Here is a 56,033-nt window from a genome sequence, read left to right as displayed (position 1 = left end):
AAACTGCCTTTCTGGTAGGTGGGCGGGTCCAGGATGATGAGTTCGTAGGGCCCGCTGCGGGTGATCTTGCCCCAGGAGCTGAACACATCGTGCGGCAGGAAGCTGGCGCCCTTGGCAACGTCATTGAGCTGGTGGTTCTGCTTGCCGATGTTGAGCGGGCCGCTGGCCATGTCCATGTTGAGCACCTGGCGGGCCCCGGCCTGCAGGGCCACCACGGAAAACGCACAGGTGTAGGCGAACAGGTTGAGCACCCGGGCGCCTGGCCGGGCGGCGAGGTGTTCGCGCACCCAGCGGCGGCCTTCGGCCATGTCCAGAAAGAGGCCGTGGTTCATGCCGCGCATCAGGTGCACCTTGAAGCGTGCGCCCTGCTCGGTGACGATGTGCGGCTCGGGCACCTCGCCGCAGAGCAGCCGGGTCTCCGCTCGCACCTCGTCGCGGTACTGGAACACCAGGTTGAGTGGCTGACCGGGGGCGAGCTCAGCCCAGCGCGCCGCCAGTGCCGCCTGGATGGCCGCCAGTTCGTCTTCCGGCAGAGGCTGGAAACTGGTCAGCAGCCAGACGGGCGGGTAGCAGTCCAGCGTGAGGTGTTCGCAGCCCGGGTGCACCCCGCCGCGCCCGTGGAAGACGCGGCAGGCATCAAGGGGCAGGGCCGGCACAGCGGCAATGGCTTCGAGCAGGGCGGTGTAGGGCACGGCAGGCAGGGGCGACACAAGGCCCGGGGCAGCAAAGCCCGGCATCTTGCCTGAGAAGCTGGCGTTTCAGGGGCAGGTCAGTCCAGACCGCGGATGGCTTTGTGGCCTTCGCCGACAAAGGTGGCCATGAACTCGCCATTGCCCACCGGGACGGTGCAGCAGGTGAAGGCGTTGTCGAGCCAGACGGCGTTGGTGAAGGCCCGCAGCTCTTCGGCATGCGAGACCGCGTTGTCCACCACCAGCAAGCCACCCGGGCGCAGCACGCGGCGGATCTGGGGCCACCAGCCGAGATAGTCGGGGCGGTGCGAGTCGAGGAAGAGCAGGTCGACGCTGCCGGTGGTGAGGCGTGTCAGGTACTCGCCTGCATCGCCTTGCACCTGGGTGATGATGTCGTCCATGTCGGCACGGGCGACATTGACCCGGGCCATCTCGATCTTGTAGGGCGCCAGCTCGACCGTGGTGACATGCCCGCCCACCGCGCGCGCCGCCCAGCCGAGCCACAGCGTGGAGTAGCCATTGGAGGTGCCGATTTCCAGCACCCGCTGTGCCTGGGTGGCCCGTATCAGCACGCCGAGGAACTCGCCGGTATCGCGCGAGATGTTGAGCATGCGGTGGGCGCGGTCGGCGCGGCTCACCTCGCTGTCATTGCGCTGGCCGAAGTCTTCCAGTTCGCACAGCAGACGGTGGAGATTGGGGTTCATGGGGGTACTGCATCAGGGTGACGGCTGTGGGCTATTGTGGCGGATGAGCGAATCGTGGACACAGCAGCAAATCATCCGTGCCTTGCGGGACTCGGGTAGCATCTCGCACCCCTGCTGAAAGAACACCCCATGAGCACCCTGCCCCCCTGCCCGAAATGCGCCTCGGCCTACACCTATGAAGACGGCGCCATGCTGGTCTGCCCCGAGTGCGGCCACGAGTGGAGCGCTTCCGCTGAAGCTGATGCCGCGCCGGCAGCCAAGGTCTGGAAGGATGCCCACGGCAATGTGCTGCAAGACGGCGACACCGTCACCCTGATCAAGGACCTGAAGATCAAGGGCTCGTCCTCGGTCATCAAGGTCGGGACGAAGGTCAAGAACATCCGCCTCATCGAGGGCGATCACGACATCGACTGCAAGATCGATGGCTTTGGCGCCATGCAGCTGAAGTCCGAATACATCAAGAAGGCCTGACAAGCCCGGTTGTCGGGCGGGCGTGCGCCCTGTACCCTGTGGAGCCCTTTTGCCAGCTTCCACGGGATTGAACACGACATGAGCGCTGCTGTACCGACCTCCTCTGCCGCCACCCAGCCGGTGGTGCTGATCACGGGCTGTGCGTCCGGTATCGGCAAGGCCCTCGCGCAAGCCTTCCATGCCCAGGGGCACCGCGTGTGTGCCACGGCGCGCCGGGTGGACGCCCTGGCACCGCTGGCGCAGCAGGGCATGCTGACCCGCCCGCTGGATGTCACCTCGCAGGCCGACATCGATGCGCTGCTGGCCGGGTTGGCCGCCGAAGGGCTGCATGTCGACACCCTGGTCAACAACGCCGGCTATGGCGCCATGGGCCCCCTGCTGGATGTGCCGGCCGAGGAATGGCACAAGCAGTTCGAGGTGAACGTGTTTGCGCCGATGGCGCTGATCCGTGCCGTGCTGCCGGGCATGGTGGCGCGCCGAGCTGGGCGCATCGTCAACATCAGCAGTGTTTCAGGGGTGTTGTCCACGCCGTTTGCCGGTGCGTACTGCGCCAGCAAGGCGGCGCTCAATGCCTTGAGCGACAGCTTGCGCATGGAGGTGGCCCCGTTCGGCATCGAGGTGGTCACCGTGCAGCCCGGTGGCATTGAGTCGGGTTTTGGCCAGGCGGCGGGCAACACCGTGCGCCTGTCCGCCGGCTCACCCTATGAGCCGGTGCGCGACGCCGTGATGGGCCGCGCCAGCGAAAGCCAGAACGGCGCCACCCCGGCCGCCGTGTTTGCTGCCGAGATGGTCCAGGCCGTGATGGCACCGGGTTGTCCGCCCGTGGTGCGCATTGGCCACAAGAGCCGCCTGATGCCGGCCTTGAAACGCTGGCTGCCCGAGCGGATGCTCGATCGCGCGCTGAGCCGCAAGTTCGGGCTGACCCGCCTGCGTTAACGCTGCTTCACGTCGCTGTCACATTGGCTCATTAATGTGCCGCGGTTCGCCCTGATGGTGGGGCTTGCCGTGAGGTGGTACCAAGATGAATGACAAGCGTGTGGTGATGTTGGGCGTCCTGCCCTTGCTGCTGGCTGCCTGTGGTGGTGGCGATGGTGATTCGGGCACGACAACGGCCCAGTTGCTCGACAGCGCAGTGGAAGGCGTGCACTACGTGGCTTCGCCTTCAGCCCTCAGCGGGACCACCGGCGCAGACGGCACGCTCAAGTGCAAGTCGGGTGACAAGATCACCTTCACGCTCGGCGGCATCACCTTGGGTACCGCAAGCTGCAACGCCCAGATCACGGTCTCGGACCTGGCGGGCACCACCTCGCTGGCCGATGGTGCCCTGCAGAACCGCCTGGTCTTCCTGCAGTCGCTCGACGATGATGATGACCCCACCAATGGCATCCGCATCACGGCTGCGGTGGCGGCATCGCTCACGGGCAAGTCGCTTGATTTCACCAAGGGCACGGCAGATTTCCAGACCGCAGCCCAAGCCCTGCTGCCCGATCTGAAGGACGTCTACGACCGTTCGTACACGGAGCGCGAGCTCAATGAGGAGCGCCGCGCGGGTGCGGTCGAGCACTACGAATCCACCCTGGCGACCTTGCTGGGCAAGCAGGACACCAGCTCCGGCACGGACAGCACGGGCGGTACGGTGAGCATCACCAAGTTCCAACTGGAAGCCGACAAGTCCTTCTACATCCCCTATGAAGGCAGCAATGCGGCGGCCAAGAAAGACTTTCCCAACGGCTTTTTCCCGGCCGTGGGTTCAGGTCTGGCCTTCAAGGGCAAAGGCAGCGATGGCAGCCTCGAGTTCTGGGCCATCACCGACCGCGGTCCCAATGGTGACAGCCCGAGCGCGCCTGATCCGGTCAACAGCGTGGTCGGTCTGACCAAGATGTTCCCTGCACCCAGCTTCACGCCGTCGATCGGGGTGATCCACATCGACGGCAAGGGTGCCAAGCTGGCCTCGGTGATGCCCTTGAAGTCGGATGCCTCCACCCGCATCAGTGGCCGCCCCCTGCCCTTCACCGAAGTGGGCAGCAGCCTGGAAACCCCGCTGAGCGATGCCCTGGTCTACGACAGCGTCAAGGGCGCCTTCGATGCCAATGGCCTGGACTCTGAAAGCCTGGTCTACGACAAGACCCGTGGCGTGTTCTGGACCTCGGACGAATACGGCCCCTTCATCGTGAAGGTGAACGCTACCACCGGCGTGATCGAAAAACGCTACAAGCCGGGCACCGCCGCAGGCGACCTGCCTGAGGTGCTGAAGTACCGCCGAGCCAACCGTGGCATGGAAGGCCTGACCATGGCAGCCGACGGCAAGCTCAACGGCTTCCTGCAAAGCCCGATCGACCCGATGGACAGCAGCGGCAAGAGCATCAAGGCCGTCGATGCCAGCGACCTCAATGGCGATGGCAAGAAGACCGACAAGGTCAATGTGAAGGACTATGCCCAGTTTGCCCGCTGGGTGGTGTTCGACCCGGCCACGGAAACCTCCAAGCTCTATGCCTACCCGCTGAGCTACGCGGTGTCAGGCCAGACCTGGGACCGCAACCGCACCGGCAGCGCCAAGCTGGGTGACGTGGTGGCCCTGAGCAATGGGAAGTTCCTGGTGATCGAGCAAGGTGCCGACAGCACCGGTGCCGTGCGCAACTTCCTGATGCTGGTCGAAGTGCCGACCGATGTCACCGACATCGCCGCCATGGGCTATGCGCTCGAGCAGAACAGCATCGATGGCACCACGAGTGTGACCACCCCGTGGGCCAGTGTCGTCAAGCTCAAGAAGACCTTGTTGCTGGACCTCAATGCTGCAGGCTGGAAAGCCGAGAAGGCCGAGGGGCTGGCGCTGGTTGACGACAGCACCGTGGCCATCATCAACGACAGCGACTTTGGCCTGCGCACCATCCTGGTTGACGCCGACGGCAAGGAAGTCACCGGCGATGCCACCAAATGCGAGGTCAATGCCACGGGGGCCATCACCAATGCCGGCAGCAGCACGGACTGCCCTGCCGGCGTGGTGGGGGTGCGTGTGGCGCGTGGCAACGAGATCGACCGCCACACCCGCATCTGGCTGTTCAAGTTCTCGAAGACCCTGACTAGCTACACGGTGTCCGCCGCCCTCTGATCAGTGCTCGAAGCGGTCCTCGTGCTCGGGGCGCGAGGCCATCAGGGCCAGCATGGTGATGGTGGCCATCACCGTGAGGTAGTACCCCACCGAGGCCAGGCCGTAGGTCTTGGCCAGGGTGGTGGCCAGATAGGGTGCCAGTGACGCACCCAGGATGCCTGCGAAGTTGAAGGTCATGGACGAGCCGGTGTAGCGCACGGCGGTCGAGAACATCTCCGACAGGAAGGTGCCCAGCGGGCCGTAGGTCATGCCCATCAGCAGCATGCCCAGAGACAGGTAGACCGTGATCAGCACGGTGTTGCCCGAGCCGAACAGCGCCTGGGTGGCAAAGCCGAACAGGGCAATGGCGGCCGAGACCAGCACCAGCGTGATCCGGCGGCCATGCCGGTCAGCCAGCACCGCCGACAGGGGGATGCCGATGGCGAAGAACAGCACCGAGAACAGCTGGATATAGAGGAAGTCGTGGCGCGAGAACTTCAGCGCCGTGGTGCCCCAGCCGAGTGCAAACACCGTCATCAGGTAGAACAGCACGAAGGTGGCGGTGGCCCCCAGGGTGCCCAGCACCAGGGCGCGGGTGTGTTCGCGGAACACCTTGACCACCGGCACCTTGACGCGCTTGTCTTCGTCCAGCGTCTTCTGGAAGACCGGGGTTTCGGTGATGTTGAGCCGCACATACAGGCCCACGAACACCAGCACGGCGCTCGCCAGGAAGGGGATGCGCCAGCCGTACTGGAAGAAGTCCGCTTCGCTCAGGTTGTTGCCCAGCCACAGGAAGATGCTGGCCGACAGGAAGAAGCCGATCGGGGCGCCGAGCTGCGGGAACATGCCATACCAGGCACGCTTGCCTTCCGGGGCATTTTCCGTGGCGAGCAGCACGGCACCACCCCACTCCCCGCCCAGGCCGAAGCCCTGACCGAAGCGGCACAGTGCCAGCAGCACGGCGGCAGTGGTGCCCAGCGTTTCATAGGTGGGCAGCAGGCCGATGGCCACCGTGGACAGACCCATGGTCAGCAGGGCGCCCACCAAGGTGGCCTTGCGGCCGATGCGGTCACCGAAGTGGCCGAACACCGCCGAGCCGACCGGGCGCGCAAAGAAGGCCAGGGCGAAGGTGACCAGCGACTGCAGCATCGCGGCGGTCGGGTCCGACGACGGGAAGAATGCGTGCGGGAACACCAGCACGGCCGCCGTGGCGTAGATGTAGAAGTCGAAAAACTCGACGGTGGTGCCGATCAGGCTGGCAAAGAGAACGGCGCCAGGCGAATTGCGCTTGGCGCCGTCAGGTGACGTGGTGGACATGGTTGAGGCCTTTTATGGAGCCCCGAAGATATCAAAGTGGCCGAACGACCCCGCTATGGACAATTACCTATTGGTGACAGGGGTATGGATGTCAGGGTGGCAGGCTGGATCAGGTGGACGCCATCACCATGGCCCATGCCTTGGGGTCTTGTGTCTTGAGGAACAACAATTCCGCGATCAGGCGTTGCTGGCGCTGAGCCTGAGCCTGCTCCTTGATCTCAGTGACTCTCGTGGCCAGTTCACCGAGTTGCGCGAGTGGCTTTTCCTTGTCCGACCCGGGCGGCAGCAGGGTGATCAGGTGCGCCACGGCGTCGAGCAGGATGCCGATCTGGCGACCATAGCTGATCTGGTTGACGAGGGCGCGTTCGGTGTCTGGCGCGGAGGAGTTGTCGTTGTTGACAATGATGTTGCCAAACGTCCAGCCTGAGTTGATGGACTGCGTCAGGTTGTCGGGTGCCAGCCGCCAGGCACCGATGCTGCCGAACTCCTCCGGCATTTTGTAGGACCACTCCCAACCACCTTGCCTGTTAGTCGCGCTCATGCTGGGCTCCCTGGTGTGTCGTTGCACGGCATCGTTGACTCTACGTCAAACGGGTGGCGTCATCCACCGCAAGCCAAAGCAAAACACCCGGCTTTTGGCCGGGTGTCCTGTCGCTCGGTGAAGCGGATGCTCAGTTCAGCGCACTGGTAGGCACCACAGGCAAGACGACACTGGAGGGGTGATCCGGGTCGCTGTAAATGGTGGTCACGTTGCCGTTGGCATTGGCTTGCAGCGGGGTGGGCCACACGCCTTGGGCCTGGTTGCTGGCGCTGATCGCCACACGCAGGCGGTGACCTGCGCGAATCAACGCGGCGTTGGGGAACACCTCCACTTGCATCAGCACCGGTTTGCCAGGCACCAGCGGTTGGGCGGACGCCGCGGTGAAGGGGTGCCAGGGCTGGATCATCACGCCGTTGACGTAGCGTGAGCGGCTGGCGTCGACGACGCGGTAGCGCGCTGACAGCAAGCCGGTGCTGATCGGCGTGGCCACGCCGCTGGCATCCACGTCGTCCACACGCACGGCCAGGGCCGCATCGGTGTTCGTGGCGGACATCCAGATGTCAGCCTGGATGGGCCCATTGATGTACAGGTCAGATCCCAGCGCCGGCGTCTGGTAGATCGCTGCCCCCTGTGCCGTTTCGACCTTCGACGAATCGGTATGGCAGGCCAGTGGCAGTACGCCACCAATCCCGAGGGTCCACTGCACGATGCTGCTCGAACAGTTGCTGCCGTCGTTGATGCTGACCGAGGCAATGAAGTTGTTGAGCACACGAGAGGCGGTGACGCTGGCGCCCTTGGGCTCACTGATGCTCGCGGTGGTTTCGCTGCTGGCCGGTGCCGCGTTGCTCAGGCTGCGGTCCCCACGCAGGAACATGCGCTGAGGCGACATCTGCGGGTGTGGCCAGTCGGTTGCTGTGGCAAAGCGTTTGGCGCCGCTGGTGCCGTAGCCCTGCACGAACTGGGTCACGTTGGGCATGCTGGTCACGCCGGTGCTCTTGCCCTTGAGGTACTGGTCGAACCACTGCAGCAGCAACTGTTTGCCCTTGGGCGGGGTGTTGGCTGATGCCGAGCCGAACCCGGAGATCAGCCCCAGGATGGATTGCACGTGGGCGCCGGGCACAATGACCAGCTTGCTGTTGACGTTGCGCTTGAGTTGCTCGTAGAGCAACGGTTCGTCGCGCTGGAAGATGTCATTGGCGGCGCCGACCACAAAGGTGGGCACGTTGATCTGTGAGGCCCGCTCCACGGGTGAGCGCACGGACCAGAAGTCGCCGTCATCGGTGGCAATGCCCTGTTGGTTGGCCAGCCCCCCGTTGACGGTGGGCAGGTACCAGCTGTCGATCGCTGCGGCGTGTTGGGCATCTGCCGCCATGATGGTCGAGGCGTACTTCAGGTTGAGCAGGGCCTCACCGGCGTTGAGCACGCCCACACTCAAGCCCTGGGTCAAGGGCAGCCAGATGCTCAGGAACTCGGCATTGAGCATGCCACCCACGCCCACCACCCCCCGGTAGGCGTCGCCCATCGGCACCACGGTGAAGGCTGCCTTCACGGCCGGGTTGCGTTGCTCGGCCGTCAGCAGGCTGGTGATTCCCAGGTAGGAGGTGCCAGCCAGGCCCAGGTTGCCGTCGAACCACGATTGTTCGGTGACCCATTTGACCGCGGCGGCATAGGCTTCCTGCTCTTCGGCACCGATCAGTTGCGTTTCACCGGTGGACATGCCTGTGCCGGCCGCATCGACCGCCACGGTGATGTAGCCGCGCTTGATCATGTAGTCGTCGCGGCCACCGATCATCAGCGTGGTGTCTGACGGCGCAAAGGTGCCCAGCAACTGGCCGACGTCGATGCGGTAGGCGGTTTGCGTCAGGATGACGGGGAAGCGACCGGAGGCCTTGATGCCGAGCCAGTTGGCCGGCATGGACACCAGCACGGCGAGCTTCTTGCCCGAGCTGGTGGTGATGTATTGCAGTGGCAGCGTGACGGCGTTGGGGTAATCCTCGCTGCGCGAATAGCTGGTCCAGCTGGGGCTCGCGTTGCTGGTGATGGCCGGGTTGGTCTGGCTCAGGCCGCCCCGTGTACCGAGCGTGGTGGTCTGAGCGAACGTGGTGGATGTGCTGGTGGCCAGGATGCCGGCAGCGATGGCCCCGAGCAGGCGCGAACCTGCCCTCGTGGCGTGTGAACTCATGAAAGCCCTCTTGGAATTTGGATTTCTGGGGCATGAAGACACGATCGCGCAAACAGCCAGCCGGAACGGTCTCATGCGGCGGTACAGCGCGTCATGACACGGAGGCGGATTCTTTGGCGGGCAGGTCAGCGTGGCAATTCGCTGGATTCCCTGACAGGGTTTGCTCTATTTGCCGTTAAACGACATGAATATATTCGGGCGCGATGGGCGTCCCTGTGCCCGTCTCCCGACGGGGCTTGAAGTCAGGCCTGGCTGGCTGCGCCCAGCTTGGCGAACGCGAAGTCCGGCAGCGACAGAGTGGCTTCGGCCACGTCGGCCAACCGCTTGTTGTGGTCCATCGCGGCTTTTTGCAGGGCGCGGAAGGCCGCGTCCTCGGTCAGGCCCAGTTTGGACATCAGCGCGCCCTTGGCCCGCTCGATGAGCTTGCGCTCGTGCAGGGCGCGGCGGGCGGCTTCGAGCTCGACTTCCATGCTGGCCAGACGAGCCGACTGCGATTGCAGCAACTCGGTCAGCGAGGACACGTTTTGCGCTTGCGCCGATTCGGCCGAGGTGGTGTGGCCATCGGCCAGGGTCGGCAGCACCGGGGCGGCACCAGGGTGCTCGGCCGCATTGAAGAAGCGCTCGACCGCATGGGTGTGCGGGGGCGGGTTGTCGCGCAACTGCTTGAGCAGCACCTCGGCATCCAGCAGGCCTTGCTCGGAAGCGCGCAGTTGCTCATCGCAGTAGGCCCGCAGGGCCAGCACCAGCGCCTGTTCAATCTGCCACATGGCGCTGATGCGGTCGCTGGTGACATCGAACCAGACGGCGCTTTGCGACTTGTCGAGCACCGCGTGCGGCTTGGCCATGCACAGCGTGCGGCGCAGGCGTTCCAGCAAGGCGACCTTGGGGGTCAGCTGGTGCTGTTGCCAGCGCGCGTTGAGCTGCGGGTCGGTGAAGTCCTCGAACACCTTCAGGCTGCGCTCCTGGGCGTCGATGAGGTGCACGATGCGCTGCTGCTGGGCTTCGTCGCAGGTGCCACTGGCAAACAGCTGCGCCCCGACGGCACGCTCCTGACCGGCGGCCTCCTTGCCCTGAACCAGGTGCACGATGGCGACCATCTGGCGGGACACGCCAGGGTGCATCGTGGCATCGGCCAGGTGAAAGATCAGCTCGACCAGACCGGCGATGACACGGCTGAACAGCGCGACGGCATCGTGAGCCGAGGGGGGGTGGGCGGCCATGCCCTGGCGCAGGGCGCTCAGGGTGTCGAGGTCGAGCACGACCCAGGCCATGAGCGACAACATGCGCGCGCTGGCGCCACCTTCAGGGGCCAGTTGCGTTTCGAACAGGTCTCGCAGCCGCTCTTCGATGGGGTGCACCTGGGCGATGTCCGCCTGGCGCTCGGCGGCGAACTGCTGCCCACCCGAAGCCAGGTAGATGCTGGTGACGCCGCGCTCGTGCTGCAGCGCGTGGATCAGCTGCCCGATGACATCGACCAGCTCGACGCGGCCCGCCAGATGCCTGACGGCATCGGTCTCGAGTTGTTTGGCACGCAGGACGAGGGAAGAAACGGACAGGGTCATGTCGACAACCGGGTAGTAGCCAACCCCGATTGTCCCCAATTTGACCCGTCCGTGAAGGGGTCGGTGCGTCAGGCGGTGGCCACGAGCACGCGACCGTTGTCGACACGCACCTGATGGGCACGCACCGAGAACTCTGGCGCTTCAAGACAGGCGCCGGTGCGCAGGTCAAAGTGGTTCTTGTACAGGGGTGACGCCACCACGATCTGTTCACCCAGGTTGCCCACCAGGCCGCGCGAGAGCACGCTGGCGCTGGACTTGGGGTCGACGTTGTCGATGGCGAAATACTGGTCTTCGCCTACCCGGAACACGGCCACGTGCCGGTCATCGACCAGGGCACAGACACCGGTGTTGGGCAGGATATCGGAGACCGCGCACACTGCTGTCCAGTTCAGTTTATCGGTAGTCATTTTCAGGGTCCTCAGCGGGGATCAGACAGTGGCGCTGGTCAAAGGGTCGTGCTCTTCCGGACGGGCTGGACGAATCTGGCCACGTTCCTTGACGAACAGGATCCGTTCGTCGCCCTTGTCGCTGTTGACAAAGGTGCGGAAGCGCTTGCGGGTCTCGGGATCGGTGATGGCCGTCTTCCACTCGCACTGGTAGGTGTCGACCACGTGCTGCATCTGGGCTTCCAGCTCGGCGCACAGGCCCAGGCTGTCGTGGAGCAGCACTTCCTTGAGGTAATCGAGGCCGCCTTCGAGGTTGTCGCGCCAGGTGCTGGTGCGCTGCAGGCGATCGGCTGTGCTGACATAGAACATCAGGAAGCGGTCGACCAGCTTGACCAGCTCTTCCTTGCTCAGGTCGGAGGCGATCAGTTCGGCGTGGCGGGGCTTCATGCCACCGTTGCCGCACACATAGAGGTTCCAGCCCTTTTCGGTGGCGATGATGCCGACATCCTTGCCCTGTGCTTCCGCGCATTCGCGGGTGCAGCCGGACACGCCGAACTTGATCTTGTGCGGCGCACGCAGACCCTTGTAGCGGTTCTCCAGCTCGACGGCGAAGCCGACGGAGTCACCCACACCATAACGACACCAGGTCGAGCCGACACAGCTCTTCACCGTGCGCAGCGACTTGCCATAGGCGTGGCCGGACTCGAAACCTGCGGCAATCAGCTCTTCCCAGATCAGCGGCAGCTGCTCGACGCGGGCGCCGAACAGGTCGACACGCTGACCACCGGTGATCTTGGTGTACAGACCGTACTTCTTGGCGACCTGGCCGACGGCGATCAGGCCTTCGGGGGTGACTTCACCGCCGGGCATGCGGGGCACGACCGAGTAGGTGCCGTCCTTCTGGATGTTGCCCAGGAAGTAGTCGTTGCTGTCTTGCAGGCCGGCCAGGTCCTTCTTCAGGACGAAGTCATTCCAGACCGAGGCGAAGATGGAGGCAGCGGTGGGCTTGCAGATGTCGCAGCCCAGACCCTGGCCGTGCTTGGCCAGCAGCTCGTCGAAGGTCTTGATCTGGCCCACACGGATCAGGTGATAGAGCTCCTGACGCGAGTAGGGGAAGTGCTCGCAGAGGTGGTTGTTGACGGCCAGGCCCCGCTTGGACATCTCGGCCTTCATGATCTGCGTCACCAGGGGCACGCAACCGCCACAGGTGGCACCGGCCTTGGTGCAGGACTTGATCTGACCGATGGTGGTGGCACCTTCGCCGACCGCGGCACAGATCTGGCCCTTGCTCACGCTGTTGCATGAGCAGATCTGGGCGCTGTCCGGCAGCGCGTCAGGGCCCAGGCCGGGCTTGGCCTTGCCGTCGCTCGACGGCAGGATCAGGAATTCAGGATCGGCAGGCAGGGCAATGCCGTTCAAGGCCATCTGCAGCAGCGTGCCGTATTCGTCGGCATTGCCCACCAGCACGGCGCCCAGCAGCAGCTTGCCATCCTGGCTGACGACGATCTTCTTGTAGATCTGCTTGATCTCGTCAACGTACTGGAAGGTGCGGCAGTGCGGTGTCTTGCCATGCGCATCGCCGATGGAGGCGACGTCGACGCCCATCAGCTTGAGCTTGGTGCTCATGTCGGCGCCGGCAAAGCGGGCCGACTCGTCGCCGGCGATGTGCTTGGCGGCCACGCGGGCCATGTCGTAGCCAGGGGCGACCAGACCGTAGGTCATGTCGTTGAAGGCGGCGCACTCGCCCACGGCGTAGATGTGGTGGTCGGCCGTGCGGCAGAACTCGTCGATGACCACGCCACCGCGGGCACCCATGGCCAGGGCGCTGGCGCGGGCCAGTTCGTCACGCGGGCGGATACCGGCCGAGAACACGATCATGTCGGTCTCGAGGTAGGTGCCGTCGGCAAAGACCATGCGGTGGAAGGCGCTGCCGCCGTCGGTGATCTCGACGGTGTTGCGGCCGGTGTGCACCTTGACGCCCAGGGCTTCGATCTTCTCGCGCAGCACGCGGCCGCCGCCGTCATCGACCTGGACGGCCATCAGGCGCGGGGCGAACTCGACCACGTGGGTTTCGAGGCCCATGTCGCGCAGGGCCTTGGCGCATTCCAGGCCCAGCAGACCGCCGCCCACGACCACACCCGTCTTGCTCTTGGCGCCGCGGGCCTTCATGGCCTCGAGGTCTTCGATGGTGCGGTAGACGAAGACGTCGTCACGGTCGCGGCCCGGGATCGGGGGCACGAAGGGGAAGGAGCCGGTGGCCAGCACCAGCTTGTCGTAGACGATCTGTTCGCCGTCGGCCGTGGTCACGGTGTTCGTGCGGCGCTCGATGGAGGCTGCCTTGGCGGCCAGACGCAGCGTGAAGCCGGTCTTGTCGAAAAAGCCCGGTTCGACCAGGGACAGGTCGTCGGCCGTCTTGCCCGAGAAGAATTCAGACAGGTGCACCCGGTCGTAAGCAGGACGGGGCTCTTCGCACAGGACGGTGACTTCCACGTCCTTCAGGCCGGTTTCGGCCAGGCTTTCGAGAAATTTATGGCCAACCATGCCATGGCCAACGACGACGATCTTCATGTCTGCTCCAACAGAGACTCGGGTGCGCACCTGGCGAAAGGGGGCTGGATGCGCGGTCAGGAGAAGGACTGGGGAGCATGCGCTTCGACCCGGTCCCGACAATTCCGCCGTCGTTAGCGGAGAGAGGGGGCAGTGCGGCGGCGGCTCTACCGTTGCACTGCATGTGCCTTCAAAGAAGCAAACAGCGTGCCCGCGGAATTTGCCCCGGTGCTGTGCAAGTCAGGGGGAAACTGACCGAACAACCCAGGCCCGAGACCCTGGAGACGCCCTTGGATGGTTCGGCTGGATATGCGTTGCACCACTTTGGGGATGCTGACCGATGTGGTGTGGCAAGCGCCGTGCTAGCCTGATGGCACCATGTCACCGACCACGCCCCCCTCCCGGCCCGGCCCCAAAGCCTTGCCAGCCGTGGACCCCGCCCGCTGTACCGGGTGTGGGCGCTGTGTGGCGGTGTGCCCGCCCCATGTGTTGTGGCTGGAGGCGGACGGGCCGCACGGTTGGGGGCCCAAGCGATCCGTCCTGCACGACCCGGCCGGGTGCACCGGCTGCGCCAAATGCGCCGTGATCTGCCCGTTTGATGCGATCAGCATGGTCAAGCCCTTACGATAGCGGCGCCTGCACGGGACTACACACATGGAACGCTTCACGATCTCTCTGGACGACAAACTGGCGCGCGAGTTCGACGACTGGGTGGCCCAGCGTGGCTACGAAAACCGCTCGGAGGCTTTCAGAGACATGGTGCGGGCCGAGATGGACCGCCAGCGCGTGAGCGCCAGCCCCGAGGGCATGTGTGTCGCCTGTTTGTCGTATGTGTTCAACCACCATGAGCGGGACCTCGCCGAGCGCCTGACCCATCTGCACCACGAGCACCACGACCTGACCCTGTCGACCATGCACGCGCATCTGGACCACGAGCACTGCATCGAGACGGTCTTGCTCAAGGGGCACATCGGGGCGGTGCAACGCCTGGCCGACGCGGTTTGTGCTCAAAAGGGCGTGCATCACGGCAAGCTCAATCTGATCAGTGTGGATCTGCATTTGCCGCACACGCACGAACATGATCACGCGCACGGGCACCACGCGCACGATGCCCAACCCCACATCCACCTGAAACCGGCCTCCTGAGTCGGAATAGCACCGTCCAAGCTTGGTGCTGACCACCATCGACAGTATGATGATTTATAAATTCGTCATACACCAAGACGGTCATGCAACTTCCACAAGAATTTCTGCCTCTCGCCGCAGTGGTGACCCTGCTGGGCATGAAGCATGGCTTTGATGCCGACCACCTCGCGGCCATCGACGGGCTGACCCGTGCCAACAGCCGGCATCAACCTCGTCTGGCCCGCCTGGCCGGCGCGCTGTTTTCCAGCGGACATGGCCTGGTGGTGATCGCGGTGGCCTTGCTGGTGTCGGGCTTTGCGGCAGCCTGGAAGGTGCCTGAATGGCTGGAAGCCACGGGCGCCTGGGTCTCCATCAGTGTGCTGACCTTGCTGGCCGTGATCAACCTGTTCAGCCTCGTGCAGACGCCGCATGACGAGCTCGCGCGCACGGTAGGCTGGCGCAGCACGCTGTTTGCGCGCTTGCTGAAGGCCCAGAAGCCCTGGACTGTTGCTGCGGTGGGGGCCTTGTTTGCCTTGTCCTTCGATACGGTGAGTCAGGCCACCCTGTTTGCCATCACGGCGGGCCGCTTCGGTGGCTGGCAGCCGGCCTTGCTGCTGGCGCTGCTGTTCATGCTGGGCATGCTGCTGACCGATGGTCTCAACGGCCTGTGGATTGCGCGCCTGATCCGCCGCTCTGACGAGACGGCACGCATCGCTTCGCGTGTCATGACCCTGGCCGTGTCTGGCATCAGCCTGCTGACGGCCGGCGTGGGTGTGGCGCTGCAGTTGGTGCCTGGCCTGGATGCGCGCATCGATGACCACCTCTGGCTGCTGTCGGTGAGCATCCTGGTGGTCATCCTGGGCAGCTTCCTGACGGGGCGCCGACTGGCGCGCGTCACGGCTTTGCGCGCTCAGCCGGTTCAGGCCTGAGCCCGGCGGCGCAGGAAACGGCCAAAGTGACGGGCCTTGCCCAGATCGGGTGAGGGGGCATCGTCGGCCCAGGCGACCTGGCCGTTGATCAAGGTGGCCTTGATGATGCCGTCATTGCGGTTGACCACGCGGCGCAATCCGCCCAGTTCGTCGAACGCTGCTTCGGCATACTGACCGAGATCCGTGCGCCGCAGTGCCTGCGGGTCGAGCACCACGATGTCGGCCTGTCGCCCAGGCAGCAGCTTGCCGATCTCCAGGTCGAACCAGTCGCCGATTTCGCCGGTCAGCCGCCATACGGCCTTTTGCGGCGACATGGCGGGCGTGTCCATGACCGCCAGCTGCAGCATCCACAAACCGAAGTTGTAGAAGGCCATGTTGCGCAGGTGGGCGCCGGCGTCGGAGAAGCCGACGATGGCAGCGCTGTCGTTGAGGTTGACGCGGATGCGGTCGGGGTTGTGGTTGCCGATGATGGTGGACCAGCGCAAGCCTCGGCCATGCTCGATCACCAGATCAAGGAAGACCAGGGCCTCGTGCTCGCCACGTTCGCGAGCCACGTCGCGGATGGTGCGTCCAACCAGTTTCGGGTCGGGGCAGTTCATGATGGCGGCATCGCCGAAATCACGATGCCAGACGCGCCCGCCCCAGCGCCGCATGTATTCCTTGCGGAAGCGTTCGCGGTAGACCGGGTCGCTGAAGAGGCGGTTGCGGTCCAGGTCCTGCTTGAGGTGCAGCGCGGCTTCTCCGGCGGGAAACTCCTCGAACACCACGAAGTCGATGCCGTCTGCATACACCTGGAAAGGCTGAGGCAGCGCCTGCAAGCGGAAGGCAGCACCCAGGAAGTTGTTGAACAGCCGAGCCCCGGCTGCCGTCAGTTTGTCCAGCCCCGGGCGGGCCTTGATGTCCATCAGCGTGATGAGCGTGGTCTTCAGCTTGCGGCGGATGCCCAGTGCGGCCGACGTCGCCATGTAGAACACCGCATTGATCGGGTTGTTCAGGTTGGGGGCCGACTGCAGGATGGCACCGCGACGGCGCAACAGGCCGTGCAGTCGGCGGTATTCCTTCCAGGTGGCGTAGGTGGAGGGCAGCGCCGCCGAACGATGGCGGTTGCCATCGACCTTGTCCCAGGGGTTGGTCATGGCTGACAGGCCCAGCAGCCCCTCGTCAATGGCCTGATTGAGCAGGCCTTCCATGCGGTTCATTTCAGCCGTGGTGGGGCGCGCGTGGGGGTCCACGGCCCGGTCGAGTCCCATCACGGCGGTGCGCAGGTCCGAGTGCCCCAGGAAACTCGCGATGTTGGGGCCCAGCGGCAAGGATTCGAGGTGCCGCGCATAGCCTTGGGGGTCGTGCCAGGTCTTGACCGTTTGCAGCACGGGCAGCACATACTCGCGTGGAATCGACTCGACCCGGGTGAAGATGTCGCAGGCATCTTCGGCGTCCGCGCAGACCATGCTGATCGAGCAACTGCCGACAAAGCAGGTGGTCACGCCGTGGCGGACCGATTCCTGCAGGCCGGGGGCAATCAGCAGTTCGGCGTCATAGTGGGTGTGGATATCGATGAAGCCAGGGGTCACCCACAGTCCGTCGGCCTCGATCACGCGGCTCGCATGGTGCGGGTTCAAGGGCACTTCGCTGATGGCCACTACCCGGCCATCGAGCACGCCGACATCGGCCTGGCGCGGTGCGGCGCCTGTGCCATCGAAGACCAGGCCACGCCGGATCAATACGTCAAATCGGGTTTGCATGGGGGCTCCTGTGGTGGGCGAGTGGCGCTAGGGATGCTAGATTTCGCCAGCGCGACGCACTTGTCATTTGGGGACAGGTGTTTGCCATTTGGAGACGAGTTGCCTTCATGGTTACCCTGGTTCGTGCTTCCAGCCTCTATGGCTATGTCGACCTGGCGCGCGAGCTGGGTCTGGACGGTCTGTCTGCGCTGCGGCATGTGGGTCTGTCGCCCGACGACCTGCGTGATCCAGACGACCTGATTTCCCATGAGGCGATGGTGACCCTGCTGGAATACACGGCCGTGGTCACCCGGTGTGCAGATGTGGGCCTCAGGCTGGCTCAACGCCAGGGCCTGGGTTTGCTGGGGCCGGTGTTTGCGCTCATCCGCCACGCCTCGACGGTGGGCGATGCCCTCACGCTGGCGGCACGCTATCTGTTTGTGCACAGCCCGGCCCTGAGTTTGCGGTTGTTGCCGGTGGTGGGGCAGCCGTTGCTGGTTGATCTGTGTTTCGAGCTGGATTTGCCGGGACAGGCCCCATCGCCCCAGGTCGACGAGCTGTCGCTGGCCTTGCTGGTCGAGGGGCTGCGCCTGCAAAGCGATGGCGAGGTGCGGCCTGTGCTGGTGCAGTTTCCACATGCGCGCTTGTCACCCCAGGCGACCTACAGCAAGGTGTTCGGCTCGGGGTGCCGCTTTCGCGCCGAGATGGCGGCCGTGCGGATACGGGCTGCGGATCTGCAGCGCCGCCTGCCCGATCATGACCCGTTGATGCAGGCGCTCACACGTCGGTATCTGGACCGCCACTTCGGGACCGAAGACGCATCGCTGGGCACGCAGGTCCGCGCCGTGGTGCGGCGTGCGCTGGGGGCCGGCGCCTGCAGCCGTCAGGACGTCGCTGCGGTGCTGCAGCTGCATCCCAGAACCCTGCAGCGGCGGCTGTTGGCAGAGGGGCTCGTCTTTGAAACCATCGTCGATCAGGTCCGGCGCGATCTGTTTGTCGCCTGTCTGTCCAGACCCGATCCCCCGGCCTTGAGTCAGCTGGCCCTCATGCTTGGCTACGGCGAGCAGTCGGCGCTGACCCGGAGTTGCCATCGCTGGTTCGGGTGCAGCCCGACCGCGTGGCGACTGCGGCGACACGCTGCGGCAACGCCCTCCTGATTCGGGTGCATGCACGCACTGCACCCGCATTCGGGGTATGGGCAAGTCGTCCTGAGGGGTCTTAGCATGTTTGCAAAATACCCAATCAGGAGACCCCATGGGAAGACCTTGTCTGCCCCTGGGCCGTGTGCTGGGCGCGCTGGTCATGTCTGTGTTGACCACGCTGGCGCAGGCAGCCGCGGTCCAGCCTACGCATGTGGCCGAGCTTGACGCGATCTTTTCCCAGTCGAGCTTCGGCCTCAACCCGATCGACATCCGCTTCAACCCCGCGCAGACGCTGGTCAACCCCGACTGGCTGCTCAATGAAACCGAACAGGCTGCCTGGTCGAGCTCGCCTGGGGTGGGCATTGACGTTCTGACCCGTGCGTCCGGCCTCGCAAACAGCCTGACCATACCGGTGTTCTACATGGATGGCTACGTGACCCATGGCGTCAGCAACACGTCGGTGCTGGGGCTGGCCTGGGTGGGGGACAACGGCCTGACACTCAATGCGGCGGTGCAGGCCGATATCGTGGAGCGCCCGGAAGCCCATCTGCCTTGTCCGGCTGATCTGTCCGGCATCGTCGGCTGCTATGTGCTGGAGCCGGGCGTGACGGCCGCCGATGTGGCGAACCACCGCTTGTATGCGGCCAGCGTGCTGGCGCACGAGCTGGCACACAACCTCGGCTTGCAGCACACCAATGACCTGTCCTTGATGTCGGGTAGCAGCTCGGATGCGTCTTTCAGCACCTATCTGAGCACAGCACAGGTTCAGACGCTGCTGACAAGCCGATTTGTGCAAACGGACGCTGATGGACACCGGTTCGTGTCCATCACGCCCTTCGCCGTTCTGGCCGCCGTGCCGGAGCCGGCTACCGTCTGGCTGATGCTCACTGGCACCCTGGTGCTGGGTGGGCAGGTGCGTCGCCAGCGCAAATCATTCAAAAAACTTGATTGCTGACATCGAAATACCTGCGCCCTGACTGAATGTTGCCGGCCTACGATGAGCCATCTCAGCAAAGAAAGGATCTCATCATGGCTGGACTGCACTTTGTCGGTATCTCGGGTAGCCTGCGTCGCCAATCGACCAACACCGGTCTGCTGCGAGCCGCGCAGAAGGCGCTGCCGGAAGGCGCCACGATGGAGATCGTCGACCTCTCCGACATCCCCTTCTTCAACTCGGACAACCCCGACAAGCCCGCCAGCGTGCAGCGTGTGTTCGCCCAGTTGGCCAAGGCCGACGCGCTGGTGTTCGCCTGCCCCGAATACAACTATTCGATCGCACCGGCTCTGAAGAACATCATCGACTGGGCTTCGCGCGAACCGAACAACGCACTGCTGGCCGGCAAGGCTGCCGCCATTGTGGGTGCCGGCGGTGGCATGGGCACCTCGCGGGCGCAGTACCACCTGCGTCAGGTCTGTGTGTACATCGATGTGCACCCCCTGAACAAGCCCGAGTTCTTCGCCAATGCGTTTGCCGGTGGCTTCGATGCCAACGGCGACCTGACCGACCCGCAACTGCAGAAGATGCTGGCCGACCAGATGGCCGCACTGGCCCGTTGGGCCACCCAGCTCAAGGCTTGATCCCATCTCGCCGCAGGATAATGGGCCTGGCCCCTTGGGCCCAACCCGCAGCGATGAAGGATGATCCCTTGTCTGATCCCCGCACCCTGGCCGAACTGGCCGAACGCCTGCAGCAGTTTGCCGATGCGCGCAACTGGGGGCCTTTTCACGCCCCGAAAAACCTGGCCTCGGCGCTGATTGTCGAGGCGGGTGAGTTGCTCGAGCATTTCCAGTGGCTGACTGAAGAGCAGAGCCGGCAGCTCGATGGCGAGGCGAAGCAGGCGGTGGCCTACGAGATGGCCGATGTGCTGCTCTACCTGGTGCAACTGGCCACCCAGCTCGATGTGGACCTGATGGCCGTGGCGGCCGAGAAGATGGCGATCAACGCCCGCAAGTACCCTGCTTGACGCGGTGGTCGTGGGTCTGGCCCAATCGGACCATGTCGTGGTTGAACAAGTCGCCCCGCTCCATTCGCTCCCCTTCAGGTTGGGAGTGGCGGATATGGAAGAAATTGCCGCTGGTATGGCTTGTGGGGACCTTGCTGCCCGTGGCCATGGGCCTGGTGGCTTGGTGGTCCGTGCCGGCTGAAGAGGGCGCGCCGCTTGACCCCGAGGTCATGCGCTTCGTGTTTGTCATGGTGGGGGTGGTGATCCTGCACTGGACCCTGGTGCTCACCCTGGCCATCTACTGTGGCATCGTCATGCTGATGAAGGGGCCGACCTATATGGCAGACTCCTACCCCCTGCCCGACAGCGATCGCCCGCTCTGACCGACGGGTGGCATCCGTCCGGGCCGAAGCCCGTTTTCTTTTCCAGTCTCACTGACAGGTCGGTTCACCGTGTCTCTTCTCACCCTGCACACCGCATCACGCAACTTCGAGTCGGCCCGCCAGGTCGGCATCCTGCCTGAGGGGCACAAGGGGCGTCGGCTGCACGGGCACAGTTTTGTGGCGAAGATCCGTGCCGACCTGCCGGCAGGCTGGGCGCCCTACCCTGGTGGTGAAGTGCCCTTGCTGGGCCAGCGCCTGGCGGCCTGTACCGAGCAACTCGACTACCGGCTGCTCAACGACCTGCATCCCAACCCGACCGACGAAAACCTGGCGCGCTGGCTGCGCGACCAGCTCGATGTGCCGGGGCTGGAGCAGGTGGGCATCCAGAGCACGGCCGACCAGGGGGTGGACCTGGACCGTCACGACCAGGCCCATGTCTGGCGTCGTTACCGCTTCCAGTCGGCCCACAAGCTGCCGAACGTACCGCTGGGCCACAAGTGTGGTCGCCTGCACGGGCATGGCTTTGAAGTGATCGTGCATGCCAACCAGGACGCCGGCGGGCGTGACCTCAGCATCGACTACGACCATCTGGACGCCATCTGGGCCCCCTTCCACTACCAGCTCAACCACCGCTACCTCAACGACATCGAGGGCTTGTCCAACCCGACCAGCGAGATCATGGCCGGCTGGCTGTGGGCGCGCCTGAAAGCGGTGCTGCCCGAGCTGTCGTGGGTGACGGTGTACGAGACCGGGTCCTGCGGGGCCAACTTCAATGGCCGCGAGTACCGCATCTGGAAAGAGATGACGCTCGACAGCGCCGTGCGCATCCAGCGCGCGCCGGCCGATGACCCGCACAGCGTCATCCATGGGCACACCTTCACGATGCGCCTGCACCTGTCGGCGCCGCTGGACCAGGTGATGGGCTGGACGGTCGATTTCGGGGATGTGAAGGAGCGCTTCAACCCGATCTTCAAGATGCTGGACCACCACCCCTTGCACGAGTTGCCGGGCCTGGCCGACTGTGACGCCGCCTCGCTGTCGCACTGGATCCTGCAGCAGGCGCGTGCCGTGCTGCCGGAAGTCGACCGGGTCGACCTCTACCAGACCCGCGGCTGCGGCGCGCTGGCGCTGGTCGGCGCCGAAGGCCCGGCGCTGCCGATCTGAGGCGGGTGACGCCGGCTTACCCGCCCAGCGGCAAGGTGGTCCGGTCGACCACGCGGCGCAGCACGAAGCTGGTGTGCACGCCGGTTACGCCCGGGATGCGCGTGATCTGGCCCAGCAGCAAGGCCTGGTAGGCCTCCATGTCCTGCACGACCACCTTGAGCAGGTAATCCGACTGCTGGCCGGTGATGAGCAGGCACTCCAGCACCTCCGGCAGCTCGCCGATGCGCTGTTCGAAGTGCGTGAAGCGCTCGGGGGTGTGCTGGTCCATCGAGATGCCGATGAGCGCCATGAGCGTCAGGCCCAGCTTCTTGGCGTCCAGCATGGCGCGGTAGCCCGTGATCAGGCCGGACTCTTCCAGCGCCCGTACGCGCCGCAGGCATGGCGAGGGTGACAGGCCGATGCGGTCGGCCAGGTCCTGGTTGGAGATGCGCCCGTCGGCCTGCAGGGCCTCCAGGATCAGTCGGTCATAGCGATCCAGTTGCATGGCTATCCACCCATTTGTTCTTTGGTGGTTGATTATGCCAATTACCATTTCAGTATTGACAGAAGATGGCCAGACACTAGCTTGTGGTGGCAATAAAAGCAAGCACATGCCAAGCCGGTTTCTCTAAGATTGCTGGCAGTGAACAGCTTTTCTGACGGAGTCTTCTCGCCATGTTGAACCAGCCTGCAAGCAAGTACAGCGCCTTCCAGCCCGTGCGCCTCACGGACCGCCAATGGCCGAACCGGGTCATCACCCAGCCGCCGGTGTGGATGAGCACGGACCTGCGCGACGGCAACCAGTCGCTCTTCGAACCGATGAACGCCGACAAGAAGATGCGCATGTTCAAGATGCTCTGCGACATCGGCTTCAAGGAAATCGAGGTGGCCTTCCCCTCGGCCTCCGACACCGACTTCAACTTCGTGCGCAGCCTCATCGAAGACGGACACATTCCGGACGGTGTGGCCATCGAGGTGCTCACCCAGGCGCGCGAGCACCTCATCCGCCGTACCATGGAGGCCGTCAGGGGGGCGAAGCGGGCCATCGTCCACGTCTACAACGCCACGTCCAAGCCCTTCCGCGAAACCGTGTTCAACATGAGCCGCGACGAGGTGCGCGACATGGCCGTGGCGGGCGTGAAACTGGTGCGCGAGATCGCCGAGACCATGCCCGAAACCGAGATCGTGCTCGAGTACAGCCCGGAGACCTTCACCGGCACGGAGCTCGATTTCGCCCTGGAAGTGTGTGACGCCGTGACCGCGGCCTGGGGCGCGACCCCCGAGCGCAAGGTGATCCTCAACTTGCCGACCACGGTGGAGCTCACCACGCCCAACGTCTACGCCGACCAGATCGAGTGGATGCACCGCCACCTCGCCCGCCGTGACAGCGTCATCCTCAGCCTCCACCCCCATAACGACCGGGGTACCGCCGTGGCCGCGGCCGAACTCGGCCTCATGGCCGGTGCCGACCGTGTCGAGGGCTGCCTCTTTGGCAACGGCGAGCGCACGGGCAACGTCGACATCGTGACCCTGGCGCTCAATATGTACACCCAGGGCATCCATCCGGGCCTCGACTTCTCGGACATCAATGCCGTGGCCCGCACCGCCGAGTACTGCACGCAATTGCCCATCCACCCCCGTCATCCGTATGTGGGTGACCTGGTCTTCACGGCCTTCTCTGGCTCCCATCAGGACGCCATCAAGAAGGGATTTGCCGCTCAAGAGGCGGACGCCCCGTGGAACGTGCCCTATTTGCCGATCGATCCGGCCGATGTGGGGCGCACGTATGACTCCGTGATCCGGGTCAACAGCCAGTCGGGCAAGGGCGGCGTCGCTTACCTGTTGGAAACCGAGTACGGCATCGTCATGCCGCGCCGCCTGCAGGTCGAGTTCTCGGCTGTGGTCCAGGCCCATGCTGATGCACATGGCACCGAAGTGAGCGCTCACGACATCTGGCAATTGTTTGCCGCCACCTACCTCACGCCAGACCAACCGGTGCGTTACCGACAGCACCAGCAGGTCCAGCAAGGGGCCCACGAGGCCTTGCGTCTGACGGTGGATGTCGATGGCCAGACCCGCATCCTCAGCGGCGAGGGCAATGGGCCGATTGATGCCGCCGTGCACGCCATGCGGCAGTTGGGCATCGATGTGCAGGTGCGCAGCTACGAGGAACGCTCGGTGGCGGCCAGCGCGGCAGCGGGTGAGGCCCAGGCCTGTGCGATTGTCGAACTGGTGGTGCAAGGCCACGAGTGCTTCGGTGTCGGCATGGATGCCAACATCGTGACGGCTTCCATCAAGGCGCTGGTCAGTGCGCTCAACCGCAGTGGCGACATGTGGCGTATGCACGCCACCACAGAAAAGGTAGCGTAACGCGTACGGCTAATCTTGGCCTGGATCAATCGGCAGGTTATACATCGTGACACGATGGCTTACATCGTTTAACGACTGTGTGATGGTTTGCGGGAGATCCAGCAGTGAAGTGCGTGTGGAAGAAAGTGGCCCTGGCAACGCTGGTGGCCTCAGCCCTGTGTTCGGTGGCCGGTGAAGCGGCTGCCCTCGGGTTTGGCACCCCCAGCAGTCGCACGCTACTGGGTGCGCCCTTGAGGGTGTCGATGCCGCTGCATTTCAGCAGCGCTTCCGACGAAGTCGGCGACGAGTGCCTGACGGCCGAAGTCTATTTCGGGGACGTGCGGGTGTCGCAGGAACAGGTCTCGGCCATCGTCAAGCACCTGTCGGACACGGACTATGCCCTGCTGATCGGTACCTCGGTGCCGGTCAATGAGCCGGTGGTCACGGTCAACCTCCGTTACGGGTGCACCACCAGCTATGCCCGCCAGTTCATCGTGCTGGCCGACCCGCCGCTTGACACACCGTCTGTGCCGGTGACGGCGCCGGTGGAGCCGGCGGCCGATGCCGCGGGCAGGGGCGCATCAGGTTCCGGCATGCCCACGGTGGCCGGCTCGGTGACCATTCCGCCCGCCACGGTGGAGCCTGTCAAGCCCAGAACACCTCACCCGCGACGGGCCGAGCCCAAGGTGGTGCAGGGGATGGCCGTGCCTGCCGCCGTGAAGGTGGCCGAGTCCACCTCGTCCGCCAGACCGGAGCCCGCCAAGCCGAAGCCGGCATCGAAGTCGCCGAAGGTGGCGCCACAGGCCAAGGCAGCCGGGCCCCACCTGCAACTGGACCCGGTGGATGCCCAGCCATTGGACCCCCTGACACTGGGACGCAGCGTGCCGGTGACGTCGGCCGGTTCTGCGGTGAAGGTGGGGGCACCGGCTTCTGCCGTGGCCGTGGCCGCTGCGCCGCCGCCTTCCCAGGCGGATGCGCCGTTGCAGTTGCGCATGGAGCAAGACCAGCAGCGCATGGACGACATGGAAAAGCGCATCGCTGCGCTGAATGCCGAAGTGGCCGCGCTCAAGTCGCGGCCTTCAGGCTACGACCGCGCCACCGGCTTGCTGGCGGCGCTGGCCTTCCTGGCCATCGTCACCAGCGGGGTGCTGTTCATGCAGTGGCGTCGCGAGAAGCAGACCCGCGAGCTGCTGCAGTCGTGATCACTTGCCGAACCAGCTCAGGATGCGTTGCCACAGGCGCTTGAAGAAGCCGGCTTCTTCCACGGCCTGTTGCGCCACCAGGGGCTGCTCGGCATAGGTCTGACCATCGATGGTGGCCACGATCTTGCCGACCACGGCGCCTTGCTGGATCGGGGCGGTCAGGCCCGGCGTGTACTGCACGCTGGTCTTGACCTGCTGGGCCTGGCCACGCGGCACCAGCAGCGAGAAGTCCTGCTGCAGCACGGCGGGTACCAGATCTTCCTTGCCGAAACGCACCGGGGCCTGACCCAGCGGTGCGCCGGTGCGAGCGGGCACCGCGCGTTCGAACTGACCGAAGCCCCAGGCGAACAGGGCGCGGGTCTGGTCGGCACGGGCCTGCATGCTGTTGGCGCCCATCACCACCGAGATCAGGCGCATGCCATCACGCTTGGCCGAGGCCGTCAGGCAGAAACCGGCTTCCGAGGTGTGGCCGGTCTTGAGGCCGTCCACCGTGGGGTCGGTGTACAGCAGGGCGTTGCGGTTGCCCTGCTTGATGTTGTTGAACTTGAATTCCTTCTCGGCGTAGATCGGGTAGTACTCGGTGCTGTCGTGGATGATGGCGCGCGCCAGGATGGCCAGGTCACGCGAGGAAGCCTTGTGCTGCGGGTCGGGCAGGCCGGTCGCGTTCATGAAGTGCGACTGCGTCATGCCCAGGCGCTGGGCTTCCTTGTTCATCAGCTCGGCAAAGGCGGGCTCGGTGCCGGCAATGTGCTCGGCCATGGCCTTGGAAGCATCGTTGCCGGACTGGATGATGATGCCACGCAGCATGTCGATGACCGAGGCCGTGCCATTGAGTGGCAGGTACATGCACGACTCTTCGCTGGTGCCGCGGCACCAGGCGTTCTGGCTGACATGGACCTGGTCAGTCTGCTTGAGGCGGCCGGACTTGAGCGACTGCTCGATGATGTAGCTGGTCATCATCTTGGTCATGGAGGCCGGCGGCAGCGGCATCTCGGCATTGACCTGGGCCAGGATGCGGCCCGAGTCGTAGTCCATCAGCACATAGGCCTTGTTTTCCAGCGTCGGCGGGGGCACGGCAGGGCCGGCGGCAAAGGCGGACAAGGAGGACAGAACGAGGCAGGAGCCCATCGCCAGCGGGGCGATGAGAGAGAAAGAGAGCTTCTTCATGAGCGGGGACGTGGTCACGTCGGTTTGAACAATACGCAGGTGCGTATTTAACTGCGATATCGGGTCGATTTCGCGTTGCCGGATGAAACGGACCGCGTATGGGCCCGGATAATTGAGGGTTCACGTGCCGAGATGACGAGGAGAGCCTGACCATGACGACCGCCTGCCTGGATGCCGCAGCCCTGTGGGCCGACCTGGAGGCCGTGCGTGCCCAGGCCCCGCTGGTGCACAGCATCACCAATTTCGTGGTCATGAACTACAACGCCAACGCCCTGCTCGCGCTGGGGGCCTCACCGGTGATGGCCCACGCACGTGAAGAGGTGGTCGACATGGTGGGCATTGCCCAGGCGCTGGTGCTCAACATCGGTACGCTGGAGCCGGTCTGGATCGAGGCCATGAAGCTGGCGCTGCAGGCCGCCCGGGCCCGCCCGATTCCCGTGGTGCTCGATCCGGTCGGCGCAGGTGCCACGCCCTATCGCAACGCTGCGCTGACCGATCTCATGAAGACGGGCGCACCCACCATCGTGCGTGGCAACGGTTCCGAGATCATGAGTGTGGCCGGCTTGTCGGCGCGTACCCGTGGGGTCGACAGCGCCGCGTCGTCTGGTGAAGCGATCGAGGCGGCGCGCGCCCTGGCGCGCGACACGGGCGGTGTGGTGTGTGTCAGTGGCGCCGACGACCATGTGGTCGATGCCCGTGGCCGCTGGGTCAGCCTGTCGAATGGCCACCCGTGGATGACGCGTGTCACTGGCGTGGGTTGCTCGGCCACGGCCATCGTGGGGGCCTTTGCAGCGGTCCAGCCCGATGCCTGGCGTGCCACCACGGCCGCCATGGCGGTGCTGGGCGTGGTGGGCGAGATGGCAGCCGAGCGTGTACAGGCCTTCGGTGCGGGTGTGGGGCGCCTGCAGATCGAATTGCTCGATGGCCTGCAGCTGCTCACCGAGGCCGACTTCCTCTCCCGCCTGAAGATGGTGGTGCATGGCTGAGTCGCGCTGGCGCCCTCATCTGCTGCTGCACCTGGTGACCGACGCAGCCCTGTGTGGCCCGCGCGGCGTTGAGGCCGTGGTGGCGGCGGCCGTGCGCGGTGGCGTGACCTGCGTGCAACTGCGCGAAAAGACGCTGGACACCCGCCCCTTCGTCGAGCGCGCGCGGGCCCTCAAAGCCCTGCTGGCGCCGCTGGGCGTGCCGCTGATCATCAACGACCGGCTGGACGTGGCCCTGGCCAGTGGCGCCGACGGCGTGCACGTGGGCCAGCATGACATGCGGGTCGACGATGTGCGCCGCTGGCTTGGCCCGGAGGCCCTGGTGGGGCTGTCGATCGAATCGACCGAACAACTGGATGTGGCCGAGCACGAGCCCGTGGACTACTACGGCATCAGCCCGGTGTTCGCCACCCCGACCAAGACCGATACCGCTGCCGCGCTGGGCCTGGACGGCCTGGCCGCACTGCGGGCGCGCACACGACGCCCCCTGGTGGCCATAGGGGGCATCCACGTCGGCAATGCGCCCGATGTGATGGCCGCTGGCGCCGATGGCCTGGCCGTGGTCAGTGCCCTGTGCGCGGCCCCTGATCCCGCCGAGGCTGCGCGCAGCCTGCGGCTGGCCATGCACCTTCCCCTGACAGCATGAACGACATGAGCGACTCCCCCATTCCCGCCTGCCACCGCTACACCCGCGTGCTCAGCATTGCCGGCTCGGACAGTGGCGGCGGCGCCGGCATCCAGGCCGACCTGAAGACCGCGGCCGCCCTGGGCTGCTTCGGCATGACCGCCATCACCGCCATCACCGCGCAGAACACCGTGGGGGTGCAGGGCATCCATGCCGTGCCGCCGGAGATGCTGGCCCAGCAGATCGAATCGGTGGTGACCGACATCGGGGTGGATGCCGTCAAGATCGGCATGCTGCATGACCCGGCGGTGGTGCAGGTGGTGGCCGAGGCCGTGCGTTGGCACCGTTTTGCCCATGTGGTGCTCGACCCCGTGATGGTGGCCAACAGTGGCGACCGCCTGATCGCCGACGAGACCGTGGCAGTGCTGGTGCGCGAGCTGTTTCCGCTGGCCACCGTCATCACGCCGAACCTGGATGAAGCGGCCTGGTTGCTGGGGCACCCCATCACGTCGAACGACCAGCTGCAATCGGCCGCCGATGGCTTGCGAGCGCTGGGTGCGCCTGCAGTGCTGGTGAAGGGCGGGCATCTGGTCGGCCCCGTGGTGGCCGATCTGCTGGTCACAGCCGAGCGCAGCTGGCGCTGGGAAGACACCCGCATTGCCACAGCGAACACGCATGGCACGGGCTGTACGCTGTCAACGGCGATGGCCTGCCATCTGGCCCTGGGCTTGAGCCTGCCGGAAGCGGTCGAGGCTGCGCGGCGCTATGTGCGCCAGGCGATGCAGTCGGGTGCCGAGCTGCAGTTGGGGCACGGCCATGGTCCGCTGGACCACGGCTTTGGCCCGCAGGCGACGGTGCGCCGCCCGCTGGCTTGAATCAGGCGCTGCGGCCGCGCACCAGGCGCCCCAGCACCAGGGTCAGCGCGAGGCTGGGCAAGGCCGAGCCCCAGGCCGGTGCGAGTTGGGCGCAGGCATGGAAGCAGGCAATGCCCAGCAACCACACCACAGCCGGGCCCCAGCGCACGCTGCGCGAGGCCGGCAGGCCTTCGGTCAGCTGCGAGATCACCACGCCAAACAGCGGCACGAAGATGGAGCTGAGCATCAGCAGGAAGGGCTCCAGGCTGTGCATGGGCAGCACCAGGGCGCAGCCCGTGGCCACCACGGCCAGGGCCATGCCGGCGGCGCGGATAGAGACGCGATCCGTCAGGAAGTTGGTCGACACGGCGCCGGAGTGCACATCGCCATAGGCGTTGTCAGCCTCGTCGACCAGGATCAGGCCCAGCGCGATCAGGCCGCCTTGGGCCAGCAACAGGGTGGCCACCAGGTCGGCGCCGGCCGGGGCCGTGCTGACCACCATCACCCCCAGCGTGTAGCACCAGATGTTGGCCACGGCATAGCCGATCCAGGTGCCGCGCAGGGCACTGCCGGTGTGGCGACCATAGCGGGCGTAGTCGGCCACCAGCGGCAGCCAGGACACGGGCATGGCGATCACCAGGTCGATGGCCGAGAGCATGCTCATCGAGCCATCACCGGGGCGCGACCACCAGGTGTCGAAGCCGACCGCGGCCACACGCGAGCCAAACTGCCAGCTCAGCCAGCACAGCGAGGCGATGATCAGCGGCAGGCCGGCGTGCTTGACGAAGCGGCGCACCAGCCCGGTCATCGAGCCGTTGGCCAGACCCAGCAGCAGCGCACCCCACACCAAGGTGGCGACGGTGGGCAGCCAGGCCGCCTTGAAGCCGAACAGCTCGCCGGCGATGGCGCTGGTGCCGTCGCGCATCACGACCAGCTCGAAGGCGGTCCAGCCCAGCAGTTGCAGCACATTGAGGCCCACGGGCAGCACGGCAAAGTGCTGGCCCAGGCTGCGGCCGATGAGGGCCGAGCTCGACAGGCCATGGCGGCAGCCGATGGCGGCGACCCAGGCCAGCAGCCCCGAACCCAGCAGGGAGCCGAGCACCACGGCCAGCAAGGCCTGCGGGGCGCTCAGCCCGGGCAGCAGGTAGGCGCCGACCTGGATGACCAGCAGGCCGACCCCCAGGCTGAACCACAGCGAGGCGTGGTCGGTGAAGCCGAAGGTGCGCTGCGCCGTCGGTACGACGGTGGTCGAGGAGACGGCCGTGTCCGGCGAGGAAGAATAAGAGGCTTGGGCCATGTGCTGCATTCCTGCAAGGTGATGGCAGGAACAGACGGCACAGGTCACCCGGGACCACGGGTCACGTGATCGGACGACATGTTCGCCATGCTTCCCTGCGCGAGGATGATCTCAATCAGGTTCAAAGGGACTCTCTCAGCCACCACCGGTGCGAACCGGGGTGGCACCCCTAGCGAGTGGCTGCCATTCTAGCGAGCCTGCGATACCTCTGCCGAGTCGCGCAACATGGCCCCGAAAGCCTCGGCCGGCACGGGGCGGCTGAACAGGTAACCCTGCACCTCGTCACACCCGGCTTGCCGCAGGAAGGCGAGTTGCTCCTCGGTCTCAACCCCTTCGGCAATGGTGGTGAGGTTGAGGCTGCGCGCCAGGCTGATCACCGCGGTCACGATGGCCTCGTCCTGTGGGTCGTGGTGGAGCCCACGCACGAAAGACTGGTCGATCTTGAGCTTGTCGACCTCGAAGCGCTTGAGGTAGCTCAGCGAGGAGTAGCCGGTGCCGAAGTCGTCCACCGAGAGCTGCACGCCCAGGGTCTTGAGCGAGGCGATGGTCGACACCGTGAAGTTGGAGTCCTCCATGGCCACGCTTTCGGTCAGTTCCAGCTCGACCAGGTGGGCGGGCAGGCCGCTGCGCTCGATGGCGTCCTGGATGGTGTCGCGCAGGCCGGGGTGGCGGAATTGCACCACCGAGAGGTTGACGGCCACCGGCACCACCGGTAGCCCATCGGCCAGCCAGCGGGCGTTTTGTTGCAAGGCCGTGTGGAGCACCCATTCGCCAATCTCGCGGATCACGCCCGACTCTTCGGCAATGGGAATGAAGCGGGCGGGCGACACCAGGCCGCGTTCAGGGTGCTGCCAGCGCACGAGGGCTTCCGCGCCGACGATCCGACCGGTGGCGATGTTGACTTGCGGCTGGTAGTGCAGCACCAGCTGGTCGCGTTCGACCGCGAAACGCAGGTCGCGCTCAATGGCCAGGGTCTCCCTCATGGAGTCCTGCAGCTCGCGCGAGAAGAAGCGGAAGGTGTTGCGGCCTTCGCGTTTGGCTTGCTGCAGGGCCGATTCGGCACCCTGGATCAGCTGGTTGAGGGTCGATCCATCTTCCGGGAACTGGGCGATGCCGATGCTGCCGGTCAGGCGGATTTCGTGCTCGCCCATGGCCATGGGTTCGGCCAGGCTGCTCATGAGGCGCAGGGCAATCGGCGTGATGTCGCGGGCGCTGGCGTTGGGCAGCAGGATGATGAAGTCATCACCCCCCAGGCGCGACACCGTGTCTTCCGGCTTGAGGGCCGATGCCAGACGGCGGGCCATCTCGATGAGCACCTGGTCGCCGGCCTCGTGCCCCAGTGACTCGTTGATCGAGCGGAAATGATCGAGGTTGAGCTGCATGACCACGACATGGGCATGGTGATGGCCTGCCGCGGCCAGGGCGATGGTGGCGCGGTCGTCCAGCAGCGCGCGGTTGGGCAGGTCGGTGAGGATGTCGTAGTTGGCCAGGTGCTGGATGCGCTCTTCGGCGGCCTTGCGGGCCGAGGTTTCGGTGCAGATGCCCAGGAATTGCCGCACCAGACCTTGCTGGTCCTTGATGGCGCTGATGGTCAGCCACTCGGGGTAGAGCTCGCCGGTCTTGCGGCGGTTCCAGATTTCGCCCTGCCAGCGTCCCTCTTCGCGCAGCTGGTCCCACATGGCGTCGTAGAAGTGCTTGTCGTGCTTGCCCGAGTGATGGACGCCCGGCGTGCGGCCGATGAGCTCGTCGAGCGTGTAGCCGGTGATGCGGGTGAAGGCCGGGTTGACCGAGATATAGCGCCCGTGGGCATCGGTGATGCAGATGCCTTCCTGGCTGGCGTCGAACACCGAGGCGATCAGGCGCAGGCGGTCTTCGGCCTGCCGGCGATCCGAGATGTCTTGCGCCATGATGATGCGGGCCGGGCGCCCCTGGTAATCGAAAGCGTGGCCGCTGATGTCGACCCAGAAGGTGGTGCCATCCCGGCGCAGATGCAGCCATTCGCCCGACCGCAGGTAGCTGGCTGGCGCCAGGCGTGCCCGCTCGACCGCAAGCTGCATGCGCAAGGCATCTTCAGGCCGGCGGATGTCAGCCAGCGTCATGCGCAGAAACTCATCGCGGCTGTAGCCATACGCGCTTTCCGCCGCCTTGTTGACCGACAGGAAGCGCAGGGTCTGCTGGTCGTAGATGTACATCGGCATCGGGTTGCTCTCGTACAGCTCGCGGTAGCGCTGCTCGGAGTCCGACAGGTTGATCTCGATCTGCTTGCGGTCGGTGATGTCCAGCCAGGTGCCGGTGATCTGGGTGGGATGCCCCTGTGCATCGCGCAACAGGATGACGGTGTCACTGATCCAGCGGTAACCCCCGTGGGCGTGCTGGAAGCGGTACTCGTTGGCAAGGCTGCCGGTGGCCATGAGGTCGCCTTGGGATGCGGCCACGCGCGCACGGTCATCCGTGTGGATGCGTTGCAGCCAGAAGTTGGGGTCAGCCTGCCAGGCAGCCAGGCCGAAGCCGGTGATCTGCTCCATCTTGTCGCTCACATAGTCGACCACGAAGCGCGTGCTGCCGGGCGCATCGGGCTTGAGTGAGTAGATGGCTGCTGGCGACACGCTCAGGATGGAGGCCAAGCGGTCGCGCTGGCGTTCGACTTCGGCCTGAAGCTGGCGCTGCTGCCGGGCTGCGCGTGCCACCAGCACGTAGATCAGGGCGGCGCTGAAGGCCACAAAGGCCATGCCCTTGATGGATTGCAGCAAGGTCCAGAGATCAGGCTGGTGGGTGAGCAGGTTCAGGGCATGGTCCGAGCCCCAGATCCAGACCAGCCCGAAAGCCAGAAACAGCACGACAATGCGCCAGGCATTCATGTCGGGGCGACCCTCTCCGCTGAATAATTTGTTTATCCGGACAGTGTGTCCCATGCCGCTCCACCTTGGCAACACTGCCGAAAACCCGATACCGTGAGATTTCCATGACCTGCTCCGACTCTTCTCTCCATCAGGTGGTGTTTCTCGATGCGGGTACCTTGCCCAGTGGTCTGCCCTTCGCGCCGGCGCAAAGGGCGCTGATCGACTACCGGGCCCACGACACCACCGCACCGTCCGAGGTAGCCGAGCGCGTGGCCGATGCCTGCATCGTGATCGTCAACAAGGTGAAGCTGGGCGAGGCCGAGATGGCGGCGGCGCCGTCGCTGCGTCGCATCTGCGTATCGGCAGCAGGCACCGACAACATCGACCTGCAAGCGGCGGCCGCGCGTCAGATCAGCGTCTTCAATGTGCCCGACTACGGCAGCGAGGCGGTGGCCGAGCACGCCATCGCCACCTTGTTCGCCCTGCGTCGGCAGTTGCTGAGCTATGCCGCGGCGGCGCGGGACGGGCGCTGGTCACAGTCGCCGGCGTTTTGCTGGCATGGCCCGGAGATCCGCAACCTGTCCGGCAGCCTGCTGGGTGTGGTGGGGCGTGGCCGCATCGGTCAGGCCACGGCGCGCATGGCGCAAGCGCTGGGCATGCGTGTGGTGTTTGCCCAGCGCGACGGCCGTGTGCCAGCGGCCGATGAGTGGCCGCTCGAGGCCCTGCTGGCGCAGGCTGATGCGGTCAGCCTGCACCTGCCCCTCACCCCGCAGACCCGTGGCTTGATGAACGCCGAGCGCCTGGCGCGCATGAAGCCCGATGCGGTGCTGATCAACACCGGCCGTGGTGCGGTGGTCGATGCGCAGGCCCTGGCCGATGCCTTGCGAGGGGGGCGTCTGGCGGGTGCAGCCATCGACGTGCTGGACGTCGAGCCGCCGCCACCCGGGCACCCCTTGCTGGCCACCGATGTGCCGGGGCTGCTGCTGACCCCGCATGTCGCCTGGGCCAGCCGCGAGGCACAGGCGCGCTTGGCGAGCCGCCTGGTGGACCTGGTGGTCGACGGGCTGGCAGCGCTGACCCCGCCTACCCCCTGATGCGCCAAGCACTCACTGCAGGGCGTTCTGGCACAGGATCAGGACACAGCCCAGGGCACAGGCCAGGGCCAGCATCAGGAAGCATTGCTGCGCGCTGATCAAGGCGGCCTGCTGATCGAGCAGGCGTGACAGCGTGCCCAGTCCGGCCGCCGAATCCACCAGGGCGGGGTCGGGCGCCATGCCGGCGAGCCCGCCTATCTGTCCGACCAGATCGGTGCGTGCCGTGGCCGAAACCTTGAGCCAGTACAGGTTGCCCACGCCAGCGCCCACCGCCAGGGCAAGCTGGCGCAGCACGTTTTTCAGCGCGTAGGCATGGGCGAAGTCCAGGTGCTGGAACTCCTTGAAGGTGAGGCCGGCCACCTGCACGGCCACCAGCACCGGAAACACGCCCTTGATGGCGAAGGCGGGCAGCAGGGTGCTCATCGGTGTCCCACCGGTGACGTGGTCTGACAGCCAGTACAGCGTGACGCCCATGACGGCAAAACCGGTGGCGATCACGTGGCGGCGGCTGCTGAGGAAGGGGGCCGCACGGAAGTAGATGGGCAGCAGCAAGGTGGCCGTCAGGCTGGCCGCCGTCATGATGTTGCCGGTGGTCTCGACGTTGAAGCCCTCGCCGGATTCGAGGTAGAGCGGCGTGAAGTAGTTGAGTGCGCCGGAGATCAGGTAGTAGAGGCCGTAGAAGGCCACCCCCATCACATAGCGGCGGCTGTTGATGCGGCGCAGGTCGAACCAGGGGTCGGGGTGGCGGTGCAGGTGCCAGGCCAAAAAGCCCAGTGCGGCCAGGCCACACAGCAGGCCCCAGAGCATGGACAGATCGAGCCAGTGGTAGTGCATGGCCTCGAAGGCATGGATGAGGCTGAGCGTGCCGATGATGAAGGCTGCTGCGGCCACCCAGTCCGCCTGCCCCAGGGAGCGGGGCTGGTGAACCTCGTCGGGCAGCACCCGCCAGCAGGCCAGCCACATGGCCCCGGCGTAGACGAGATGCAGCACGAACACGGCATGCCAGTCCCAGGCCTGGATCAGGTGGGTGCTCAGCCAGGGGGCCAGCGAGGTCGAGCCGATGATGCCGATCATGAAGCCCTTGAGCTGCGCCGGCCGCTGCCGGGCGGGGACGGCGGTTTGCACGAGCACCCGGGCCACCGTCATCAAGGGGCCGCCGCCCAGGCCCTGTATGACCCGGGCCACCAGCAGCATCTGGAAGGACTCGCTCAGGGCGGCCAGCAGCGACCCCGCCATGAAGACCACCAGACCCAGCATCAGCAAGGTGCGGTAGCGCAGGGCCCGGCTGAGTCGATCGAGAAACAGGATGGCGGTGGTGCCCGCTGCGGCATAGAGCGTGAACACCCACAGGAAATCTTCGGGCGCAGCCGAGACCCCGCCCCGCACATAGGCACTCGATACCGACACGGTGACGTTGGCGAGGAAATCGGCCCCGGCGCTCAAGCCCGCGACCAGGCCCAGTCGGGCCGGCAGCGGCGTGGGGGTATCAAGCGGGGCAGCGGTGGACGGCATGAGGCAGCAGCAGGGCAACAGCCTTCATGCTATGGATTGTTTTTGGTGTGAATAAGGGGGTATCGCGGGCTTGTTTGTTCCACAATTGGAACAATGGCCCAACTGGATGACCTCAAACTCTTTCTGGCGGTGGTGGACTGCGGCAGCTTCACGGCGGTCACCGAGCGGCTGGGTGTGCCGAAGTCCACCGTCAGCCGGGCGGTGGCGCGTCTGGAGGCCAGCCTGGGCAACCGCCTGGTCGAGCGCAGCACCCGCCACGTGCGGCTGACCGAAGCCGGCAAGCTGCTGCACGCACAAAGCGCACCCTTGCTGGGCCGGCTGGGTGAATTGCTGGATGGGGCCCGCCAGGACAGCGCAGCGCCTCAAGGTACCCTGAGGATCGCGGCGCCTTACGAGTTTGGCGTGCTGCGTCTGGGTGACATCCTCACCGCCTTGTTGAAGCAACACCCGGGGCTGCAGGCCGAAGTCGATCTGCTGTCGCGGGTGCCCGATACCCGGGCGCAAGACTACGACATTGTGTTCAGAGTCCAGACCGATGCGCTGCCTGACAGCGCCCAGGTGGCCCGGCGCATGTATGCCTTGCATCGGGGGCTGTACGCGGCGCCCGAGCTGGTGGCGCGGCTCGGTGCACCGCACCGTGTTGACGAGTTGACGGCCTGGCCCTGTCTGGTCAGCCCCGATGAGCCGATCTGGTCGTTTCAGGACGGACAGGGGCAGGTGCGCGAATGCGAGCCGCATGGCCCCTTGCGCTCGCAACACGCCGGGCTGCGCATGCGGGCTGCGCTGGCGGGGCTGGGGGCGACCTTGCTGTCGAGCACCATCTGCCGGGAGGAACTGGCCTCGGGGCGCCTCGTGCGGCTCTTGCCCGACTGGCAACCGGCCATGACCCGGGTCTACGCCCTGTTGCCCAGTCGACGCCACATGCCGGCCAAGGTGCGGGTGCTGCTGGACTGGCTGGCCCGCGAACTCAGCCAGCTCGATGTGGAAACCTTGCCGGGCGGACCGCGATCATGACGGTGCTCGATCATGGCCTGTCGGCTTGATCCGGTTTGGCGCAAGCGGGGCCGAAACTGGTGCACGAAAACGTTTGCGCGCACCAGAATAAAGCCGGTCATGCGGGGTGGCTGGCATCCCATTTCTGCATGGCCGCCAGCGCGCGGGCCCGCGCTTCGGCCGGCAGGAAGGACGCCTCGGCAGCGTGCCGCATCATCTGCGCCGCTTCATGGGCGGGCAGATCCAGGTGGGTGTAGAGGCGGTGCAGTTCTTCGGCCACCGACACGCCCGACATCAGACGGTTGTCGGTCGAGCATGACACCGACAGGCCCGCCTGCAGCATGCGGCGGATGGGGTGCTCAGCCAGAGAGGGCGCTGCACCGGTGTGCACATTGGAGGTGGAGCACACCTCGAAATGCAGGCCCAGTTCACGGGCCATGTCGACCCAGGCGGCGCTGACGTCGGGGTCGTCTGCCCGCATGATGTTGACCCCGTGGCCGATGCGTGTCGCGCCCATCGATGCGGCTTCGAGCACCCGCGAACCGACGTCGGCTTCACCGGCGTGGCAGGTCAGCCCCAGGCCTGCGTCGCGCGCCAGGCGGTAGGCTTCGTTGTGGAGTCGCGGCGGGAAACCGAATTCGGCACCTGCCAGGTCGAAGCCGACCACGCCCTGATCGCGGTAACGCGCGGCCAGCCGGGCGGCGCGCACGGAGGCTTGCGGACTGTCGGTGCGCATCGCGCAGATGATCAGGCCGCTGTCGAGCGCACTGCGGTGCAGCCCTTCCAGAATGGCTTCGATGACCGCTTCAGGGGCCATGCCATATGGCTCCAGCAACAGGGGAGCCATGCGGAATTCAGCCAGCACACAGCCGTCGTGGCGGGCGTCTTCGGCTGCCTCGAAGGCAACCTGTTCGCAGCCGGCTTCGGTGGCCATGGCTTGTACCGTCAGGCCGAAGCCCTGCAGGTAGCGCTCGAGGCTGCCGGAGTCGGCGTTGGCCAGCATCCAGGCCGCCAGATCGGCGGCGTTGTCAGCGGGAACGGCGATGTTGCGTGCACGACAGAGGTCCAGCAGGGTCTGCGGGCGCAGGCCGCCGTCAAGGTGTTCGTGCAGCAGGGCCTTGGGCATGTCATGCCATTGGTAGCCCGCTTGCGTGGCAGAAGACGTGGTGGGTGTCGATGGGAAGGTGGCGTTCATCTGGAATGTCCTGTCAGCCGGCTGAGGCCGGAAAGGTGGCGCAGGGCAGCACGTTTCGGGCCAGGGCGGCTGTCACGCAGCTGTCATCAAGCTGGCCCGCTTTCTGCTTAATATGTTGCTAGCAAACGTTTGCAATAGCAATATCGTCTCCTATTCCCCGAATTGGTGCTGACATGAAGAATGTGATGAGCTGCGTGAAACGCCTGGGCCTGATGGCTGGCCTGCTGGCCGCTGCCTCGGTGCAGGCTGCACAACCGGCCGTGATTTACGAACTCGGTGGCAAGTTCGACAAGTCGTTCAACGAGGCCGCCTATCGTGGCATGGAGCGCTGGAAAAAGGAAACCGGACAACCCTATCTGGAGTTCGAGATTGCCAACGAAACCCAGCGCGAACAGGCCCTGCGCCGCATGGCCGAGCGGGGTGCCAACCCGGTGCTGGCCATCGGCTTTTCGCAGGCCTCGGCTGTCAGCAAGGTTGCCAAGGACTTTCCAAAGCAGCGCTTCGTGCTGATCGACCAGGTGGTTGAGCAGCCCAATGTGCAGTCGGTGGTGTTCAAGGAGCAGGAGGGCAGCTTCCTGGTCGGCGCCCTGGCGGCCATGGCCAGCAAGTCTGGCAAGGTGGGCTTCATCGGTGGCATGGATGTGCCCCTGATCCGCAAGTTCCAGTGTGGCTATGAGCAGGGCGTCCGGCACATCAACCCGAAAGCCGAGATCCTGGCCAGCATGACCGGCACCACCGGCGCGGCGTGGAATGACCCGGCGCGTGGCGGCGAGTTGGCCAAGGCGCAGTTTGCGCGGGGCGTCGATGTGGTGTTTGCCGCAGCGGGTGCCACCGGTGTCGGGGTGTACCAGGCCGCCAAGGATGCTGGCAAGCTGGCCATTGGCGTCGACAGCAACCAGGACCACCTGCAGCCCGGCACCATGCTGACCTCGATGCTCAAGCGCGTTGACGTGGCGGTCTACCAGGCGCTCAAGAGCAGCCAGACCGGCGTGACCGTGCTGGGGCTGAAGGAAGGTGGGGTTGACTACGCACAGGATCAGTACAACGCCAAATTGCTGACCCCTGAGATGAAGAAACGGGTTGAAACCGTACGCGCAGATATCATCAGCGGCAAGCTGAAGGTTGCCAACTACGTTGTGGGTGGCGGCTGCAAGTGATGGCGAGATGATGTTGTTGCAGGCAGGGCAGGACGCATGAGTACGATCAAGGATGTGGCCGCACGCGCCGGGGTGTCGTTCACCACGGTCTCGCATGTGCTCAATGGCACCCGTCGCGTGAGCGACGAGGCCCGGGCGCGTGTGGAGCGGGCGGTGGCCGAGATGGGTTATGCGCCCAGTGCCGTGGCGCGCGCCCTGAAGACCAGCGAAACCTTCATCTTTGGTGTGCTGGTGCCCAATATCACCAACCCCTTCTTTGCCGAGCTCACACGCGGCATCGAAGACCGTTGTCGCCAGACCGACTACTCCGTCTTCCTGTGCAACTCGGACGACGAGCCGGACACCCAGTCTCGTTACCTGCAGACGCTGCTCGAGCGCCGCGTCGATGGTCTGCTGCTGGCTGCGGCCGCCGGTGAGGCCGATGTGCTCGTGAAGCGCCTGGCCACCACGCGGGTCCCCACGGTGGTGGTGGAGCGTCGCATTCCGGGCCTGGCCACCGATCTGGTGCGGGTTGACCACGATGCGGGCGCCCGGCTGGCCGTGGCCCACCTGGTGTCGCTTGGCCACCAGGCCATCGCTTGTCTGTCGGGTCCGTCCCGGTTCGAAGTGGCGCGTGAGCGCACGGCGGGCTGGGTGGCCGGCTTGCGCGAGGCGGGGCTCGACATCAAGCCCGAGTGGATGCTGGAAGGCGACTACAGCTCGTCGGCCGGCTACGACATGACCCGCAGCCTGCTGGAAAAGGGCGAAGTGACCGCCATCCTCGCCGGTAACGACCTGATGGCCTTCGGCGCCCTGCGTGCCGCGGCCGAGATGGGGGTGTCCGTGCCGCAGCAACTGTCGGTGCTGGGCTTTGACGGCATCGACATGGGCCAGTATGTGTACCCGGCGCTGACCTCGGTGGGCTATCCCATCCGCGAGTTGGGCGAAACCGCCGCCTCGGTGCTGCTGGAGCGGCTGGCGAACCCCGCAGGCGAGACCCGCGAAGTGGTGTTGCCACCGCAACTGGTGATGCGGGCATCGACCGGCCCGGTGCGGGGAAAGTGAGCGCAGCATGAACACGACCAGTCACATGCCGGCACCGCACGCGCCTTGGGCCGTGCGCATGCAGGGCATCGTCAAGCGTTTTGGCGCCGTGCAGGCCAATGCCGGTGTCGATCTGAGCGTGCAACGGGGCTCGGTGCACGCGCTGGTGGGTGAAAACGGCGCGGGCAAGAGCACCCTGATGTCGGTCCTTTATGGCTTTTATCAGGCTGAAGCCGGTCACATCGAGATCGATGGCCAGCCGGTGGAGATCGCCCATTCCCAACAGGCGATTGCCTTGGGCCTGGGCATGGTGCACCAGCACTTCATGCTGGTCGACACCTTGTCTGCGCTGGACAATGTGCTGCTGGGCAGCGAGACCGATCTGCGCCTGCGCCGCGCCGAGCAGACCGCCCGCGCCCGCCTGCAGACCCTGATGGACCAGTGCGGCCTGCATGTCGCCCTCGACAGCCTGGTGGCCGGCCTCTCGGTGGGCGATCGCCAGCGGCTCGAGATCCTCAAGGCGCTGTACCGCGGTGCCCGCATCCTGATCCTGGACGAACCGACCGCGGTGCTGACGCCCCAGGAGACACGGCAGCTGTTCGAGGTGCTCGACCGCCTGCGTGCGCAAGGCACCACCATCATCCTGATCACCCACAAGCTCAAGGAAGTGATGAGCCTGTGCGATGCCGTCACGGTCATGCGGGCAGGCCGGGTGGTGCATGAGTGCGCCATTGCCGACACCTCGGTCGAACAACTGGCCGAAGCCATGGTGGGCCGCAAGGTCAACCTGGGGCGCGGTGATGCGCCTGCCGTGGTGGGCGGCGAGGTCAGGCTGCGGGCCGAGGGCCTGCTGGTGCAGGACGCACTCGGTGTGGCGCGGCTCAAGGACGTGAGCCTCACCTTGCATGCCGGCGAGATCGTGGGTGTGGCCGGGGTGGCCGGCAATGGTCAGAGCGAGTTGCTGGCCGCGCTGTCTGGCCTGATCCAGCCCGTATCGGGGTCTTTGTCTTTGGGTGCGCAAACGTTTGGCTGCCGCAACGGGCAACGCTGGCTCGATCCCCGCACGGCGCGTGAACAGGGCCTGGCGCATGTGCCGGAAGACCGTCACGCGCGGGCCATGGTGATGGGCTTTCCGGCGTGGGAGTCAGCCGTGCTGGGCCATGAAGACCAGCAGGCCTACAGCACCCGCTGGGGCTGGATGCGCCGCAGCCGCATGCTGGCCGCCACGCGGGCCATGATGGCTCAGTTCGATGTGCGCCCTCAGGACCCCTTCCTGGGCAGCGCCAAGTTCTCTGGGGGCAACCAGCAAAAGCTGGTGCTGGCCCGCGAGATGGGCCAGAACCCGGCGGTCCTGCTGGTGGGGCAGCCCACCCGGGGTGTGGACATCGGGGCGATCGAGTTCATCCATGCCCGCCTGCGTGCCTTGCGCGATGCGGGGTGTGCGGTGCTGGTCGTCTCCAGTGAGTTGGATGAAATCCTGGCGCTGGCTGACCGCGTCATGGTGATGAATGCCGGCCGGATCACCGGTGAGCTGCCCATTGGTGACTGCGATGAAACCCGCCTGGGCCTGTTGATGAGCGAGACCGCAGCATGAAGTCCTGGTTCAAATCGAGTGGAACTGCTCCCCTGCCACGCTGGGCCGACGTTGCCCTGATGCCGGTGGTCAACCTGCTGGTCGCCCTTGTGGTGGCGGGCTGCGTGGTGGCGCTGGTGGGGCAGCACCCGTGGGAGGTGTTGGGCATGCTCGCACGGGGCGCCTTTGGCAGCGCGCGGGGCCTGTCCTACACCCTGTACTACACGACCAGCTTCATCTTCACCGGCCTGGCGGTGGCGGTCGCGTTCCACGCGGGCTTGTTCAACATCGGTGCCGAAGGGCAGGCCACGCTGGGTGGTCTGGGTACGGGGCTGGTTGCGCTGTGGCTGTCGCACAGCTTGCCCTCTGCCCTGTTGTGGCCGCTGATGCTGCTGGCCGGCTGTGCCTTTGGCATGGTGTGGGCGGCGGTACCGGGCTATCTGCAGGCCTACCGCGGCAGCCATGTGGTCATCACCACCATCATGTTCAACTTCCTGGCCAGCTCGCTGATGGTCTACCTGCTGGTGCACCACTTCAAGGTGGCCGATGGCATGGCCGTTGAAAGTGCGCCCTTCGGCGAGGCAGCGCACCTGAGCGGTATCCACCAGCTGCTGGCACAACTGGGTGTCGAGTGGCCCTCGTCTCCCCTGAACCTGAGCTTCGTGCTGGCGCTGGCCGCGGCGCTGGGCGTGTACCTGCTGCTGTGGCGCACGCGCCTGGGCTACCGTCTGCGTGCGATCGGTACCGGGCCAGGTGCGGCTGAATATGCGGGCATGTCACCCAGGCGCCTGACGGTGCTGGCGATGGCGCTCTCTGGTGCCCTGGCGGGCATGGTCGGCATGAACGAAATCGCTGGCGTCAACGACAAGCTCCTGCTGGACTTCGTGGCCGGTGCGGGCTTCACCGGCATTGCGGTGGCCGTGATGGGGCGCAACCATCCGGTGGGCATCGTCATGGCGAGCCTGCTGTTCGGGGCGCTGTTTCAGGGCGGCGCCGAAGTGAGTTTCGATGTGCCCGGCTTCACCCGCGACATGGTGGTGATGATGCAGGGCCTGATCGTGCTGGTATCGGGTGCCATGGCCCATGTGGTGTCGCAGCCGGTGGCCCGTCTGATCCATCTGCTGACGGCGCGGGCACCGTCTTCGGTGAAGGAGGTGCAGCATGGATGAACTCATGCTGGGCGCCATGCTGGCGTCTACCTTGCGGGTGGCGACCCCGCTGATCCTGTGTGCCCTGGCTGGTGTACTGTCCGAGCGTTCGGGCGTCATCGACATTGGCCTGGAAGGCAAGATGCTGGCTGCCGCCTGTGCGGCCGGTGCCGTGGGCGCCCTCTACGGTTCCACCACCTTGGCCTTGCTGGCAGCTGCTGGCGTGGCGGTGCTGCTGTCGCTGCTGCATGGCTATGCCTGTGTCAGCCACAAGGGCGACCAGGTGGTGTCCGGCATGGCGATCAACATCATCGCGGCCGGCCTGACCTCGGTGATCGCTGTGGCCTTGTTCCAGCAGGGCGGGCAGACGCCGCCGCTGCCTGATGCTGTGCGCCTGCGTGCCTGGTGGCCGGATGCCGCCGACCATGTGGGTGACCTGCTGGGCAATGGCCTGCTCAGTCACAACGCCATGGTCTACCTGGCGCTGCTGCTGGTGGTGGCCGTGTGGTGGCTGCTGCAGCGCACCACCCTGGGCCTGCGCCTGCGGGCGGTGGGCGAGAACCCGCACATGGTCGATGCGGCTGGCGTGTCCGTGCTGGGGCTGCGCTATGGTGCCCTTGTGCTCAACGGCCTGCTGTGCGGACTGGCTGGGGCTTACCTCGTCATGGCTCAAAACGCCTCCTTCTCGCCCAACATGACCGCCGGCCGAGGCTACATGGCGCTTGCTGCGATGATCTTTGGCAAGTGGCGACCGCTGCCAGCCTTCGCGGCCTGCCTGTTGTTCGGCTTCCTGGATGCCCTGGCCATCCGCCTGCAAGGCGCGGTGTGGCCGGTGATCGGCGAGGTGCCCGTGCAACTGATCCAGGCCCTGCCCTATCTGCTGACCGTGATCCTGCTGGCCGGCTTCATCGGCCGCACCGTGGCCCCGAAAGCGCTGGGCCAGCCTTACGTGAAGGAGCGTTGAACGCATGTCCGACATCATCGTGACCGAGTCCCTGCAAGTGGCTTTGTGGCAAGCAGCCAAGGCGGCTCAGGTTCAGGCCTACGCACCCTATTCGCGCTTTCTGGTGGGTGCGGCGGTGCTCGACGAGCATGGTCGCATCCACGCGGGCTGCAATGTCGAAAACGCAGCCTACCCGCAAGGCACCTGCGCCGAAGCAGGGGCGCTGAGCGCCATGATCCTGGCCGGCAGCCGCCGAGCCAAGGCCGTGATGGTGCTGGGTGAGGGCAGCGGGCTGGTCACCCCCTGCGGCGGGTGCCGTCAGAAGTTGCGCGAATTTGCCTCGCCGGATACCTTGATTTTCATTGCCAGCCCGCAGGAGGTGCGGACCTGGTTCACGCTGCAGCAACTGCTGCCTGAAAGCTTTGGCCCTGAGCATTTGACAACATGACAACAACGAAGACAGCCGTGCAATGGGTGCAGGAACGCGCACCCCAATACCGCCCACGGGTCGCCGTGGTGCTGGGCTCCGGATGGGGAGGGCTCACGACACACATCGAGCAACCGGTTCGCATCCCGTATGCCGAGCTCGAAGGCTTTCCGAAAGCTACGGTGCCCGGTCACCAGGGGGAACTGTGGCTGGGGCGCATCGGTGGCGTCGACGTGGCCGTGATGAGCGGTCGCAAGCACGCCTATGAAACCGGTGACGTGACCGGCATGCGTGTGCCGCTGGAAACCCTGCGCGAGCTGGGGTGCCGCATCGTGGTCCAGACCAATGCTGCGGGCAGCGTGCGTGCGGACATGCCGCCTGGCAGCCTGATGGTGCTGTCGGACCACATCAACCTCACGCAGCGCTCGCCCTTGATCGGTGAGGGCGGTGCCGAACGTTTCGTCAACCTCAGCGATGCCTACGATCCCGACCTGCGTGCCTTGGCCAAAGAGACAGCCGCGCAACTGGGCGTGCCGCTGCACGAAGGCGTTTACGTCTGGCTGATGGGCCCGCAGTTCGAGACGCCCGCCGAGATCCGCATGTTCCAGAAGCTCGGAGCCGACGCCGTCGGCATGAGCACCGTGCCGGAAACCATCCTGTCGCGCTACCTGGGCTTGCGGGTGGTGGCCCTGTCGCTCATGACGAACATGGCGGCCGGCCTGTCCGCCGAGTCCCTCAGCCACGCGCATACCCTCGCCCAGGCCAAAGCCAGTGGCGACACCGCCAGCACCCTGCTGGCTCGCTTCATTGCCCGACTCTGATCGGGACCGCACCATGACCGACGCCTTCGACCCGCGTACCGCTGCCCGGCTGGCCCTCGCCTGCCTGGACCTCACCACCCTCAACGATGCCGACACCGAAGCCGATGTGGCTCGCCTGTGCGCCCGCGCCAGTGGTCCGCATGGCCATGTCGCCGCTGTGTGCGTGTGGCCTCGTCTGGCCGCCTTCGCACGACGTGAGTTGCCCCCGGAAATCCGTGTGGCCGCCGTGGCCAACTTCCCGGATGGGTCGGGCGATGTCGCACGTGCGGTACGTGACACAGCCGCCATCGCGGAATCGGGCGCCCAGGAGGTGGACCTGGTGCTGCCCTATCGCCCACTGCAAGCTGGCGACGAAGCCACGGTGCGTGCGGTGCTGAGCGCGGTGCGCAAGGCCAGCGAGGGCCTGCTGCTGAAGGTGATCATCGAAACCGGTGAGTTCAGCGACCTGAACCTCATGGCCCGGGCGTGCTTCCTGAGCCTGGAAGCCGGTGCCGATTTCCTCAAGACCAGCACGGGCAAGACCAAGGTGAGCGCCACGCCGCAAGCCGCCAAGGTGTTGCTCGATGCCATCGCGACCGAGCCTGGCGCGGTGCATCGCGTGGGCTTCAAGCCATCCGGTGGCATCCGTACCGTGGCCGATGCCGCTACCTACCTGGCTCTGACCGCCGACGCACTGGGCCAGGGCGCCCTCAACCCGCGGCGCTTCCGCATCGGGGCCAGCAGCCTGCTCGACGACATCGAACGGGTACTGAGCGGGCAAACCTCGGCCGCCGCTGCACCGTCCGGCAGCTACTGAGCTCACGCATGACCGACGGAGACACCACGATGCTGCCGCAGGAAATCATCCGCCACAAGCGCGACGGCCAGGTGCTGACGCGCGCCGAAATCGACCATTTCGTCCATGGCCTCGTGCACGAACAAAGCTGGGGCGACGCCCAGGTTGGCTCCATGGCCATGGCCTGCTTCCTCAAGGGCCTGAACCAGGATGAAAAGGTTGCGCTGACGCTGGCGATGATGCGCTCCGGCGAGGTGCTGTCCTGGGCCGAAGCTCAGCTGCCCGGCCCCGTGCTCGACAAGCACTCCACCGGTGGCGTGGGTGACAAGGTCAGCCTGCCGCTGGCCCCCATCCTGGCTGCGTGTGGTGCGTATGTGCCCATGATCTCGGGGCGTGGTCTGGGTCACACGGGTGGCACGCTCGACAAGTTCGACAGCATCCCTGGCTACACCACCGCACCCAGCGTCGAGCACCTGCGTGTTGCCTTGCGCAGTGCAGGCTGTGCCATCGTCGGGCAGACGGCCCAACTGGCCCCGGCAGACCGGCGGCTCTATGCCATCCGCGACATCACGGCTACCGTGGAGTCCATTCCGCTGATCACGGCCAGCATCCTCTCGAAAAAGCTGGCGGCAGGTCTGCAGGGCCTGGTGATGGACGTGAAAACGGGCAATGGGGCGTTTGCCGCCGACCTGGGCATGGCCCGCGACCTGGCGCGTTCGCTGGTGGACGTGGCCGAGGGCGCAGGTTTGCCCACACGCGCCTGGATCACCGACATGAGCCAGGTGCTGGGCCACAGCTGTGGTCACAGCGTGGAAATGCTCGAAGCGGTGGCCCTGCTCAAAGGTGATCCGGGCGATGCCCGCCTGCTCGAAGTGACACGCACCCTGTGCGCTGAGCTGCTGTGCATTGGCGGGCTCAGCACCAGCCTGGACGAGGGCCTGAACCGCGTCGACGCCGTGCTGGCCAACGGCCAGGCACTGGAGCGCTTTGCCCGCATGGTCGCGGCTTTGGGCGGACCCACCGACTTTGTCGACCGTCCAGCGCACTACCTTGTGCCAGCCCCCGTGGTGCAACCGGTGCTGGCATCGCGTGCAGGCTGGGTCAGCGAGGTCGCTACCCGCGAAGTTGGCCTGATGCTGATCGAGATGGGGGGCGGGCGGCGTCTGTCGACGGACCGCATCGACCACCGTGTGGGGCTGAGCCAGGTGGCGCCGATTGGCCGCCGGGTCGAAGCCGGTGAGGTGCTGGCCATGGTGCACGCTGCAGACCGTGCGTCGGCCGATCTGGCCTGTTCCCGCCTGACGCAGTTCATAGGCTTGAGCGAACAGCCGGTGGCGCCGCAAGCGGTGCTCATCGAGCGTTGCGGAGGGGTGTGACATGGATCGCCGAGCGGTGGTGGTGGTGCTGGATTCGTTTGGCCTGGGCGCCACGCCCGATGCCGATCGCTATGGGGATGCGGGTGCCTGCACACTGGGCCATATCGCCGAGTGGTGCGTGCAACAGGGCGAGCCCTTGAACCTGCCGCATCTGTCGCGATTGGGGTTGCCTCAGGCCGCTCATGCGGCGTCGATGCGCTGGCCAGCCGGTCTGTTGGTGCGGGCGCACCCTGAGGGGGCTTACGGTGCGGCACGGGAAACCAGTCTGGGCAAGGACACGCCAAGCGGGCATTGGGAGCTGATGGGCTGTCCCGTGCCTTTTGACTGGGGCTACTTCCCGCGCGCAAGCCAGATGGGCGAGTCGGTCTTTCCGGCTGAACACCTGCGTCGCTGGCTGCAAGCCTGCGGTCTGGAGGGCTCCCTGGGCAACGAGCACGCCAGTGGCACCGAGATCATCGAGCGGCTGGGCGATGAGCACGTGCGCACCGGCTGGCCCATCTGCTACACCAGCAGCGACAGCGTGTTCCAGATCGCGGCCCATGAAGTGCATTTCGGGCTGGACCGGCTGTATGCCATCTGCGAGCAGGCTAAGGTCATTTTCGATGAACTCAACATCGCCCGCGTGATTGCCCGGCCGTTTGTCGATGCGCCGGCTGGTTCTTCGCAACGCTATCGCCGCACCGGCAACCGCCACGACTACACCACACCGCCACCCGGGCAGACCCTGCTGGATGTGCTGCAGGCGGCAGGTCGCGAGGTGCACGGCGTGGGCAAGATCCGTGACATCTTTGCAGGGCGCGGCATCACGCACCACCACGCCGCTGACGGCAATGAGGCGCTGAGCGAGGCGACCTTGGTGGCCTTGCAGCAATGTGCACCGGGCGGGCTGGTATTTGCCAATCTGGTCGATTTCGACATGCTGTACGGACACCGTCGCGATGTGGCCGGTTATGCACAAGCCCTGCGCGCTTTTGACGCGTTTTTGCCAACCTTGCTGACGGCATTGCGTGAGGGGGACTTGCTGGTGCTGAGTGCCGACCACGGGTGCGACCCGACCTGGCCGGGCAGCGACCACACCCGTGAACACGTGCCCGTGCTGTTTGGCGGCCCCGCCTGCCCGAGGGGCATCGACCTGGGTGTGCGCGGCTCTTTTGCCGACGTCGGGCAAACGTTGGCGCGCCATCTGGGTGTCCCGGATCTGCCCCACGGACAAGCAGCCTGGTGAGCGTCGATGCACCAAATGCAACGCCCTCGCACCACTTTGAGCGCCGACCGTTCCTTCATGCGCGCAATTTCGGTCAACCACGCCGAAAAAAGACTGATCTGGCGGTTTCTGCCGTCATGAAGCTGTAACAACATCTTGGCAAGCTCCTTGCTATGAACTAAGCAAACGTTTTCCATTGGCAACACGCAAACGTTTGCGCTACACATTCAACGGTATCCCTCATGCTGCATTTCGAAGAGACCCCGCCCCGCAAAGCCCGCATCGAGATCATCCCCATGATCGACGTGATGATGTTCCTGCTGATCTTCTTCGTGCTGATCAGTTTGAACGTGATCCCGGCATTCGGTCTCAAGACGGTGCTGCCCGACAGTTCGACCGCCAAGGCTGCCAGCAGCGATCAACCGCCCGTGGTGGTGTCCCTCGCAGCGGATGGCAGCGTGGCCCTGGACGGACAGAAGATGCCGATCGCCGACCTGGGTGCAGCAGCCAAGCAGGCGCATCAAAAAGACGCCCGCAAACGTTTTGTCGTGAGTGCCGACCACACCGTGCAATGGCAGGCCGTCGTCTCGGTGATGGACGCCTTGCGTGCCCAGGGCATCGACAGCGTGACGTTTGCGACCAAGCGAGTGCAGTGATGAAACGCGATTGGTTGTACCAGCAACGGGACCCGGCTGCCGCAGTCGGTGCCGTCCTGATCATGGGGGGCTTGTGGCTGGCGTGGCATCACATGCCCGCACGCAAAGCTTTGCCAGCGTTGTCTGACGACATGGTGGTGCGCATGGAAGAGCTCAATGAACCCATGCCCGTGGCCCCCCCCGCACCGCCAGCACCCGTGACCCCGGTGCAGCCAACCCCGAAGATGGCCCCGACCCCAACCCCGACCCCGGTTCAGAAGGCGCCGACCCCTACCCCGACACCGGTGGCCACGCCCACGCCTAGCCCGAGTCCCGCACCGGCACCGGCACCGTCGCCAGCCCCGGCCGTCGCGGCGGCCCCAGCTCACCCGGCTCCTGTGGTGGTCCCGGCGCCCGCACCGGCGCAGCCTCGCCCGGTGGCTTCGTCGCGCAACCTGGAAGACAAATACAGCGCCCAGGTCATCGCCTACCTGCACAGCATCAAGCGCTACCCGACCAGCCGCGATGCACGCCAGCTACGTCCGGCGGGCACCGTCACCTTGTGGCTGGAGATCGACCGCGCTGGCCAGCTGATGGACACCGGTGTCGAGTCCTCCTCCGGATCGATGGTGCTGGACCAGCAAGCCCTGCGCACGGTTCGATCCGGTCGTTACCCGGTCTTTCCTCAAGAGGCCTACCAAGGCCAGAACCAGCACCGCTTCCTCGTCCAGCTCGAATACGTTCCCCCAGAGGAATCCTGATCGAGTAGCGAATTAAACGCTTCCCATTCTCCCCTTTGCTTCTCTTCTCACTCGTTTTTCCACTACCAGCACAACCCCATTGAAGGCAGTAGCACCATGCGGACACACAAGCTCCACCCCGTGACCCTGGCGATGATCGCCATGCTGAGCACGACTTATGTTTACGCCGAAGAGACCACCGACCTAGGCAAGATCACCGTGACCGGCGAAGGCGACAAGCTCGGTACGGGTCTGATGATCGATGAAGACACGCCCAAGGCGAAGAGCACCGTCACCAAGGCCCAGCTGGACAAGACCCGCTCGAGTGCCAATGCCTTCCAGGATCTGAACCTGCTGCCCGGCGTGAACGCCACCAGCCAGGATGGCAGTGGCATGGCCGGCGGCAACCTGCGTGTGCGCGGCTTCAACAGCGACCAGATGGGCTTCACCATCGATGGGGCGCCGGTCAATGACTCGGGCAGCTTCGCCGTGTACCCGCAGGAGTTCACCGACAAGGAGAACATGTGCGAACTGTTTGTGACGCAGGGTTCCACCGACACCGAAGCACCCCACGTCGGGGCTTCTGGCGGCAACATTGGCATGACCACCTGTGGTGCAGAAAGCAAGGGGCGCTGGCGCTTTGCCCAGTCTCTGGGTGCGCTGGATTACCGCCGCACCTTCCTGCGTTACGACACGGGCAAGATCGGCAACTTCAAGGGCTACCTGTCCTACTCGAACTCGAAGGTCGACAAGTGGCGTGGTGAAGGCGTGAGCCAGCGCGAGCACATGGATGGCCGCGCCGAATACGACCTGGGCGGTGGTTCGAAGCTGTCGGCGGGCTTGATGGCCAACTACCTGATGAACCACCAGTACCGCGCCCTGTACCTCGACCAGGTCAAGAGCCTGGGCTACAACGCCGACTACTCCACCGTTCGCCCGACCCACCAAACGCCGGTCTCGGGCAGCGCCCAGACCGACACCCTGTCTGGCGACTACTACGACTACGAGCGCAACCCCTTCCAGAACGTGTTGCTGACCCTGAAGGCCAATCTGCAGCTCAGCGAAAAGACCCGCCTGGACATCGAGCCTTACTACTGGTACGGCTATGGCGGTACCACTTACCCGACCGTTGTCTCCGAATCGAGCAACGCCAGCTATGTGGGCGGCGGTGTGGCCGACATCAACGGTGACGGCGACGTCAGGGACAAGGTGGCCGTGCTGACCGGCAGCATGACCCGTACCGATCGTCCGGGTGTGAACGTCAAGATGACGCACTACATGGACAACCACAAGATCATGGGCGGCTTCTGGCTGGAGCAGGCTTATCACAAGCAGACGCGCCCGATTACCACGTTCTCGAATGATGGTCATACTGACTTCTGGTTGGACGACAACCTCCTGAAGTACCAGAATGGCAGCACCTACCAGGGTCGTAACTGGAAGACGATTTCGACCGGCAAGAGCGTCTTCGTGCAGGACACCATGGACCTGCTCGACAGCAAGATGCAGGTGACCCCGGCCATCAGCTATCGTGAAATCAAGCGCGATTTCACCAATACAGCCAATGTCGGCACGGCCTCGGCTTCTGCCACGTCCAGCAGGGGCTATGGCTACGCAGACTACCGCATCACGCGCACCTACCAGGAAGTGTTGCCTGGGGTGTCCGGCACCTACCAGTTCAATGAAGCTGTTCAGGGCTTTGCAGGCGTCAGCACCAACTTCCGCGCGCCCGGCAACTACGACTACGGCAACCTGGTGAAGACCTACAGTGGCACGGTGGCGACCAGCCTCTACCCGGTGACGGTCAAGCCTGAAACCTCGACCAACATCGACATCGGCACCCGCTTCCGTGGCGACTGGTACAAGGCCTCGCTGACGGCCTTCTACGTGGCCTTCAAGGACCGCATTGCCGCCAGCTACGACCCGGACACTGGCATCACCCACGACTGGAACGTCGGCAGCTCCACCATCAAGGGTCTGGAACTCGAAGGCGGCACCGCCCCGTACAAGGGCTTCAGCGTGTATGGCTCCTTGAGCTACACGAAGTCCACGCTGGACGAGAACATGCCCTCCAGCACCGGCTACTACGACACCAAGGGCAAGATCTTCCCGGACACACCGGAGTGGATGGCGTCTGCCTCGGTGCAGTGGGCCAGCGGGCCTTACATGATCAACCTGGCTGCCAAGTACACCGGCCGCCGCTATCTGACGCTGGAAAACGATGTGGACATCGGTGGCTACACCCTGGTCGACCTGAACGCCGCCTGGAAGCTGCCGCTCAGCTCTTCATGGGGATTCAAGAACCCGGTGCTGCGCCTGAACGTGTCCAACCTGCTGGATCGCAAGTACCTGATCGCCAACTCGGGTAGCGGCTCCAACGTCACCATCAATGACACCGTGGGTTCGCCCAAGGTCTACACCGGCGCACCGCGCTTTGCCAGCATGACCTTCCAGGTCGACTTCTGATCCCGCATCGCACTCAGGAATCTCTCACCATGAATCTCAATCTTCTCCATGAAATCGTCCTGGGTGCGATGGCGGCGCTGTTCGCCATCGCGGTGGCGGTGATCATCGAACGCTTCATCTATTACACCTATGTCGAGCGCGCCCGCAAGCGCCTGCTTGATGTGATGAGCAAGGGCGACAAGCTGGCCCTGCAAGCTGAAGTCGAAGACTCCAGCGCGCCGCACGCCCGCATCATGGCGGGGGTGGTGGCGCTCAAGGGCACGGTCGACAAGGAAGCTTTCGACAACAAGGTGCAGGCGCTCTACCTCACGCAGCAGCCCGCCGTGAAACGCCTGCTGTGGCTGATCGACACCACCATCACCCTGTCGCCCCTGCTGGGGCTGCTGGGCACCATCCTCGGCATCATCGACACCTTCAGCGCCCTGGCGTCGCATGGCGTGTCCGATCCGCAGGCGGTCAGTGGCGGCATCAGTACGGCCTTGTTTGCGACGGCGGCCGGTATCGGCATTGCCGTGTTCTGCCTGATCTTTCACAACTACTTCAATGAGCGTGTCGAGCGTGTCAACGAGCAGTTGAAGGTGATGGCGCTGGAACAGGCCGCAGCGGCCTGAACGCAGGAGCACAGACGTGAAGTTGCTACGCACATGCATCGTTGGCGCCTTGGCCGTGAGCCTGGCGCCATCGGTGGCCTGGGCCTGGGGTGCGGAAGGGCACCAGGCCGTGGGGGCGATCGCCGATCGCCTGTTGGAAGGGACACGGGCCGGCCAGATGGTCAAACAGACCCTGGCTGGACAGAACCTGGAGACGGTCGCGGTTTGGGCCGACTGCGTGAAGGGCACCACGTCCAGTGATGGGGAAAACTTCAGCTATCACGCTGATATCGGACGGTTCCCCGAATGCGCGCCGTTTGAAACCCCCGAGCAGCGCGAGCGCATCATCGCCTTTGTGAAGGCGAACTGGGCGCAATGCGGCGTGGTCAATGGCAATGAGCATTGCCACAACCAGTATCACTACACCGACGTCGCCATCCAGCGGCAGCGGTATGACCGACGCTTTGCCGGCACCAGCGACCACGATGTGGTGCATGCGATATCGGCCACCATCGATGTACTGCAGGGCAAGCCAGCGCCCAGTCCCTTCAAGATTGCCGATCAGCGCGAGGCTTTGACCCTGCTGGCCCACTACATCGGAGACCTGCATCAGCCCTTGCACGTGGAATCGGTCTACCTGGACGAGCACGGCGAGAAATATGATCCCGATGCGCGTGGCTACAAGAAGCAGACCGACACGGCGGGTGGCAACCTCGTTTACGTGGGCCGCAAGAAGATGCACTCCCTGTGGGATGGCATTCCCGATCGGCTCTCTACCAAGGGGGACAGCTTTGCCGACACCGTTCAGCGGGCTCGCCTGGTTGGCGTCAGCCCCGGCACCGTGCAAAGCTGGTCCACGCAGTGGGCCAATGAGGTGATCCTGTCCGGTCAGTCGGCATTTGCCGATCTGAAATTCGGCCCCCACACCTACGAGCCACCGCCGTCGTCGAGCACGCCGACGGCCCTGAAGCCCAAGTCGACCATGGCAGCCCTGGAGTTCACGCCCAAGGACAAGCCGCAGCAGATGCAGAACACGACCATGTGGGATGCGTTCGGCGTGGACGACGACTATGTACGCAAGGCCGATGAACTGAAGCAGGCGGAAATCGCCCTGGCTGGTGCCCGTCTGGCGCAGGTGCTGCAGGCCATCTGGCCCGATGCGCCGCAGGCTGCCACCACACCGCGCACCATCCCCTTGCGGCTGATCGTGTTCAATGATTTCCACGGCAACCTGGAGTCCGGCAACCTCAGCCTGCCCTTTGCCGATCCGCTGCTGGCCACACCCAGCGAGCGCGTGCCCGTCGGGGGCATGGCCGCCCTGTCGGGCATGGTCAAGCTGCTGCGCATCGGCATGCCCTACAGCCTGACCTTGTCCAGCGGAGATCTGTTCGGTGCCTCGCCACTCGTGTCCACGCTGTACCGGCACGAGACCACCGTCATGCAGATGAACCAGCTGGAGCTGGATGCCTCTGTGGTGGGCAACCATGAGTTCGACGCGGGTCTTGACGAGTTGCTGCGTCTCAAGAAGGGCGGCTGCGCTGCCACCGTGCCTGACGCACTGGCCACCTCCTGCGCGATCAAGCCTTATGATGGCATGCAGTTTGATCTGCTCGGCGCGAACGTCCACAAGGACGGCGAGACCAAATCGGTGCTCGACCCGGTCATGGTCAAGAAGGTGGAGGGCATCCCCGTGGCCTTCATTGGCGTGGTCACCAAGGAAACACCCAGCATGGTGCTGCCTTCAGGCGTCAAGGGCCTGAAGTTCGATGACGAGGTCGAGGTGCTCAACCGCACCGCAGCCCAGCTCAAGCGGCACGGCATCAAGGCCATCGTGGCCATGGTGCATGAGGGGGGGGAAGTCGGTACCCAGGCCCATCCGGTCGACTGGAATGACACACGCTGTGATCAGGCCCGAGGACGTGTTTTCGATATCGCCAGGCAGGTCTCGCCCGACGTCGACGTGCTGCTGACGGCGCATACCCACCAGGGCTACCGCTGTCTGGTGGATGGCCGGCTGGTGATTCAAGGCACCTCGTTCGGGCGGGGGCTCTCGGTGGTGGACCTGGCGCTGGACCCCTCTACGGGTGACATCGACCGTGCGCAGACCACCAGCATCAACCTGCCCGTGGTCAACGAGCGCACGACGGCCTTGCAGCGTGCCCAGCTGGCCCGTTTGCTGCCGCCGGCCTTCAGCCCCATCGTGCGTCAGTCGCGCCCGGATGAGGCTGTGGCCAAACAGGTGGCAGGTTACGCCCAGCAGATCGCGCCCAAGGCCAACCGCGAGGTGGCCCGCATCGGTGCGGTCTTCGAGAAGGGTTCCAGTCGGGGTGACCACGCGATGGGTCGCCTGATTGCCGATGCCCAACTCGCGGCCGCCCGCGCGGCCCTGCCGGGCGAGTCAGTGCAACTGGCCTTCATGAACGACGGTGGCGTGCGATCCGATCTGCGCTGCGCCAACGGGCAACCGCCCTGCGTGGTGACTTTTGGCCAGCTGTTTGCGGCACAGCCTTTCAGCAACGACCTGGTGGTCATGAGCCTCACGGGGGCCCAGATCAAGGCCGTGCTGGAGCAGCAGCAAAAGCCGGGCATGACATCGCCTTACTTCTTGCAGCCGTCGGCGGGGCTGACTTACGAGTGGCATGAGCAGTCCCCCATCGGCCAGCGTGTGGCTGCGGTCACGGTCCATGGCCAGCCGCTGGATGCCAAGGCGACGTACCGGGTGGTGGTCAACACCTTCCTGTCGCAAGGTGGCGATGGCTTCGACGTGCTGCTCAAGGGCACGGACCGCCACAGCGCCGGCAATGACCTCGATGCCCTACTGGCCTACCTGAAGCCGGGTCTGGACGACCCGGCCAAGGCGGCCATGCCCACCGCCGAGTCGCGCGGGCGGGTGATGCCCTGAGCACCTCGCCAGCCGCCCGTGCCCAAAAAAAAGCGGGCCCCGAAGGGCCCGTTTCAAAGCACTGGCTGGTGCTGCTAGGAGAATCAAACCATACCGATCCAGGAGCGCCCCCAGGGGCGCTCAATGCATTTGCAAGCCACCCGAAGCCTTGCCCTTGCCGGCGCGAGCCGGCGGGTTGCACAGGCCACAGACATAGTGGCGCGAGATTTCATGCGGGTGGCTCACGAAGTGGCCGCCGCACTTGGAGCACTTGGTCATCGTCAGCATGC

At 65.3% G+C, this 56,033-nt stretch carries 50 protein-coding genes and 1 riboswitch (1 of these 51 running past the window's edge); of the genes, 34 read left to right on the top strand and 16 right to left on the bottom strand.

Annotated features, from left to right (window positions below; all coding sequences use genetic code 11):
• Together ACE3PH_RS00250 and ACE3PH_RS00245 are read right to left on the bottom strand one after the other, a co-directional pair.
• Positions 1–710, bottom strand: the 5' portion of a protein-coding gene (locus ACE3PH_RS00250; RefSeq protein WP_374315302.1) for a class I SAM-dependent methyltransferase. It extends 244 nt beyond the left edge of the window; the window shows 710 of its 954 coding nt (coding positions 1–710); its start codon is at positions 708–710; the stop codon falls past the left edge of the window.
• A gap of 59 nt (positions 711–769) precedes the next feature.
• Positions 770–1,393: an O-methyltransferase gene (locus ACE3PH_RS00245; protein ID WP_374315299.1), complete on the bottom strand. Its 624-nt coding sequence runs from the start codon at positions 1,391–1,393 to the stop codon at positions 770–772.
• 129 nt (positions 1,394–1,522) lie between these two features.
• Here ACE3PH_RS00245 and ACE3PH_RS00240 point away from each other — a divergent pair, with 129 nt between their 5' ends.
• The 3 genes from ACE3PH_RS00240 to ACE3PH_RS00230 all read left to right on the top strand — a co-directional run bounded on the left by ACE3PH_RS00240 (position 1,523) and on the right by ACE3PH_RS00230 (position 4,973).
• Positions 1,523–1,864 carry a zinc ribbon domain-containing protein YjdM gene (locus ACE3PH_RS00240; RefSeq protein WP_374315297.1) on the top strand — a complete coding sequence of 114 codons (342 nt, stop codon included), beginning with the start codon at positions 1,523–1,525 and terminating at the stop codon, positions 1,862–1,864.
• A 78-nt stretch (positions 1,865–1,942) separates the two neighbouring features.
• Entirely contained in the window at positions 1,943–2,800 is an 858-nt protein-coding gene (locus ACE3PH_RS00235; protein WP_374315295.1) for an SDR family oxidoreductase, read from the top strand.
• Positions 2,801–2,885: 85 nt separating this feature from the next.
• A complete protein-coding gene (locus ACE3PH_RS00230) occupies positions 2,886–4,973 on the top strand; it encodes an esterase-like activity of phytase family protein (RefSeq protein ID WP_374315292.1) in 2,088 nt (695 codons plus the stop codon).
• Here the strand turns inward: ACE3PH_RS00230 and ACE3PH_RS00225 are convergent, their stop codons facing one another.
• The 6 genes from ACE3PH_RS00225 to nirB all read right to left on the bottom strand — a co-directional run bounded on the left by ACE3PH_RS00225 (position 4,974) and on the right by nirB (position 13,508).
• Positions 4,974–6,269 (bottom strand): MFS transporter, encoded by a 1,296-nt coding sequence (locus ACE3PH_RS00225; protein WP_374315290.1) that lies wholly within the window; start codon positions 6,267–6,269, stop codon positions 4,974–4,976. It abuts the gene before it with no gap.
• Positions 6,270–6,378: 109 nt separating this feature from the next.
• Positions 6,379–6,810: a hypothetical protein gene (locus tag ACE3PH_RS00220; RefSeq protein WP_374315288.1), complete on the bottom strand. Its 432-nt coding sequence runs from the start codon at positions 6,808–6,810 to the stop codon at positions 6,379–6,381.
• A 130-nt stretch (positions 6,811–6,940) separates the two neighbouring features.
• Positions 6,941–8,992, bottom strand: a complete 2,052-nt coding sequence (locus ACE3PH_RS00215) for a CocE/NonD family hydrolase (RefSeq protein WP_374315286.1) — start codon at positions 8,990–8,992, stop codon at positions 6,941–6,943.
• Positions 8,993–9,234: 242 nt separating this feature from the next.
• On the bottom strand, positions 9,235–10,554 hold the full coding sequence (locus tag ACE3PH_RS00210; protein WP_374315284.1) for a nitrate- and nitrite sensing domain-containing protein: 1,320 nt from the start codon (positions 10,552–10,554) through the stop codon (positions 9,235–9,237).
• 68 nt (positions 10,555–10,622) lie between these two features.
• Entirely contained in the window at positions 10,623–10,961 is a 339-nt protein-coding gene (nirD, locus tag ACE3PH_RS00205; RefSeq protein ID WP_374315282.1) for a nitrite reductase small subunit NirD, read from the bottom strand.
• Between the two features lie 21 nt (positions 10,962–10,982).
• Entirely contained in the window at positions 10,983–13,508 is a 2,526-nt protein-coding gene (gene nirB, locus ACE3PH_RS00200) for a nitrite reductase large subunit NirB (RefSeq protein ID WP_374315280.1), read from the bottom strand.
• Positions 13,509–13,865: 357 nt separating this feature from the next.
• Here nirB and ACE3PH_RS00195 point away from each other — a divergent pair, with 357 nt between their 5' ends.
• The 3 genes from ACE3PH_RS00195 (at position 13,866) to ACE3PH_RS00185 (ending at position 15,541) form a co-directional block, all read left to right on the top strand.
• On the top strand, positions 13,866–14,117 hold the full coding sequence (locus ACE3PH_RS00195) for an ATP-binding protein (protein ID WP_374315278.1): 252 nt from the start codon (positions 13,866–13,868) through the stop codon (positions 14,115–14,117).
• Between the two features lie 24 nt (positions 14,118–14,141).
• Positions 14,142–14,633, top strand: coding sequence for a nickel-responsive transcriptional regulator NikR (gene nikR / locus ACE3PH_RS00190; RefSeq protein WP_374315276.1), 492 nt, complete (start codon positions 14,142–14,144; stop codon positions 14,631–14,633).
• 83 nt (positions 14,634–14,716) lie between these two features.
• A complete protein-coding gene (locus ACE3PH_RS00185; RefSeq protein ID WP_374315274.1) occupies positions 14,717–15,541 on the top strand; it encodes a nickel transporter in 825 nt (274 codons plus the stop codon).
• On the opposite strand, the gene ACE3PH_RS00180 is transcribed toward ACE3PH_RS00185, so the two are convergent.
• Positions 15,532–17,283, bottom strand: a complete 1,752-nt coding sequence (locus ACE3PH_RS00180) for an amidohydrolase family protein (RefSeq protein WP_374315272.1) — start codon at positions 17,281–17,283, stop codon at positions 15,532–15,534. The two genes, ACE3PH_RS00185 and ACE3PH_RS00180, sit on opposite strands and share 10 nt — an antisense overlap.
• 107 nt (positions 17,284–17,390) lie before the next feature.
• On the opposite strand from ACE3PH_RS00180, the gene ACE3PH_RS00175 reads away from it, so the two are divergent.
• The 6 genes from ACE3PH_RS00175 to ACE3PH_RS00150 all read left to right on the top strand — a co-directional run bounded on the left by ACE3PH_RS00175 (position 17,391) and on the right by ACE3PH_RS00150 (position 21,894).
• Positions 17,391–18,419, top strand: coding sequence for an AraC family transcriptional regulator ligand-binding domain-containing protein (locus ACE3PH_RS00175; RefSeq protein ID WP_374315270.1), 1,029 nt, complete (start codon positions 17,391–17,393; stop codon positions 18,417–18,419).
• Between the two features lie 97 nt (positions 18,420–18,516).
• Entirely contained in the window at positions 18,517–19,359 is an 843-nt protein-coding gene (locus ACE3PH_RS00170) for a M12 family metallo-peptidase (protein ID WP_374315268.1), read from the top strand.
• 74 nt (positions 19,360–19,433) lie between these two features.
• On the top strand, positions 19,434–19,982 hold the full coding sequence (locus ACE3PH_RS00165; RefSeq protein WP_374315266.1) for an NADPH-dependent FMN reductase: 549 nt from the start codon (positions 19,434–19,436) through the stop codon (positions 19,980–19,982).
• A gap of 53 nt (positions 19,983–20,035) precedes the next feature.
• Positions 20,036–20,368, top strand: coding sequence for a nucleotide pyrophosphohydrolase (locus ACE3PH_RS00160; protein WP_374315264.1), 333 nt, complete (start codon positions 20,036–20,038; stop codon positions 20,366–20,368).
• 32 nt (positions 20,369–20,400) lie between these two features.
• Positions 20,401–20,730, top strand: a complete 330-nt coding sequence (locus tag ACE3PH_RS00155; RefSeq protein ID WP_374315262.1) for a hypothetical protein — start codon at positions 20,401–20,403, stop codon at positions 20,728–20,730.
• A 69-nt stretch (positions 20,731–20,799) separates the two neighbouring features.
• On the top strand, positions 20,800–21,894 hold the full coding sequence (locus tag ACE3PH_RS00150) for a 6-pyruvoyl tetrahydropterin synthase family protein (RefSeq protein WP_374315260.1): 1,095 nt from the start codon (positions 20,800–20,802) through the stop codon (positions 21,892–21,894).
• 16 nt (positions 21,895–21,910) lie between these two features.
• Here the strand turns inward: ACE3PH_RS00150 and ACE3PH_RS00145 are convergent, their stop codons facing one another.
• Complete coding sequence (locus ACE3PH_RS00145) at positions 21,911–22,378, bottom strand: Lrp/AsnC family transcriptional regulator (protein ID WP_374315258.1); 468 nt, start codon at positions 22,376–22,378, stop codon at positions 21,911–21,913.
• 170 nt (positions 22,379–22,548) lie between these two features.
• On the opposite strand from ACE3PH_RS00145, the gene leuA reads away from it, so the two are divergent.
• Positions 22,549–24,243 (top strand): 2-isopropylmalate synthase, encoded by a 1,695-nt coding sequence (leuA, locus tag ACE3PH_RS00140; protein WP_374315256.1) that lies wholly within the window; start codon positions 22,549–22,551, stop codon positions 24,241–24,243.
• Between the two features lie 113 nt (positions 24,244–24,356).
• Positions 24,357–25,424, top strand: coding sequence for a FimV family protein (locus ACE3PH_RS00135; protein WP_374315254.1), 1,068 nt, complete (start codon positions 24,357–24,359; stop codon positions 25,422–25,424).
• On the opposite strand, the gene ACE3PH_RS00130 is transcribed toward ACE3PH_RS00135, so the two are convergent.
• Complete coding sequence (locus ACE3PH_RS00130) at positions 25,425–26,591, bottom strand: D-alanyl-D-alanine carboxypeptidase family protein (protein WP_374315252.1); 1,167 nt, start codon at positions 26,589–26,591, stop codon at positions 25,425–25,427.
• A gap of 152 nt (positions 26,592–26,743) precedes the next feature.
• Between ACE3PH_RS00130 and thiM the strand changes: the two genes are divergently transcribed.
• The 3 genes from thiM to thiD are packed head-to-tail and all read left to right on the top strand — an operon-like array spanning position 26,744 to position 29,074.
• On the top strand, positions 26,744–27,577 hold the full coding sequence (gene thiM, locus ACE3PH_RS00125) for a hydroxyethylthiazole kinase (protein ID WP_374315249.1): 834 nt from the start codon (positions 26,744–26,746) through the stop codon (positions 27,575–27,577).
• Positions 27,570–28,220: a thiamine phosphate synthase gene (gene thiE / locus ACE3PH_RS00120; RefSeq protein WP_374315246.1), complete on the top strand. Its 651-nt coding sequence runs from the start codon at positions 27,570–27,572 to the stop codon at positions 28,218–28,220. The genes thiM and thiE overlap by 8 nt, the downstream gene beginning before the upstream one ends.
• Positions 28,221–28,225: 5 nt before the next feature.
• Positions 28,226–29,074, top strand: a complete 849-nt coding sequence (thiD, locus tag ACE3PH_RS00115; RefSeq protein ID WP_374315244.1) for a bifunctional hydroxymethylpyrimidine kinase/phosphomethylpyrimidine kinase — start codon at positions 28,226–28,228, stop codon at positions 29,072–29,074.
• A 1-nt stretch (position 29,075) separates the two neighbouring features.
• On the opposite strand, the gene ACE3PH_RS00110 is transcribed toward thiD, so the two are convergent.
• Positions 29,076–30,350, bottom strand: coding sequence for a cytosine permease (locus ACE3PH_RS00110; RefSeq protein WP_374315242.1), 1,275 nt, complete (start codon positions 30,348–30,350; stop codon positions 29,076–29,078).
• A gap of 75 nt (positions 30,351–30,425) precedes the next feature.
• Positions 30,426–30,531, bottom strand: a riboswitch (TPP riboswitch).
• 7 nt (positions 30,532–30,538) lie between these two features.
• On the bottom strand, positions 30,539–33,208 hold the full coding sequence (locus ACE3PH_RS00105; RefSeq protein ID WP_374315239.1) for an EAL domain-containing protein: 2,670 nt from the start codon (positions 33,206–33,208) through the stop codon (positions 30,539–30,541).
• A gap of 104 nt (positions 33,209–33,312) precedes the next feature.
• Between ACE3PH_RS00105 and ACE3PH_RS00100 the strand changes: the two genes are divergently transcribed.
• Complete coding sequence (locus ACE3PH_RS00100) at positions 33,313–34,284, top strand: D-2-hydroxyacid dehydrogenase (RefSeq protein WP_374315236.1); 972 nt, start codon at positions 33,313–33,315, stop codon at positions 34,282–34,284.
• Between the two features lie 12 nt (positions 34,285–34,296).
• Here the strand turns inward: ACE3PH_RS00100 and ACE3PH_RS00095 are convergent, their stop codons facing one another.
• A complete protein-coding gene (locus ACE3PH_RS00095) occupies positions 34,297–35,796 on the bottom strand; it encodes an MFS transporter (RefSeq protein WP_374315234.1) in 1,500 nt (499 codons plus the stop codon).
• Between the two features lie 93 nt (positions 35,797–35,889).
• Here ACE3PH_RS00095 and ACE3PH_RS00090 point away from each other — a divergent pair, with 93 nt between their 5' ends.
• Positions 35,890–36,810 carry a LysR family transcriptional regulator gene (locus ACE3PH_RS00090; protein ID WP_374315232.1) on the top strand — a complete coding sequence of 307 codons (921 nt, stop codon included), beginning with the start codon at positions 35,890–35,892 and terminating at the stop codon, positions 36,808–36,810.
• A gap of 97 nt (positions 36,811–36,907) precedes the next feature.
• Here the strand turns inward: ACE3PH_RS00090 and add are convergent, their stop codons facing one another.
• Entirely contained in the window at positions 36,908–37,984 is a 1,077-nt protein-coding gene (gene add / locus ACE3PH_RS00085; protein WP_374315230.1) for an adenosine deaminase, read from the bottom strand.
• Positions 37,985–38,178: 194 nt separating this feature from the next.
• Here add and ACE3PH_RS00080 point away from each other — a divergent pair, with 194 nt between their 5' ends.
• The 15 genes from ACE3PH_RS00080 (at position 38,179) to ACE3PH_RS00010 (ending at position 55,764) form a co-directional block, all read left to right on the top strand.
• Positions 38,179–39,141 carry a BMP family protein gene (locus ACE3PH_RS00080; protein ID WP_374316201.1) on the top strand — a complete coding sequence of 321 codons (963 nt, stop codon included), beginning with the start codon at positions 38,179–38,181 and terminating at the stop codon, positions 39,139–39,141.
• 36 nt (positions 39,142–39,177) lie between these two features.
• Positions 39,178–40,185 carry a LacI family DNA-binding transcriptional regulator gene (locus ACE3PH_RS00075; protein ID WP_374315228.1) on the top strand — a complete coding sequence of 336 codons (1,008 nt, stop codon included), beginning with the start codon at positions 39,178–39,180 and terminating at the stop codon, positions 40,183–40,185.
• A 7-nt stretch (positions 40,186–40,192) separates the two neighbouring features.
• Positions 40,193–41,758, top strand: coding sequence for an ABC transporter ATP-binding protein (locus tag ACE3PH_RS00070; RefSeq protein WP_374315226.1), 1,566 nt, complete (start codon positions 40,193–40,195; stop codon positions 41,756–41,758).
• On the top strand, positions 41,755–42,906 hold the full coding sequence (locus tag ACE3PH_RS00065; RefSeq protein WP_374315224.1) for an ABC transporter permease: 1,152 nt from the start codon (positions 41,755–41,757) through the stop codon (positions 42,904–42,906). Before ACE3PH_RS00070 ends, ACE3PH_RS00065 begins: the two co-directional genes overlap by 4 nt.
• Entirely contained in the window at positions 42,899–43,849 is a 951-nt protein-coding gene (locus ACE3PH_RS00060) for an ABC transporter permease (protein WP_374315221.1), read from the top strand. The genes ACE3PH_RS00065 and ACE3PH_RS00060 overlap by 8 nt, the downstream gene beginning before the upstream one ends.
• 4 nt (positions 43,850–43,853) lie before the next feature.
• The gene (cdd, locus tag ACE3PH_RS00055; RefSeq protein ID WP_374315219.1) at positions 43,854–44,276 is read left to right on the top strand and encodes a cytidine deaminase; all 423 of its coding nucleotides are present in this window, start codon (positions 43,854–43,856) and stop codon (positions 44,274–44,276) included.
• The gene (locus ACE3PH_RS00050; RefSeq protein ID WP_374315217.1) at positions 44,273–45,076 is read left to right on the top strand and encodes a purine-nucleoside phosphorylase; all 804 of its coding nucleotides are present in this window, start codon (positions 44,273–44,275) and stop codon (positions 45,074–45,076) included. The genes cdd and ACE3PH_RS00050 overlap by 4 nt, the downstream gene beginning before the upstream one ends.
• A 13-nt stretch (positions 45,077–45,089) precedes the next feature.
• Complete coding sequence (gene deoC / locus ACE3PH_RS00045) at positions 45,090–45,872, top strand: deoxyribose-phosphate aldolase (RefSeq protein ID WP_374315215.1); 783 nt, start codon at positions 45,090–45,092, stop codon at positions 45,870–45,872.
• A gap of 8 nt (positions 45,873–45,880) precedes the next feature.
• A complete protein-coding gene (gene deoA / locus ACE3PH_RS00040; protein WP_374315212.1) occupies positions 45,881–47,227 on the top strand; it encodes a thymidine phosphorylase in 1,347 nt (448 codons plus the stop codon).
• Between the two features lies 1 nt (position 47,228).
• Complete coding sequence (locus tag ACE3PH_RS00035; protein WP_374315210.1) at positions 47,229–48,452, top strand: phosphopentomutase; 1,224 nt, start codon at positions 47,229–47,231, stop codon at positions 48,450–48,452.
• A 221-nt stretch (positions 48,453–48,673) separates the two neighbouring features.
• The gene (locus tag ACE3PH_RS00030) at positions 48,674–49,087 is read left to right on the top strand and encodes an ExbD/TolR family protein (protein WP_374315208.1); all 414 of its coding nucleotides are present in this window, start codon (positions 48,674–48,676) and stop codon (positions 49,085–49,087) included.
• Positions 49,087–49,827: a TonB family protein gene (locus ACE3PH_RS00025; protein ID WP_374315206.1), complete on the top strand. Its 741-nt coding sequence runs from the start codon at positions 49,087–49,089 to the stop codon at positions 49,825–49,827. Before ACE3PH_RS00030 ends, ACE3PH_RS00025 begins: the two co-directional genes overlap by 1 nt.
• A gap of 96 nt (positions 49,828–49,923) precedes the next feature.
• Positions 49,924–52,272 (top strand): TonB-dependent receptor, encoded by a 2,349-nt coding sequence (locus tag ACE3PH_RS00020; protein WP_374315204.1) that lies wholly within the window; start codon positions 49,924–49,926, stop codon positions 52,270–52,272.
• A 29-nt stretch (positions 52,273–52,301) separates the two neighbouring features.
• Complete coding sequence (locus ACE3PH_RS00015) at positions 52,302–52,883, top strand: MotA/TolQ/ExbB proton channel family protein (protein ID WP_374315202.1); 582 nt, start codon at positions 52,302–52,304, stop codon at positions 52,881–52,883.
• Positions 52,884–52,899: 16 nt separating this feature from the next.
• Positions 52,900–55,764, top strand: a complete 2,865-nt coding sequence (locus tag ACE3PH_RS00010) for a S1/P1 nuclease (RefSeq protein WP_374315200.1) — start codon at positions 52,900–52,902, stop codon at positions 55,762–55,764.
• Between the two features lie 120 nt (positions 55,765–55,884).
• Here the strand turns inward: ACE3PH_RS00010 and ACE3PH_RS00005 are convergent.
• Positions 55,885–56,033 (bottom strand): FlhC family transcriptional regulator (locus ACE3PH_RS00005; RefSeq protein ID WP_374316199.1); only part of this gene is annotated, 149 nt, incomplete at its 5' end.

The sequence above is a fragment of the Aquabacterium sp. genome, assembly GCF_041909175.1.
Lineage (GTDB): Bacteria > Pseudomonadota > Gammaproteobacteria > Burkholderiales > Burkholderiaceae_C > Aquabacterium.
Note: the sequence above shows the minus strand (reverse complement) of the source record. Positions and strands in the feature narration are given on the sequence as shown.

What these genes read in the sequence shown, in the direction of transcription:
- deoA (WP_374315212.1), top strand. Translation starts at nt 45,881, where the DNA reads ATGACCGACGGAGACACCACGATGCTGCCGCAGGAAATCATCCGCCAC.
- ACE3PH_RS00165 (WP_374315266.1), top strand. Translation starts at nt 19,434, where the DNA reads ATGGCTGGACTGCACTTTGTCGGTATCTCGGGTAGCCTGCGTCGCCAA.
- ACE3PH_RS00065 (WP_374315224.1), top strand. Translation starts at nt 41,755, where the DNA reads ATGAAGTCCTGGTTCAAATCGAGTGGAACTGCTCCCCTGCCACGCTGG.
- ACE3PH_RS00215 (WP_374315286.1), bottom strand. Translation starts at nt 8,992, where the DNA reads ATGAGTTCACACGCCACGAGGGCAGGTTCGCGCCTGCTCGGGGCCATC.
- ACE3PH_RS00105 (WP_374315239.1), bottom strand. Translation starts at nt 33,208, where the DNA reads ATGAATGCCTGGCGCATTGTCGTGCTGTTTCTGGCTTTCGGGCTGGTC.
- ACE3PH_RS00035 (WP_374315210.1), top strand. Translation starts at nt 47,229, where the DNA reads ATGGATCGCCGAGCGGTGGTGGTGGTGCTGGATTCGTTTGGCCTGGGC.
- ACE3PH_RS00095 (WP_374315234.1), bottom strand. Translation starts at nt 35,796, where the DNA reads ATGCCGTCCACCGCTGCCCCGCTTGATACCCCCACGCCGCTGCCGGCC.
- deoC (WP_374315215.1), top strand. Translation starts at nt 45,090, where the DNA reads ATGACCGACGCCTTCGACCCGCGTACCGCTGCCCGGCTGGCCCTCGCC.
- ACE3PH_RS00220 (WP_374315288.1), bottom strand. Translation starts at nt 6,810, where the DNA reads ATGAGCGCGACTAACAGGCAAGGTGGTTGGGAGTGGTCCTACAAAATG.
- ACE3PH_RS00060 (WP_374315221.1), top strand. Translation starts at nt 42,899, where the DNA reads ATGGATGAACTCATGCTGGGCGCCATGCTGGCGTCTACCTTGCGGGTG.
- ACE3PH_RS00050 (WP_374315217.1), top strand. Translation starts at nt 44,273, where the DNA reads ATGACAACAACGAAGACAGCCGTGCAATGGGTGCAGGAACGCGCACCC.
- ACE3PH_RS00110 (WP_374315242.1), bottom strand. Translation starts at nt 30,350, where the DNA reads ATGGCCCAAGCCTCTTATTCTTCCTCGCCGGACACGGCCGTCTCCTCG.
- ACE3PH_RS00170 (WP_374315268.1), top strand. Translation starts at nt 18,517, where the DNA reads ATGGGAAGACCTTGTCTGCCCCTGGGCCGTGTGCTGGGCGCGCTGGTC.
- ACE3PH_RS00240 (WP_374315297.1), top strand. Translation starts at nt 1,523, where the DNA reads ATGAGCACCCTGCCCCCCTGCCCGAAATGCGCCTCGGCCTACACCTAT.
- ACE3PH_RS00195 (WP_374315278.1), top strand. Translation starts at nt 13,866, where the DNA reads ATGTCACCGACCACGCCCCCCTCCCGGCCCGGCCCCAAAGCCTTGCCA.
- ACE3PH_RS00145 (WP_374315258.1), bottom strand. Translation starts at nt 22,378, where the DNA reads ATGCAACTGGATCGCTATGACCGACTGATCCTGGAGGCCCTGCAGGCC.
- ACE3PH_RS00090 (WP_374315232.1), top strand. Translation starts at nt 35,890, where the DNA reads ATGGCCCAACTGGATGACCTCAAACTCTTTCTGGCGGTGGTGGACTGC.
- ACE3PH_RS00230 (WP_374315292.1), top strand. Translation starts at nt 2,886, where the DNA reads ATGAATGACAAGCGTGTGGTGATGTTGGGCGTCCTGCCCTTGCTGCTG.
- ACE3PH_RS00020 (WP_374315204.1), top strand. Translation starts at nt 49,924, where the DNA reads ATGCGGACACACAAGCTCCACCCCGTGACCCTGGCGATGATCGCCATG.
- ACE3PH_RS00160 (WP_374315264.1), top strand. Translation starts at nt 20,036, where the DNA reads ATGAAGGATGATCCCTTGTCTGATCCCCGCACCCTGGCCGAACTGGCC.
- ACE3PH_RS00155 (WP_374315262.1), top strand. Translation starts at nt 20,401, where the DNA reads ATGTCGTGGTTGAACAAGTCGCCCCGCTCCATTCGCTCCCCTTCAGGT.
- ACE3PH_RS00025 (WP_374315206.1), top strand. Translation starts at nt 49,087, where the DNA reads ATGAAACGCGATTGGTTGTACCAGCAACGGGACCCGGCTGCCGCAGTC.
- ACE3PH_RS00100 (WP_374315236.1), top strand. Translation starts at nt 33,313, where the DNA reads ATGACCTGCTCCGACTCTTCTCTCCATCAGGTGGTGTTTCTCGATGCG.
- ACE3PH_RS00130 (WP_374315252.1), bottom strand. Translation starts at nt 26,591, where the DNA reads ATGAAGAAGCTCTCTTTCTCTCTCATCGCCCCGCTGGCGATGGGCTCC.
- nirD (WP_374315282.1), bottom strand. Translation starts at nt 10,961, where the DNA reads ATGACTACCGATAAACTGAACTGGACAGCAGTGTGCGCGGTCTCCGAT.
- ACE3PH_RS00245 (WP_374315299.1), bottom strand. Translation starts at nt 1,393, where the DNA reads ATGAACCCCAATCTCCACCGTCTGCTGTGCGAACTGGAAGACTTCGGC.
- nirB (WP_374315280.1), bottom strand. Translation starts at nt 13,508, where the DNA reads ATGAAGATCGTCGTCGTTGGCCATGGCATGGTTGGCCATAAATTTCTC.
- add (WP_374315230.1), bottom strand. Translation starts at nt 37,984, where the DNA reads ATGAACGCCACCTTCCCATCGACACCCACCACGTCTTCTGCCACGCAA.
- ACE3PH_RS00175 (WP_374315270.1), top strand. Translation starts at nt 17,391, where the DNA reads ATGGTTACCCTGGTTCGTGCTTCCAGCCTCTATGGCTATGTCGACCTG.
- ACE3PH_RS00210 (WP_374315284.1), bottom strand. Translation starts at nt 10,554, where the DNA reads ATGACCCTGTCCGTTTCTTCCCTCGTCCTGCGTGCCAAACAACTCGAG.
- ACE3PH_RS00235 (WP_374315295.1), top strand. Translation starts at nt 1,943, where the DNA reads ATGAGCGCTGCTGTACCGACCTCCTCTGCCGCCACCCAGCCGGTGGTG.
- nikR (WP_374315276.1), top strand. Translation starts at nt 14,142, where the DNA reads ATGGAACGCTTCACGATCTCTCTGGACGACAAACTGGCGCGCGAGTTC.
- ACE3PH_RS00070 (WP_374315226.1), top strand. Translation starts at nt 40,193, where the DNA reads ATGAACACGACCAGTCACATGCCGGCACCGCACGCGCCTTGGGCCGTG.
- thiE (WP_374315246.1), top strand. Translation starts at nt 27,570, where the DNA reads ATGGCTGAGTCGCGCTGGCGCCCTCATCTGCTGCTGCACCTGGTGACC.
- ACE3PH_RS00185 (WP_374315274.1), top strand. Translation starts at nt 14,717, where the DNA reads ATGCAACTTCCACAAGAATTTCTGCCTCTCGCCGCAGTGGTGACCCTG.
- ACE3PH_RS00030 (WP_374315208.1), top strand. Translation starts at nt 48,674, where the DNA reads ATGCTGCATTTCGAAGAGACCCCGCCCCGCAAAGCCCGCATCGAGATC.
- ACE3PH_RS00225 (WP_374315290.1), bottom strand. Translation starts at nt 6,269, where the DNA reads ATGTCCACCACGTCACCTGACGGCGCCAAGCGCAATTCGCCTGGCGCC.
- thiM (WP_374315249.1), top strand. Translation starts at nt 26,744, where the DNA reads ATGACGACCGCCTGCCTGGATGCCGCAGCCCTGTGGGCCGACCTGGAG.
- ACE3PH_RS00075 (WP_374315228.1), top strand. Translation starts at nt 39,178, where the DNA reads ATGAGTACGATCAAGGATGTGGCCGCACGCGCCGGGGTGTCGTTCACC.
- cdd (WP_374315219.1), top strand. Translation starts at nt 43,854, where the DNA reads ATGTCCGACATCATCGTGACCGAGTCCCTGCAAGTGGCTTTGTGGCAA.
- ACE3PH_RS00180 (WP_374315272.1), bottom strand. Translation starts at nt 17,283, where the DNA reads ATGCAAACCCGATTTGACGTATTGATCCGGCGTGGCCTGGTCTTCGAT.
- thiD (WP_374315244.1), top strand. Translation starts at nt 28,226, where the DNA reads ATGAGCGACTCCCCCATTCCCGCCTGCCACCGCTACACCCGCGTGCTC.
- ACE3PH_RS00015 (WP_374315202.1), top strand. Translation starts at nt 52,302, where the DNA reads ATGAATCTCAATCTTCTCCATGAAATCGTCCTGGGTGCGATGGCGGCG.
- leuA (WP_374315256.1), top strand. Translation starts at nt 22,549, where the DNA reads ATGTTGAACCAGCCTGCAAGCAAGTACAGCGCCTTCCAGCCCGTGCGC.